Raw genomic sequence first — 49,793 nt, forward strand, 5'->3', positions numbered from 1 at the left:
AAGTAACCATTTAATGATTAATGCATTCACTTAACGAATGCATTAATCATTAAATGTCATTTACCATGAGAATGATTTCCGTCAGTTATATAAATATAGATACTCATTTAAATATAAATACTATCAATCTAATCACAAATAAAAAAAGCCGGAGATATACTCCGGCCTTTCACATCTGACTCGTGAGCGAGCAGAAAGATTAGTCTTCTTTCACCACAATCAGCGGTTCGATATCGCTCTCTTTTTTAATCACCAGCGACTCGTCACCGCGCAGGCAGGTACCGCCGTAGTTACCACCTACGGTAAAGGTACAAACCTGGATATATTTACCGGCAACTTTTGGCAGACACCAAAGCTGCTGATAAATGTTCTTCTGCTCGGCAAACTTACCGCTGGTTTTATCCAGTAGCTCTTCCTGATGACTCACCAGATCGATGTTGCTGCCACAACGTCCTGCAATAGGTTTCACCGCATAACCGGTTTGCGCCAGCTCTTCATTAACAGTGAAATCCGTATCAAGCAGATAACGGTGGTGCGGGAACAGTTGCCAGAGGATCGGCAGAATCGCTTTGTTGCCAGGGATAACCGTCCACAGAGGTTCGAAGACCAGCACTTCCGGGCGCAGCAGCACGTCGATTAAACGCACTTCCTGATTCGTATGCCCGGTACGAATTGGCACCGCGGCGTACTCCGTTTCGCTGACCTCGCGCACCTGCTCAATCGCGGTTTCCCACGCCCAGGTCTTCCAGACGCAGTTCACCAGGCGACCGTCACCGTCAATCAGTTGACCGGCGTCATCCCAGCGTAGCTCATCCAAACCTCGCAGGATTTTGCTGTCAAACCCGGCCTGACGCAGCGCCTGCTGCATAAACTGCGCGTGATAGTTTTCTTCGATATCCTTATCCTGCATGATGTGGACAAACGGACGTGCGCGGCTGTGCTTCCAGGCCCCCGCCAGTTCGTTGATCAACCCTTCAGCCGGGTTGTGTCCCTGCCCAGTGTAGCCACGCTCGGCCCATCTTTCGAGAATCAAACCGGCTTCGGTATGGCACGAGGCTGAATCGGCGTTGTACTCATACACCTTCAGTCCGCGTTCATCCATACAGAAATCCATACGACCCGTAATCATATGATGCCGACGACGCTGCCAGGAAAGGCGCAGGCGCGGCCAGAGGATTTTCGGGATATCAAACAGCGCCAGCAGGTTGTCGTCTTTCAGCACCTTGTCAGTCGCGTGCAGATACATCAGGTGCAGCTCGTTGGTGGCTTTAATCAGCTCCTGCTCGGCACTCTCGGTAATAGTGAAGTACTGATGGGGGTCCTGATTAATCACATGGCCGTTCGCCAGCACGTAGGCTTTTTGCAGCGGATCCTGTTCATCCAGCCATTTACCGTCAAACTGCCCGTTATCTTCCAGTCGTGCGCCGGCAATTTTCAGCGAGTCATTGGCTATCTCCGGCTGCGGCAGGCTGTAACGGGTATCATCGGTCTGAATCATCCAACCAAGGATAGTGGTGTCGTCAAAGGTGTCACGCAGGGTGTAACAACCGTTTTCAACCACCATCTCCAGTTCGCGCGTCCACTGCTGTCCGGGAGGCAGCGGTGTATGGAGCACGTTCTGTTCGGCAATACGGATTTTGTTTTCCAGCAACTGGGTGACGACCGCCACATGCCCGGTATCTTTAAATTCGCCGCCTTTTTGCCAGATAAGCAGAGCGCCTGCTACCGGCGCGCGGGGCGAACCATTCGGAAATGCCTGTAACGGTAGGATATTGTCATTCACGACTTCGCGCAGGAAGCGTAAGGAGAAGATCTCCCAGGCCATGCCAACATCGGTGAAGACCATGCCATAGTTAAGGAAGAGAAAGCGGCGTGCGAACTCTACGCACTGCCATTTGTGGCCCATGTATTCATCGTCGATATAGCTGCGAAATGCCGCATCATCGTCGTAGTCCCGTGGGTCGAGGGAGCTGTAATCTGAAGAGTAGATTGCTACGCCACCTGGGGCGTAGCCCAATAATGTCCCGAATGGGGCATCCTGACTGGTCGTTCCTTTGCTCATGCACCTTACCTCAAAACAATACAGCCTGAGCAGGTTGGCGTGAATTTTTCGCTCTGGTTGCCTGCTCTGCGACACTAACCGGACAGAGGTCGACATCATCATACACCTCAACGCAGCGGCTGGCGCTCAGAGGCGAAAAATTCACAGCAGGAACTACGCTTTGGTCAGAGTGACCGGTACGCTTTTATACGCCGGAGTCAAACTTTGAGTATCTACCGCATCCAGCGAAAGCAGGACATTCGCTTCAGGCAGATAAGCGCCAATTGAGCCAGCCGCCATGTTGTAAATCACCACCGTTAAGCCGTACATGATGCGATCCGCGCAGGGCTGACCGTTGTCGTCCAGCGCCTGAACGTTGACCACATCACCCAGGCTCAGACCGCGGCTCGTCGCTTCTTCGGTGCTTAAAAACACCACATCCCGACGACCGGTAATGCCACGATAGCGATCGTTCATACCATAAATAGTGGTGTTGTATTGATCGTGGCTACGCAACGTCGCCAGCACCAGCGCATCGGCAGGCTGATTTTCTCGCTCTACCGCCCGCTGATGGCTGACGATAAAGTTGGCTTTGCCATTCGCCGTTCGCCATTCACGGCGCGAAGCAGGCGTATCCATACGAAATCCGCCCGGCTCGGCAATACGTGCGTTGTAATCGTGGAACGCCGGGATCACAGCTTCAATGGCATCACGGATCAACGCGTAGTCCCCGGTAAATGCTTCCCAGTTGATCGGTGAAAGCGGTAGCGTGGCACGCGCCATGCCCGCCACAATCGCGGGTTCCGATTTTAGCCAGCGGGAAGCCGGCTTCAGCGCGCCACAGGAAGCGTGAACCATCGACATCGAATCTTCGACGGTGACTGACTGAATCCCCGTCGCCTGCATGTCGCGCTCCGTTCGGCCTAATGCAGGTAGCAGGTAGTTATGCTTTGCCAGCAGCAGATGCGACCTGTTCAGTTTGGTCGCCACATGGACCTGCAGATCCAGATTTTTCATCGCTGCAAAGGTACGCTGCGGCTGGGGCATCGCCACCGCCAGATTGCCGCCCATACAGATGAGCGCTTTTGCATCTCCCCGCTCGATGGCCCGAATGCTCTCCACGCTGGAGCGGCCATGTTTGCGAGGAACTCGGATAGAAAAATGCTTCTCAAGGCGTTGCAGGAAGTCTTCAGACGCCGCTTCGTTGATCCCCACAGAACGATCGCCCTGCACGTTAGAATGACCGCGCAACGGGCAGATCCCCGCCCCCGGCTTACCCATATTGCCTTTCAGCAGCAACAGATTTACCAGTTGCTGGACGTTCTCAGTGCCGTTTTTATGCTGGGTGATGCCCAGACCATAACAAACAATCGTGGCGCTGGATTTACTGTAGCTGTGCGCCAGGTCTTCCATCTGACTACGCGTCAGGCCCGAATCCTGTTCCAGCTCCGCCCAGCTATGCTGACGTAAGTCGTCATACAGAGCTGCATATCCCGCGGTATGTTGGTCGATAAACACATGATCGAGCGTCGGCTGCTGATCCAGTAAGATCCGCGCTTCGTCCATTTCGATCAGCGCCTTCATTATGCCTTTGAGCAACGAGGCGTCACCGCCCATTTTTACCTGGTAGTAGTCGTTGCTCAGCTCCGTCGCCTGACCGGTGAACATCTCTTTCGCGCTTTGCGGGAAGCTAAAGCGCTCAAGCCCCCTTTCGTTCAGCGGGTTAATGGAGATAATTTTGGCTCCGCGTTTGGCAACGTCGCGTAAGGTGGTCAGCATGCGCGGATGGTTAGTGCCAGGGTTATGCCCGATACAAATCACCAGATCGCAGTGGTCAAAATCATCAAGTTCAACGGTCCCTTTCCCCAGGCCAATGGCCGGCGTTAGCCCTGCGCTGGTCGGTCCGTGGCACATGTTTGAGCAATCAGGAAAGTTGCTGCTGCCATATTCGCGGGCAAACAGCTGATACAGGAACGCCGCCTCATTTGACGTTCTGCCGGAGGTGTAAAACTCAACCTGTTGCGCTGAGTCATAGCTGCGCAGACGCTCGCCGATCTCCCGAAAGGCGATATCCCAATCCACCGCCTGCCAGGTGTCTGACACTGCATCGTATTTCATTGGATGCGTCAAACGACCAATGTTTTCCAGTTCATAATCGCTGTAGTGCCAGAGCGTAGAAACCGGATGACGGCTGAAAAATTCCGGTGACGCTTTCTTACTGGTTGTCTCCCAGGAAACCGCCTTAACACCATTTTCGCACAGCTCCATTGGCGCACGATGCCCTGGGTCCGGCCACGCACACCCCGGACAATCGAACCCTTTCACCTGGTTCATTTTGAACATCGCGATAATATCGCGCGCGACAGCCTTTTGCGAAAACACCGAAGCAGTGACGGCTTTTACCGCGCCCCACCCACCCGCAGGGCCCTGATAACCGCTTACTCCTGGAACACCATTTTTCATTATTACTGCTTATTCACCGCCAATTTTTGATGGTGAATACGGTAGCAATTTCCGTCCAACATTGATTTCCTCTTCATGGAGTACGGGCCAGGTACAATGAACGGGTTAGATTTGTCTTCCCCTTTCAGCACAAAGCGACATAAAGTCCCAATCTGTTAAATTGAGTTCTACCTAACTGCTACACTGCATCAACACAACCACTCAGAAGGCAGGTCAATATGTCAGACAATACCTATCAGCCCGCGAAAGTCTGGACGTGGGAAAAATCGAACGGCGGCGCATTCGCCAATATCAACCGCCCTGTTTCCGGTGCCACCCACGAGAAAACGCTGCCGGTTGGCAAGCATCCGCTACAGCTCTATTCGCTGGGTACGCCAAACGGGCAGAAAGTGACGATTATGCTGGAGGAGTTACTGGCTCAGGGCGTGAAGGGCGCGGAATACGATGCCTGGATTATCCGCATCGGCGATGGCGATCAGTTTTCCAGCGGCTTTGTTGAAGTGAATCCGAACTCGAAGATCCCGGCACTGCGTGACCACTCGCAAAACCCACCGGTTCGCGTATTCGAATCTGGCGCAATACTGCTCTATCTGGCGGAAAAATACGGTTATTTCCTGCCGCAGGATTTGGCAAAACGAACTGAAACGCTGAACTGGCTGTTCTGGTTACAGGGTGCGGCGCCGTTCCTCGGCGGTGGTTTTGGTCACTTCTATAACTATGCGCCGGTAAAAATTGAGTACGCTATCAATCGCTTCACTATGGAAGCCAAGCGCTTACTCGACGTGCTGGATAAGCAGTTAGCACAGCATAAGTTTGTGGCCGGAGATGAATACACCATTGCCGATATGGCGGTCTGGCCATGGTTTGGCAATGTAGTGCTGGGCAACGTGTACGACGCGGCAGAGTTCCTCGATGCAGGAAGTTACAAGCACGTGCAGCGCTGGGCAAAAGAGATTGCAGCGCGTCCGGCGGTTAAGCGTGGTCGTATTGTAAACCGCACTAACGGGCCGCTGAACGAGCAGCTTCATGAACGTCATGACGCCAGCGACTTCGACACCAATACCGAAGATAAGCGCCAGGGTTAACGCAAGATGCCGGATGGCGGCATAAATGCCTTATCCGGCCTACATAGAAGGCGTAGGCCTGATAAGCGCAACGCTATCAGGCACTAACCGGTTGTCACGCGCTGGTGACATCGTACTCCATGCGGCGAAGTGCGTCTAACGTGGCTTTAGCTTCATCTTCATCAATGATGCTCATGGCGAACCCTACGTGCACCAGCACCCATTGCCCGACCAGCTCAGCGGTATCACCTTCACAAATCAGGGCAATATTGACATCACGTTTGATGCCGCACACTTCAACCTGCGCAAGCTGGTGAATATCTTCACCAACGGCCAGAACCTGACCAGGGACTCCAATACACATATCTGACTCCGCCCCATAGCAACCTATGGGTTATTCGACTTCAATACTTTTCACTTTCAGTGAATCGCCTGCATCAACCCGCAAACGATCGCCCTGACATAGTGGACACTGCGCATCATGCTGGGTGATTTCCACAACCTGACTGCAATCCCAGCACCACGCCTGGGCTGGTTTGTAATCAATATGCAGCTCACACCCTTGCGCCAGCGTACCCTGACAGACGATGTCGAAACTGAAACGGACGGCGCTCTCTTCAACGCAGGAGAGCGCTCCGATTTCCAGCCAAACGCCGGTTACACGTTTGACACCGTGCTGCTCTGCCTGCTGTTGAACAATCTCAACCGCGCTCTGACAAAGGGACAGCTCATGCATTCTCGCAGTTCCGACGGCCCAGCAGCAGCGCACGGCGATTTAGCTGCGGCGCATTCGGATCGCTCACCGGCAGCGATAACAGCATGCGCGCGCAATCGTCAGTCAGACGCACACCTTCTTGCGCCGACATGCTGTGCGAAAGCGGCGACATCAGTGAGCAAGAAAGGTATTGCGATACGCCATCCAGTTCACCAACGGTAAAGATCATCTCGCCATACGGCAGACGCAGCCCGATTTTTTCGCTGACTTTACGCACCGGCCAGATCTGGTCCGGTCCGGGGAAAATCAGTGCGCTGAGCATCCAGGGTGTGATAACACACCCCGTCCACTGTCCTTCAAACAGCGTAAAATCAGAGACATATACCGGCATGTTCGGATGCAAGAAAGAGAGATCGTGCATCGAACGCCGGGCAACCTCTTCAAACGCTGCCTGAATCTGCGTCTTCGGGGCCGTCTGAAAACCGACAAACTCCTCAGACATGAGCCGCCTCCCGAGGGATCGCTTCAACGCCTGATTCGCGAAGCGCGGCAAGAACCTGCTCAAGCGCAGGTTCAATCATCGCTTCAACCGTTGGCGTTAGCCCGATATGCGGCTCCAGCGATTCCGGAATAACGCCGACTAAGGTCAGCTTTTTCGGAAACTCGCCGGTAAAACGCAGGGCCGACAATACGTCGGCCAGGCCAAGCTGGTGCGGTGAGATTTTGTTGGTAAACAGCGCCGGGATCTCTTCATCCCGCAGGACCATCATCGTTCCTGGCGTGTTTTTCTTCGACACAATGGCGTCAGCAATGATCAGATGATCTCTGTTCGCCATATCGCCGAGAAGCTCCATCCCAGCCGTACCACCGTCCAGAACATCAACAAAGTCTGGCAGGATGTACCGTTGCTCTAATGCCTCAACGATACGTACCCCGATGGCTTCGTCGGTCAGCAAAATATTGCCGACCCCTAAGACTAATATCCGCATTACAGAACCTTAACTGAGACCACTTCGTTCCCGTCAACGTCCACCACATGCACCGCACATGACATACAAGGGTCGAAGGAGTGAATGGTACGAACCACTTCCAGCGGTTTGTTTGGATCGGCAATCGGCGTACCTACCAGCGAGCGCTCATATGGTCCCACTTCATCATTAAAGTTACGTGGGCCAGAGTTCCAGGTTGACGGTACAACCGCCTGGTAGTTGCTGATAATGCCGTCTTTAATCACCATCCAGTGAGACAGCATACCGCGTGGCGCTTCGAGGAAACCAACACCTTTGAATTCGCCCGTTGCCGGAATATCCGGTTTCACGAAGGTGGTGTGGTCGCCCTTACCGATGTTCACAATCAGCGCGTTGTACTGATCCTGCAGAACGTTCTGCAGTTCACAGCAGTGAACGGTACGGCCAATAATACGGCCCAGCGTAGAGTGCAACTGCGACACTTCGATAGTTTTACCGGTCAGCTTGGTGTAAATCGCGATGATTTCATTCAGCTTGGCATGGGTAGACTCGCGTTTGGCCGCCAGTTTACACAGCATGTTGGCCAGCGGACCCACTTCAACCGTTTTACCGTAGAAAGTCGGCGCTTTAACCCAGGAGTATTTACCGTCGTCTGACCAACCGGTGTAATCAGGAACCGTTGTGCCTTCCCACGGAGCCTGCGGCGCTTCGTCTTTGTACCACGCGTGTTTCGCACTCTCCTGAATCCCTTTGATCAGGTACTCATCTGAGTGAGAGGTGATCGGACGGTAGGTCGACAGATCGGCATCGGTGATGTAACCACCCGGGAACAGGAAGCTGCCATTTTTACCATCTGTCGGGAATTCCGGTGCGCTCAGGTAGTTAACCGCACCCTGACCACGTTCCAGCCACTCAGGATAAAACGCAGCAATAACCGCGGTATCAACCTTGTACACCTGCTCAACGAAGTCGCTCAGCTTATCGATGAAGGACTTGATGTACATCAGGCGTTCAAGGTTCAGCACGCCGAGGCCGTCAAGGTTAATTGGGTTAGCAACCCCACCTACCGCCAGGTTCTGGATGTGCGGCGTTTTACCGCCCAACAGCGCCACAACGCGGTTGGCATCACGCTGGCATTCCAACGCCTGCAGGTAGTGTGCGACCGCAATCAGGTTCACTTCCGGCGGCAGTTGCATTGCCGGGTGACCCCAGCAACCGTTGGCAAAAATGCCTAGCTGACCGCTGGCAACAAGGTCTTTGATCTTGTTCTGAACCTTAGTGAACTCTTCTGCGCTATTCAGGTGCCAGGAGGACACGCCGTTCAGCATGGCAGATGCTTTCGCTGGGTCGGCTTTCAGTGCAGAAGTGATATCCACCCAGTCCAGCGCAGACAGCTGATAGAAGTGAACAATGTGGTCATGCGTGGTGTGCGCAGCGAGAATGATGTTACGGATATACTGTGCGTTTACCGGAACATCAATATTCAGCGCGCTTTCTGCTGCACGAACGGAAGAGATAGCGTGAGTGGTCGTACAAACACCACAGATACGCTGCACAATCATCCAGGCATCGCGCGGATCGCGGTTTTTCACGATCTCTTCCATGCCACGCCACATGGTACCGGAAGCCCATGCTTTAGATACCACGCCATTTTCGATTTCGCAGTCGATGCGTAAATGACCCTCAATACGGGTTACCGGATCAATAGTAATTCTCTGGCTCATGCTTTGCTCGCCTCATGACGATTTTGATCGTTTTGTTTTAAAGGAGGAAGTATCGGCAGTAGACGAATGAGTACGATGTATGCACAAATCTCAATAGCCACAAAACCAATAGAAATCAACAGCTCTTCCCAGGTCGGGAAGTAGTGGTAGCCACCACCAGGATTGAACGCCACCAGCGAATAGGACAGACGCCATGTTGCACAACCCAGCAATGCGCTCAGCGCAGACAGATACAGCATGCGCGAGTCATTACGCAGCTTGGTGACGCGCAGCACCACCAGCGGGAAGACCATCAGCACGACTTCAAGCCAGAACATCAGGGAGTAAAGATCGCCTGAGAACGCATAGGACAGCTTGTCGCGATAGATCAGTTCGCCAAAGCGCAGAACGACGAAAATAGCCAGCAGCACGCTGATGGTATTCGTCAGTTTGATGAACAAACTTTTCTCGTCCGGACCGTTACCTTTCAGACCAGCTTGTACCAACGAGCCTTCAAAGATGACGATCGAGAAGCCCATAATAAAGGCGGTTAATACCGAGAAAAGCGGCAGCATTTCATAAGCTTGCCATAGCGGATGCACCTTATAACCCGCAGAAATCATCAATGAACCCATTGAAGACTGGTGCATGGTTGGCAGCAGCGCGCCGAGGGCAATAATAAAGAACATCACTTTATTCAAACGTTTGAGGGAAACTTTCCACCCCAGACGTTCAAACAGAGCCGGAGCAAATTCCAGCGCCATGATGCCGATATAGATGGTCATACAGACCGCCGTTTCGAACAGTACCGAGTTCACGTTGAAGTGGCCCGGAATGTAGAAATACGGCAGGTTCCAGTAACGACCGACGTCAATGGTGATCGACAGACCACCCAAGGAGTAGCCAAACAGGCTCGCCAGCAGCGCCGGACGAACTAACGGATGGTATTGTCCTCTGTTGAAAACGTACACCGCCCACGCCAGCGCCCAACCGCCGCACGCGAAGCCAGTACCAATCAACAGGTCAAACGCGATCCATACACCCCATGGGAAACCGCCGTTCAGATCGGAGACTGAGCCCAGCCCGAAGACCAGACGTTTCACGATCAGGAGCATACACAGGACGATAAGCGGCCCAAAAATAATGACCGGTTTGCTGATTATTTTTCCGCCCAGCGGTTTAGGATCATGACTCATGATCGTCTCCTCCATCGTGATGGTCGTTTTTCGTATTACGACGAACCAGCACGGTTAAGCCCGCCAGCGCAGCCAGGGGTAATATCATGCCCTTGTACAGGGAATGTTGAACATGTTCGGAACGCGCACCAGTTGAAAGATCATCCAGCTTCGGCAGATCCAAATCCTCGTAAGGAACACCCGTCAGTACCATAACCTGTGTACCACCACCTTCTTTCTCACCGTACAGGTGTGGGTAGTACTTCGGTACCGTATGCAGATAGGTATCGCCTGCTTTCACCGTCTGACGCGGATAGTGGTATTCGCTGCCAGGCTTCAGCGCGAGACGTTTTTTCGCCTCAGCCATCAGCTCTTCACGCGTACCAAAAATCACCGCACCGGCAGGGCACACTTCAACACAACCCGGTAAACCGCCTTTGTCCAGACGCTCAACGCCTTTCTGGTTACACAGTTCACATTTGTGAAGCGCACCAAACGGGTTGTTGTAGTCGTACTTAGGCACGTTGTACGGGCAGGCGACCATGCAGTAACGACAGCCCGTGCAGACATCTTTGTCATAATGGACGATGCCGGTTTTCGGATCTTTCTTCAGCGCGGAGACCGGGCAAACGGAAACGCAGTTCGGATCAACACAGTGCATGCACTGTTTCTTGATGTATGCGTAGCCATTTTCTTCCTGGTCTTTGTTAACGCCTGTTCCGCTACGCCACACCTGAATGATGTTATTGGTATACGGCGACAGTTTGTCGTTGTTCGACCAGGTTTGCTCGCCTTCCGGGTTACGCGCCGGGAAGTTGATATCCTGACACTTGGTGACACAGGCCTGGCAGCCTACGCACAGCGTCGAGTCATAGAGCATCCCAAGAGAACCTGGGATCGGCGGACGGTTTTCTGCAGCCGCATGGCTGATGGACGGCGCAGCGCCCAACAGCAATGCCCCGCTGGAGGCTGCTTTAATAAAGTTACGTCTGTTCACGGTTATTCTCCCCGTGAGTCAGCGTTATCTTTCTTCTGCTGACGACCCAGTTCACGAACCGCCATCACGCTGACGCCGGCAACCAGTCCTACTACGCCACCAAGCAGCCCAATCGCTCCGGCAGATACATTGCCGCCTTCTTTCATGTTGACGTCAGGTTTCTCGGAACGTGGTGTTTGGTTTTCCACATGAGCAAGCTGGTGAATACCTTTATGGAAACCGACGCCTTCTTCGTTACAGCCGTAGCAAGGGTGACCGATAGCCACCGGCCACACGCCGCCCACATCGCAGAATTGCAGCGTTGAGCAGTTGCCGTAGGTTTCTGGTCCTTTACAGCCCAGATGGTAGAGGCACCAACCTTCACGGTGGCCTTCATCGCCAAACTCTTTAGCAAAACGACCAGCATCGAAGTGCGGGCGACGTTCGCAGTGTTCGTGAATCAAACGGCCATAGGCGAATGTCGGACGGTTTTTGGTATCCAGCTTCGGCGGCTTACCATAAGTGATGATATGCGCGACCGTTGCGAGGAAGTTATGCGGGTTCGGCGGACAGCCGGGGATGTTGATGATGGTTTTGCCTGGCAGAACTTCTTGCAGGCCGACGGCACCCGTTGGGTTAACGCCAGCGGCAGCAACCCCCCCCCACGCGGCGCAAGAGCCGATGGCAATGATAGCGGCTGCGCCTTCTGCGGCCCGGCGGATATGATCTACGATCGGCTCACCGGCAACCATGCAGTAAATACCATTATCTTTCAGTGGGATAGAGCCATCCACTACCAGAACATATTGCCCTTTGTACTTCTCCAGCGCGTTATGTTTGTTCTCTTCAACCTGATGGCCGAAGGCAGCAGAGAGCACCTCATGGTATTCCAGAGAGATTGTCTCCAGAACAAGGTTTTCCACTGTAGGGTGTGTCGCGCGAAGCAGCGATTCAGTACAACCCGTACACTCCTGAGCACCAATCCAGATAACTGGTGGGCGCTGAGGACGAGAAACTGATTCGGCCATTTCTGCGGCGGCTTTGCTACTGAGCCCCATGGTAGCGGCCAGTGCTGCACAAAGCTTCATGAAATCACGGCGATTAATGCCGCTCGAATTGATGAGAGAGTTATCTCCAGTCATTTTATAGTTATTCCGTTGCGAAGACCTGGCTTTTTATTTTGCACCATTCGCATGTTGCATATTGCGATCGGCGCGCCATTACCACACTTTTTATATGGTTATGTGCATTATAATACTTCGGCGGAGCAACAAAACGAAGGCGTAGGTCAATAGTGTAATTAATTAAAGCAAGATAATACCCCTTTCGGATCAAGCTTCGAGTCGATAGCCAGCCATGAAAAACCGAATTGTTGTACTGGACTGGTTCTCTTTAAAGAAATCCATCACCATCTCTTTATCCAGCCCATAGCGGCGCGTCAGGATCCCCGCTTCCCACGCGCTGAGCTGTCGATCGCCCGTTTTTTCAAACATTCGATGTGAAAATCCCAGCACAAAACCACGCTTATAATCCGCACAAAAATTCGCCACTGAGCGTGCACTGTCCGCACTTGAGGCGTTTAGTCCGGCCATCAGACCTTTACCAAAATGGTTGTCCATGCATAACCTCCAATCGCTATATAATAAATTATATAGCGATTTTTTAAGCAAAGACCAGAGGTATCACGAACTTTTTATGCCAGCTTAAAAGGACACCCATTCATCCGTTTTAGCTGCCGCAGACGTTTTGCTGTCTGCTGAAGGGGAAGCGGTATTGGCCGCGGTGTACTGCACATCATTCGCTGAGAGGCGGAACTGTTGCACCGAGCGTTGCAGTTCCTCTGTTTGTCGTTCCAGCGCCACGGCCGCGGCGGAAACTTGCTCTACCAATGCAGCGTTCTGTTGCGTTACGCTGTCCATCTGCGTGATCGCCACGCTCACCTGCGAGATGCCCTTATTCTGTTCTTCCGAGGCTGAGGCAATTTGCTTCATGATGACAGTCACTTCGGTGGCACCGCGCAGAATCGCCTCCATGGTTAATCCCGTTTCTTTAACCAAACGAGCACCCTGATCGACACGACGCGATGACTCGCCAATCAGCGTCTCAATCTCTTTCGCCGCCCCGGCGCTGCGACTGGCAAGGTTACGTACTTCACCGGCAACGACGGCAAAACCGCGCCCCTGCTCGCCTGCCCTGGCAGCTTCAACCGCCGCGTTCAGCGCCAGAATATTGGTCTGGAAAGCAATACTATTAATAACTGACGTGATTTCAGCGATCTGTTTAGAACTGGCGGCAATACCGTCCATCGTCTCAACCACTTCTGAAACCAGCGTGCTCCCTTTACCTGCCGTTTCTGTCGCCGTATCGGCAAGCTGGCTGGCTTCACGCGCGTTTTCAGCGTTCAGTTTTACCGTTGCGGTCAGTTGCTCCATGCTGGCAGCGGTCTCTTCCAGCGCTGCGGCCTGCTCTTCAGTACGTGAGGAGAGATCGTTATTCCCGGTGGAAATTTCCGTCGCCCCTCGCCAGATGTTGTCACTACCTGAACGGATAGTGCTGACGGCTTCGCGCAGGCTGTCCTGCATCGCGCACAGTAACGGCACCAGTTGACCCACACAGTTACGACCAAAATCTTCAATTGGATGGCTGAGATCGCCCTGCGCAATCTGCTGAAACTGCTGGCGAATACGCCCCAGCGGTTTCACCATCATGGAAACAAGGTAGCGGTCGGTAAAGAAAAGGAGGGCAATCCCAAGGATCACGGCGGTGATAATTAACGTCCGGATGATAGAGGTTTTGCCATCGACCATCACGCGGGTGGTATCAAGCCGCTCACCCGCCGTAGCGTTAAAACGCTCGGCACTGGCGCCAAATTCACGGCTCAACGCTGGCGTAACGGTGCTGGCATGCTCCGCAAAGGCCGTAAGCGTGCCCTGCTGCGCCAGCTGCATTTGCGGGATCACGCCGTTGTCCAGCAACGCCTGCCACTTTGTCAGTACTGCTGTGGCGACTTCAGGGTCCATGGGACCCGGAGACAATGTTTTCATCTCCTGGAGTTTTTTACTCATATTCTCCAGGGACTGCTGCGCCGGCGCAAAATCAGGCGTTCCGCCGCTCATTTTGACATCCATGGCGCGACTTAAGCGCGTTACGAAGCGAAAGTACTGATCGTTACCCTGACTGAGAACCGTCATCTGATGGACAAGATGACGGTCAATATCATTGCCTTCAGATATTTTTGATAACGAATGAAGACTGAATAAACCCACGCCCGACCAGAGCAGGCAAAAAAGTCCCAGTATTGCCAACATGACAATACGAATAGTGAAGTTTTTCAGCAAACGCATAATAATTTCCTTGCCGTTGATGAGGAATTCGCCATCAGGCGATACTTATCCTTGTTATCGGCAGGCAGTAGAGAAGATATAATGCGTTCTTTATTTTTTTACTTTCTTAAGTACATCCACTCCCTCTCTACACTATATCAATATGAATGCTAATGAAATTAGGTAGCATTATTATTCAGGTAATTAGTTTAAAGCATTAAATAATCTATTGTTTTCTATCGTAAATATTTATTAAACCACGCAAGAGTACGCTCCCAGGCTAAATCCGCGGCAGCTTTATCATAACGGGGGGTAGAATCATTGTGAAAGCCATGATTAACGCCGGGGTAGATATATGCTTCATAGACTTTCTTATTAGCCTTAAGCGCCGCTTCATAGGCAGGCCATCCCTCATTAATTCGGGTATCTAATTGCGCATAGTGCAGTAATAAAGGCGCGTTTATTTTAGGGACATCTGATACAGGAACCTGACGCCCATAAAAAGGCACCGCGCAGGCCAGTTCAGGGAAAGCTACAGCAGCGGCATTCGATACACCGCCACCGTAGCAAAATCCGGTGATACCTACTTTTCCCGTTGTCCCTGAATAATGCTGCATAAATTCAATGGCGGCAAAAAAGTCGTTCATTAACTTTACGGGGTCAACCTGTTGCTGCAATTCCCGACCTTTATCATCATTGCCTGGATATCCCCCTACCGAACTTAACCCATCAGGCGCGAGTGCCATAAAGCCCGCCTTCGCCACCCGTCTCGCCACATCTTCAATATACGGATTCAGCCCACGATTCTCATGCACTACCACCACCGCCGGAACTTTCCCTGTCACCTTCGCAGGTTTAACCAAATACCCCCGCACCTCACCATGCCCTTCAGGTGAGGGATAGGTAATATATTCGGCCAGAATATCGGGATCGGTAAATTCTACCTGTGTTGCGAGAGCGTAGTTGGGTTTCAATAAATTGAATAAGGCCAATGCCGTCATGCCACCCACTGCATATTTCGCTGCCAGATTGAGAAACTCGCGTTTCGTTATTTTTCCATGAGCGTAATAGTCATAGTAGTCGAGCAGTTCTTGCGGAAAATCTTTGGCAGTCAAACGCGGCATCGTCGCACTCCTGATTGATGTTTTTTTAAGCAAAGCACAGAGGCCTGTTTTTGCCCAGTTTTTCATCTCAGTGTGACATGGTGAACGGGATATTCACCGTGAACCCGCTAGAATAGAAACGTTGTTTCGAAATTCACCTGCACTAAGGAGATCTCATGGCCTGGTTTGCCAATCCTGAACGTTACGAGCAGATGCTCTATCGCTATTGTGGACGCAGCGGTTTGCGTTTACCCGCGCTATCGCTGGGTTTATGGCACAGTTTTGGGCACGTTCAGGCGCTGGATTCACAGCGCGCCCTGTTGCGTAAAGCATTTGATTTAGGCATCACGCATTTTGATTTAGCCAATAACTATGGGCCGCCACCAGGCAGCGCAGAAGAGAATTTTGGCCGATTACTGCGCGAGGATTTTGCCCACTATCGTGATGAACTGATTATCTCCACCAAGGCAGGCTATGACATGTGGCCAGGGCCATACGGTTCTGGCGGTTCTCGCAAATACCTGCTCGCCAGCCTCGACCAGAGTCTGAAACGCATGGGCCTCGACTATGTCGATATCTTCTACTCGCACCGCGTTGACGAAAATACGCCAATGGAAGAGACCGCCTCGGCGCTGGCCCACGCCGTGCAAAGCGGCAAAGCGCTGTATGTCGGCATCTCATCCTATTCCCCGGAACGTACGCAGAAAATGGCCGAGTTGATGCGGGAATGGAAAATTCCATTGCTGATCCACCAGCCGTCTTACAACCTGCTTAACCGCTGGGTAGACAGCAGCGGCCTGCTGGATACGCTGGAATCCAACGGCATGGGCTGTATCGCATTTACGCCGCTGGCTCAGGGACTGCTGACGGGGAAATACCTCAACGGTATTCCGGAAGGTTCACGCATGCAGCGTGAAGGGAAAAAAGTTCGTGGGTTAACGGAAAACATGCTGACGGAAGAAAACCTTACCAGCCTGCGTTTGCTCAATGAGATGGCGCAACAGCGCGGACAGTCGATGGCACAAATGGCCTTAAGCTGGCTGCTAAAAGACAACCGGGTAACGTCGGTATTGATTGGCGCCAGCCGACCGGAGCAACTGGAAGAGAACGTTCAGGCGCTGGCGAATCTAACGTTCAGCACCGAAGAACTGGCGCAGATCGATAAGCACGTCGCGGACGGTAAGCTGAACCTGTGGCAGGCCTCATCTGACAAATAGCCGTTTGTAACACCGTGCCGGGTGGCAGCGTTAGCCTCCCCGGCACGTAATACGGGCCAGCCACTCCCTCACACCTCTTCCGCTTTAATCTCTGGACGTTGATATTCCGGCCACACCAGCGCGACAAGTGCAGGATAGGCTTCCAGGCTGAACTCCCTGAAGCACTGACGTAAGTTAAGCACGTCCAGATCGGCATGCGGGACCTTCTCACCACTCAGACAGCGTTTTTTAATATTGTCGTAATATTTATACACCGCAGAGTTGAGATCGCTGCAACGCCGCTGTGCATCAAATAGCCCTGGCGTCTCATTCAGCTCCACCATTGTCATCCGTTTGATCGTCGAGTGGATAAAATCGATATATTCGTGATTGACGCGCCAATACCAAACCGGAGTAATCGAATTCATCAGTATCGAGAAATGATCTTCACCCTCTTCTTTACTCAGTATTTCCGGTTGGTTTTCAGCGTATCCATTTTCTGCATTGCGGTCTTTATTTGCACTGCGCATCAACAAAAGTACCCCGCAAGTCAGCAATAGCAGGGTAATAACAGAATAAAATATACTGTTCATATACTGGCTCCATTTTTTTTGATTTTAAAATTACACCATGCTATTGTCAACGCGGCATGGTTTATTTAAAACAACATATCATTGGCATCAAAGGATATTTCAACATGCTTCCCGAGCATCTTGTTCCCTCGCGTTTTCACTTATCCAGCTCATCTACCAATACTAAACCCGCAGATAATAATGAAAATTTGACTCAGGGGAAGATAACATTAAGCGATTACGAATCCGATATTTTGATTAGCTCTACTGCTACCGGTCAGTCACGCAATATGCTATTTGAAGAGTGCGACCGTCATTTAAAAGAGCGTCTGTTTCGTGCAGCAAAAATTGAGTCATTCTCTCGCCTGCTCAATTCACTACAGGCAGAGGGCGACATTAACGCACAAGAATTAAGTAAAATTTTGACTCAAAAAACAGCCATCATAAATGAACAGGGCAACAAAATTTGGCTTAATTTAATTACGCGTGAAACCAGCGACCCTATTTTTTATTCTCTGGAAGAGAAATAAAATGAAAGATGTTGAGGATAATAATGTTTATTTGGCTTTAGATAACCATAAAAGCGATGAGTTTGTCTTAAAGCAAAATTTAGCCGTGTTGATAGCCAATAAAAACGCCACGCTGGAAAGCGTTGCTCAGGAGATAGTCTCTATTCCCGCTGCACTGGTGCGGATGAAATGGCAAAATCGGCGTGAAATTTACTCGCTACAGGCTAAAGAAGAGATCTACGGTGCCGCGATCGAAGCCATTATGGAGCTACAACCAGAACTGCGGGACAAAATCATGGCCCGACTGGAAAGCACCTACCAGCATATACTCGCGCGGGAAACAGCCACCTTACGCCTGACCCGAAAGCTGTCTGAAGGGAACTACGAACCCACCAGGATAACCACGGTCGCGTTAGATGAGAACAGATAAGAACAAGTGTGCAAGGGAGTTGAATCAGGAGAGGCACGCCGGGTAAGGTGGCAACCATTACCCGGCAATGATGAGGATTACTTCGCTTTCACAGTCTCTTCGCCAACCAGACCAATCTTCAGGAAGCCCGCCTGATGCAGCGTATCCATCACCTTCATCATGGTCTCATAATCAACGGTTTTATCTGCCCGGAAGAAAATCGTGGTGTCTTTCTTCCCTTCAGTTAGCGCATTTAACTCGTTAATCATGGTGTCATCCGTCACCTGATTGTTGCCAATAAACATACTTTTATCAGCTTTAACAGACAGATAAACCGGTTTTTCCGGACGCGGCTGCGGCGTACTGGTGGAGGCAGGAAGATTCACTTTCACATCCACCGTTGCCAACGGTGCGGCCACCATAAAAATGATCAATAAAACCAACATAACGTCGATAAACGGCGTCACGTTGATTTCATGCATTTCACCGTTATCGTCCAGGTTTTCATTAAAGCTCATTGCCATGGAACATTATCCTACACGTAATTTCTGCGCTGCACGTACCGGATGCGCGGATGCGCTTGCGTTCAGGTCCAGATCGCGACTTTGCAGCAACAGCACCTGTGCCGCGACGTCACCCAGCATCGCTTTATAGCTGCCAATCTGACGTGCGAAAATGTTGTATATAACAACCGCTGGAATTGCTGCGACCAGACCGATTGCGGTCGCTAACAGCGCTTCTGCGATACCCGGCGCAACAACGGCCAGGTTGGTCGTTTGGGTTTGTGCAATCCCGATGAAGCTATTCATGATGCCCCATACGGTACCGAACAGACCGACGAATGGAGAGATAGCCCCGATGGTAGCCAGGTATCCGTTACCGCGGCCCATATGACGACCTACCGCCGCCACACGACGCTCCAGACGGAAGCCGGTACGCTCTTTAATGCCTTCGTTATCGTCGCTGCCTTCTGACAGTTCCAGCTCGTTCTGCGCTTCGTTAATCAACTGGGCGCCGAGGCTTTTGCCATCGAATCCTGCGGCAATCTCACTTGCCATATCTAAAGAGCGGGCTTCCGCCAGCAGTTGCTGTTCACGCTTAAGGCGGCGTTTCTGAGTAAAGAACTCAAGGCTCTTACTAAAGAAGATAGCCCAGGTGACCACTGACGCCAAAATCAGCCCAATCATCACGCACTTAACCACGATATCGGCGTGCTGATACATACCCCAGACGGAAAGATCCGTCTGCATCAAATTATTACCCACTCTGTATCTCCAGGACGCAAATCACAAAATCTGAGCGTAATGATATCAAAAAGACGTCGAATTGATAGTCGTTCTCATTACTATTTACATATTGCCGCACCTTTGGTTTCTTTTCCTTGCGCTTACGCAGTAAAAAAGTCACCTGAAGCATTTTGAGATTATTTTCTACTGTATGACCGTTCTGCTGGATGCGTCATCTTTGATTCATGGTAGTTTAGACATCCAGACGTATAAAAACAGGTAAGACAACATGGCAGATAAGCAACTTGAAACCAAGCTCGTTCACGCAGGACGCAGTAAAAAGTACACGCTGGGCTCGGTAAATAGCGTGATCCAGCGCGCTTCTTCGCTGGTGTTTGACACCGTAGAGGCCAAAAAACAGGCCACGCACAACCGGGCGAACGGTGCGCTTTTCTATGGGCGTCGCGGAACCCTGACGCATTTCTCTCTTCAGGAAGCGATGTGCGAACTGGAAGGTGGTGCGGGTTGCGCCCTGTTCCCCTGCGGTGCGGCGGCCGTTGCCAACACCATCCTTGCCTTTGTGGAGCAAGGGGATCATGTGCTGATGACCAATACCGCCTATGAACCCAGTCAGGATTTCTGCACCAAAATTCTCGGCAAGCTCGGCGTGTCCACCGGCTGGTTCGATCCGCTGGTTGGCGCCGATATCGTTAAGCACATACAGCCGAACACGAAAGTCGTATTTCTGGAATCTCCCGGCTCTGTCACGATGGAAGTGCATGATGTTCCTGCTATTGTTGCCGCCGTCAGAAGCATCGCGCCAGATGCAATCATCATGATTGATAACACCTGGGCTGCCGGGGTGCTGTTCAAAGCGTTGGATTTTGGCATCGATATCTCTATTCAGGCAGGAACCAAATATCTGATTGGTCATTCTGACGGCATGGTCGGCACGGCGGTATCTAATGCCCGCTGCTGGGATCAGCTGCGCGAAAATGCCTATCTGATGGGGCAAATGCTGGACGCCGATACCGCTTATATGACCAGCCGTGGACTGCGTACGCTGAGCGTTCGCCTGCGTCAGCACCATGAAAGCAGTTTAAAGGTCGCCGAGTGGCTGGCCAACCATCCGCAGGTCGCCCGCGTGAACCACCCGGCGCTGCCCGGCAGTAAAGGGCATGAATTCTGGAAGCGTGATTTCACCGGCAGCAGCGGCCTGTTCTCCTTTGTATTGAATAAGAAACTCAATAATGAAGAGCTGGCCGCGTATCTGGATCACTTCAGCCTGTTCAGCATGGCCTACTCCTGGGGCGGTTTTGAGTCGCTGATTCTCGCCAACCAGCCGGAACACATTGCGGCAATCCGTCCACAAGGCGAGGTGGACTTCAGCGGAACGCTTATCCGTTTACACATCGGTTTAGAGAATGTTGACGATCTGATTGCCGATTTGGCCGCAGGATTTGCCCGAATCGAGTAAAATTACCACAGATGGACATATATGCAGACACTTCTGGTGGAAAAGTCTGCAATTGTTGCGTCCGGGATCAAGGCATCCCGGGCAATTCAGGAGTACAATCCGCACATAAACGCTGTTCCACAGGAAAGTCCATGGTAGTCATTCAAGATATTGTCTCCGCGCTCTGGCAACACGATTTTGCCGCACTGGCGGATCCGCACGTTGTGAGCGTGGTGTACTTCGTCATGTTCGCCACGCTGTTTTTAGAAAATGGCCTGCTGCCCGCCTCCTTTTTACCCGGCGACAGCCTGTTATTACTGGCAGGAGCGCTGATCGCTCAGGACGTGATGAGTTTTTTACCTACCATAGCTATTCTGACGGCGGCAGCCAGTCTGGGCTGCTGGCTGAGCTACATTCAGGGACGCTGGCTAGGCAACACGCGCACGGTGAAAGGTTGGCTGGCGCAATTACCGGAAAAATACCATCAGCGTGCCACCTGCATGTTTGACCAACACGGGTTGATGGCGCTGCTGGCAGGGCGTTTCCTGGCGTTCGTTCGTACCTTGCTGCCAACAATGGCGGGCATTTCAGGGCTTCCTAACCGTCGATTCCAGTTTTTTAACTGGCTGAGTGGCCTGCTGTGGGTCACCGTCGTCACCAGTTTCGGCTATGCGCTGAGCATGATCCCGTTCGTTAAACGCCATGAAGATCAGGTGATGACCTTTCTAATGATCCTGCCGATTGCCCTGTTAACCGCAGGATTGTTGGGAACATTGTTCGTGGTGATTAAAAAAAAATACTGTAGCGCCTGAATATTATCCGTAGGCCGGGGTAATTCCCGGCATTACGCCTGATGGCGCGCAGCTTCAAGGCCTACGGTGTACCTGCAGGCCTACAAGAAATCAACTCCCCTGCATCATACGAATTCTGGCCGCATCTTCCCCCGGCGTTACGCCAAAGAAACGTTTGAACTCCCGACTGAATTGCGATGCGCTCTCATAGCCGACGCGCATGGCAGCCGCACTGGCCTTCATTCCATCGTGAATAATCATCATCCGTGCTTTATGCAGGCGATAGCTCTTAAGATATTGCAGCGGCGACGTGCTGGTCACCGCTTTAAAATTATGATGAAACGCCGACACGCTCATGTTCGCTTCAGCTGCCAGCTGTTCTACATTGAGGTTTTCGGTGTATTTGGTTTCAATCCGCTTTAGCACCCGGCTTATCAAACTGAAATGCGTCTGGCGGCTGACCAGCGCAAGTAACGCGCCGCCGCGCGGCCCGGTCAACACATGGTAGAGGATCTCGCGAATAATCTGTTTCCCCAGAATACGCGCATCCAGCGGTCGCTCCATCACATCCAGCAGGCGCTCAGCAGCGCAGAGAATTTCGTCAGAGAGCGTCGCAGAGTTAATCCCGCTGGCTGCCATGGCGGGCTGGAACAGCTCGTCTTCCCCAATGTCCATCAACAGCTCCTGCAATTGCAGAATATCGACATTCAGGTAAATACCAGCCAGAGGTACCTCCGGCGTCGCATACGTTTCACATTCAAAGGGTAAAGGTACGGTTAGCAGCAGGTATTCGTTGGCGTCATAGCGAAATACGCGCTCATTGATATAACCAATTTTATGTCCCGAAAAGAGAAATATGATGCCTGGCTGATACATGACCGGTGTACGCGCCGCAGGCTCCGTACCGTGTAACAGGCGGACATCTGGCAGCAGTTCGTTAAGTTTATTTTCATTGTTTTTCAGCTGCTTAATTTTATCTGTCAGCAGAAGGCAGATCTCATCACGGTTCATGTAGCACCATTTCATCATCGGTTTTCGACCCTGACATAATGCGCAGATTTATTCGTTTTCTCCAGCAGTCTGTAGAAATGGGCAAGACATCGGCAGAAATGAGCATTGAGAGCAGAGCGGCGGGCGACCACAATGTTCATCATCCGGCAGACACTCACCTGCCCTCTTTTATTACCCACCAAAGGGAACGAGCAATGAACAACTTTAATCTCCATACCCCAACACGTATTTTGTTTGGTAAAGGCGCAATTGCTGAGCTGCGCGATCAAATTCCTCAGGACGCTCGCGTACTGGTTACCTACGGCGGCGGCAGTGTGAAAAAAACCGGCGTCCTGGCACAGGTTCAGGACGCGCTGAAAGGGCTGGACGTGCTGGAGTTTGGCGGTATCGAGCCAAACCCGTCTTATGAAACGCTGATGAACGCAGTAAAAATCGTGCGTGATGAGAAAGTGACGTTTCTGCTGGCGGTAGGTGGCGGTTCAGTGCTGGACGGCACCAAATTCATCGCGGCAGCAGCACAGTACGCAGACGGCATCGATCCATGGCGCATTCTGGAAACCCACGGCAACGACGTAACAAGCGCCATCCCGATGGGCTCCGTGTTAACCCTGCCTGCAACCGGCTCTGAATCTAACTCCGGCGCGGTAATTTCGCGTAAAACCACTGGCGATAAACTGGCCTTTATGACCCCGTTTGTGCAGCCAGTATTTGCCGTACTGGATCCGGTTTACACCTACACCCTGCCGCCGCGTCAGGTCGCAAACGGCGTCGTGGATGCCTTCGTGCATACCGTGGAACAGTATGTGACTTATCCGGTGGACGGGAAAATTCAGGATCGCTTTGCCGAAGGCATTCTGCTTACGCTGGTAGAAGAAGGCCCGAAAGCCTTGCAGGAGCCGGAAAACTACAACGTACGTGCGAACGTCATGTGGGCGGCAACCCAGGCGCTGAACGGCCTGATTGGTGCAGGCGTACCGCAGGACTGGGCAACGCATATGTTGGGCCATGAACTGACCGCAATGCACGGTCTGGATCATGCCCAAACGCTGGCCATCGTTCTGCCAGCGCTGTGGAATGAAAAACGTGATACCAAGCGTGCCAAACTGCTGCAATACGCAGAGCGTATCTGGAATATCACCGAAGGTTCCGACGACCAGCGCATCGACGCCGCCATTGCGGCTACCCGCGCTTTCTTCGAACAAATGGGCGTACCAACTCGCCTGTCTGACTATGGCCTGGACGGTAGCTCCATCCCGGCGTTGCTGGAAAAACTGGAAGCTCACGGTGGTACGCAACTGGGCGAACATCAGGACATTACGCTTGAAGTCAGCCGTCGGATTTACGAAGCTGCCCGCTAAGGTTTTTTAACCTCCGCCTTTCGTTTTTGGGTATTTATACCAGGCTTAAGTCACACCTATGTCACCGGGGGCTGCTCCGGTGACAGTCATTCAGGGGGGAATTATGACCGGTCCAACCATTATCAAACTACAGGATGGTAACGTCATGCCGCAACTGGGCCTGGGGGTCTGGAAGGCAAGCAACGAAGAAGTCATCACCGCCATTCATAAAGCGCTGGAAGTGGGGTATCGCTCAATTGATACCGCTGCGGCGTACAAAAACGAAGAAGGTGTCGGCAAAGCAATACGCGATGCTGGCGTACCACGGGACGAGTTATTCATTACCACCAAGCTGTGGAATGATGACCAAAAACGCCCCCGGGAAGCCTTGCTTGAAAGCATGGAAAAACTCCAGCTTGATTACCTCGATCTGTACCTGATGCACTGGCCGGTTCCGGCGATCGACCACTATGTTGAAGCATGGGAAAACATGATCGACCTGCAAAAAGAAGGTCTGATTAAGAGCATCGGCGTCTGCAACTTTCAGATCAATCATCTCCAGCGGCTGATGGATGAAACCGGCGTACCTCCGGTGATTAACCAGATCGAACTTCATCCGCTTATGCAACAGCGCCAGCTGCACGCCTGGAACGCAACGCATAAAATCCAGACCGAATCCTGGAGTCCGCTGGCGCAAGGCGGCAAAGACGTCTTCGATCAAAAGATCATCCGCGACCTCGCTGAGAAATATGGCAAATCACCGGCGCAGATCGTCATCCGCTGGCATCTGGATAGCGGTCTGGTGGTTATTCCGAAATCAGTCACCCCGGCGCGTATCGCAGAAAACTTTAACGTCTGGGACTTCCGCCTGGATAAAGACGAATTAGGCGAAATCGCGAAGCTTGATCAGGGCAAACGTCTGGGGCCAGACCCGGAGCAGTTCGGCGGTTAACCCCTTCCCTCCAGCCCGACACTCTCGTCGGGCCTTTACTGATTTGAAATATCAGGAAACAATTCACACACATATATTGATGTATTTCTTGCAGTCGCTGGAGCAGCATTACGCAACATAACCTGTTAATTATTAAATAAATATATTCATTTAATGAATGTATTTACCATACCCATAGGTGCGTAAACGTGACTGAGAAAAAAAGTAGCGGAGTCAAATGGCTCCCATTAATTCTTATAATATTCATCTCTGCCGGACTGTGGCAGCTGACCCCTCCCTCCGGGTTAAGTGCGCCAGCCTGGCATTCGGCAATTATCTTCGTCGCGACTATTGCCTCTATCGTGGCAAAAGTTTTACCCATCGGCGCGGTCGGCATTATTGGGATTACGGTTTTTGCACTCGCCTATGCTGCCGGGGATAAAACCGCCAGCGGCGCTATCACCACGGCACTGAGTGAGCTGAACAGTTCACTTATCTGGCTTATCGTCGTGGCTTTTATGATTGCCCGCGGGTTTATCAAAACCGGCCTCGGACGACGCATTGCGCTGCAGATGATCCGCCTGCTCGGCAAGCGCACGCTAGGGCTCGCCTACGGTCTGGCCTTTGCCGATCTGATCCTATCTCCCGCAATGCCGAGTAATACAGCACGCTGCGGCGGCGTCATCTATCCGATTGCCGACTCTCTGGCACGTAGTTTCCATTCGAACCCGGAAGATGAGTCCCGCAGTAAAATCGGTACCTTTCTTATAACCTGTATTGGCAACGTCAACGACGTCACCGCCGCGCTCTTTATGACCGGCTATACCGGCAACCTGTTAGCGGTGAAGCTGGCGGCCAATGCGGGCGTCACGCTGACCTGGGGCAGCTGGTTTATGGCGGCGCTGCTGCCATGCCTGGTGTCCTTACTGCTGGTTCCACTGCTGGTCTACTGGATCGTGCGCCCGGAAATTAAACACACGCCGGATGCCCCGAATCTGGCGCGCAAAGAGCTGGCGGAAATGGGCAGTATGTCTCGCGGCGAATGGCTGATGCTGGCTACCGTCGGCGTGCTGCTGGTGCTGTGGATTTTTGGCGATACGTTAGGCGTCGACGCCACCACTGCCTCGTTCGTGGGGCTGTCCATTTTATTGCTAAGCGGCGTTCTGAGCTGGGAAGATGTGAAGAGCGAGAAAGGCGCATGGGACACGCTGATTTGGTTTGCCGCGCTGTTGATGATGGCGAACCAGCTGAAAAAACTGGGCTTCACCACCTGGTTTGGCAATCTGATCGGCGATAGCCTGAGCAGTACCATGCACGGTACAAGTTGGGTGATCGTCCTGCTGCTGCTGAACGCCGCCTACTTCTATACCCACTACTTTTTTGCCAGCGGTAATGCACAGATTGCCGCGCTGTACGCCGTTTTCCTCGGCGTCGGTCTGCATCTGAATATTCCCGCAGCCCCCACGGCATTAATGCTGGCCTTCACCAGCAGTTTGTACTGCTCGCTCACCCAGTACACCCACGCTCGCGGTCCAATCCTGTTTGGTGCCGGGTACGTTCCAACGGGCGTCTGGTGGCGCACAGGATTTATCATCAGCTTGTTTAACCAGGCGGTGTTTATCACCGTGGGTCTGATGTGGTGGAAGGTGTTAGGTCTGTACTAAACTGACTGCGTCCTGACGAATCACCTTACCTGCGGAGAAAAGGAATGACCTGTATTTTCTGTCAAATTGTTGAAGGTAAAGCACCCTGCCATAAGGTCTGGGAAGACGAGCACCATCTGGCTTTTCTGTCGATTTTCCCGAACACCGACGGTTTTACCGTGGTGATCCCGAAAAAGCATTACCCCAGCTATGCCTTCGATATGCCGCCGCAGGCGCTGGCTGACCTGATGCTGGCAACCCAAAAAGTGGCTAAGAAACTGGATAAGGCTTTCCCGGATGTCAGTCGTACCGGGATGTTCTTCGAAGGTTTCGGCGTAGACCATGTGCACAGCAAATTAAGCCCCATGCATGGCACTGGCGATCTAACCCACTGGAAACCGATTGAAGCGCGGCAGAACAAATTTTTCGAGCAGTATGAAGGATATTTGTCATCACACGATCATGAACGAGCGGATGATGCAAAACTGGCCGCATTAGCGGCCAGAATTCGTGAAGCATAGCTAGATTAGCGTCCCGCTACTTTCCCGCGTTTTTTGTTTGCGGCAGGTGTCTGACGCTGGTGCGCCACCGGTGTGTGCTTGGTCAACGCCGGACGGGTATGACGGTTCTGGCGACGCGCTTCGCGCATCTCTTCCAGCGTAGGTGCCGGAACCAGACATTCGCGACGACCGCCGATCAGATGCTTTTTACCCATATCTTCCAGCGCCTGGCGGATTAACGGCCAGTTGGCTGGATCGTGGTAACGCAGCAGGGCTTTATGCAAACGACGCTGCTTATCACCTTTCGGCACCACCACGTCTTCACTCTTATAACCAATTTTACCCAGCGGGTTTTTCCCGGTGTAATACATGGTTGTGGAGTTCGCCAACGGCGATGGATAGAAGTTCTGCACCTGATCCAGACGGAAACGACGTTGCTTCAACCACAACGCCAGATTCACCATATCTTCGTCACGCGTACCTGGGTGCGCGGAAATAAAGTACGGGATCAGATACTGCTCTTTACCCGCCTGTTTCGAGTAGGTATCGAACAATTCCTTAAAGCGATCGTAGCTGCCCATCCCCGGCTTCATCATCTTCGACAGCGGGCCTTCTTCGGTATGCTCTGGCGCAATCTTCAGATAGCCGCCAACGTGGTGGGTCGCCAGCTCTTTGATATAGCGTGGGTCTTCAACCGCGATGTCATAACGCACGCCCGAAGCGATAAGGATCTTTTTAATGCCTTTCAAATCACGTGCACGGCGATAGAGGTTAATCGTCGGTTCATGGTTGGTGTCCATGTGCGGACAGATATCCGGGTAGACGCATGACAAACGGCGGCAGGTCTGCTCCGCGCGCGGTGACTTACAGCGCAGCATATACATGTTTGCCGTTGGGCCGCCGAGGTCAGAAATCACGCCGGTAAAGCCTGGAACGGTATCGCGAATAGCTTCTATTTCATTGATGATCGAGTCTTCAGAGCGGCTCTGGATGATGCGACCTTCGTGCTCGGTGATCGAGCAGAACGAGCAACCGCCAAAGCAGCCACGCATAATGTTGATCGAGAAACGGATCATCTCATAGGCAGGAATGCGGCTGTCGCCATACGCCGGATGCGGCACGCGCTTGTACGGCAGAGCAAAGACGCTATCCATCTCTTCGGTAGAGAGCGGAATGGCTGGCGGGTTGATCCAGATGTAGCGATCGCCGTGCTTTTGCATCAGCGCACGCGCGCAGCCTGGATTGGTTTCGTGGTGCAGGATACGCGACGCATGCGCATACAGCACTTTATCGCCCTTCACTTTTTCGAAGGACGGCAGCAGCACGTAGGTTTTTTCCCACGGTTTCGGGCGCGGCGGCTGTACGGTTACCGCTTTCGCTTCCTGCTTTTTCGGTGCCACAGGTTTGTTGTCAGCACACGGCAGATCTTCACCATACGGATGCGGGATCGGGTCAATCTTGCCCGGCGTGTCGAGACGCGTGGAATCCACCCCACTCCAACCCGGCAGCGCTTCTTTAACCATAATCGCAGTGTTACGCACGTCGCGGATCTGATCGATGGTTTCACCCATCGCCAGACGATGCGCCACTTCCACCAGTGGACGTTCGCCGTTGCCGAACATCAGCATGTCGGCTTTGGAATCCACCAGAACAGAGCGACGAACGGTATCAGACCAGTAGTCATAGTGCGCGGTACGGCGCAGGCTGGCCTCAATACCGCCGAGAATAACCGGCACGTCTTTCCATGCTTCTTTACAGCGCTGGGTATAGACCAGCGTGGCACGGTCCGGGCGTTTACCTGCTACGTTGTCAGGCGTGTAGGCATCGTCATGGCGCAGTCGGCGATCGGCGGTGTAGCGGTTGATCATCGAGTCCATGTTGCCTGCGGTCACACCAAAGAACAGGTTCGGTTTACCCAAACGCATAAAATCGTCTTTGTTGTTCCACTCCGGCTGGGCGATAATCCCTACACGAAAGCCCTGCGCTTCCAGCATACGGCCGCAAATTGCCATGCCAAAGCTGGGATGATCGACGTATGCATCGCCGGTAACCAGAATGATGTCGCAGCTATCCCAGCCAAGTTGGTCCATTTCGTCGCGTGACATCGGCAAAAACGGTGCCGGGCCAAAACAGGCAGCCCAGTACTGCGGCCAGGAGAAAAGGTCTCTGTCCGGCTGGATCAGGGATATTGCGCTCATAATGCTTCCAAAAATGGTAAAAAAATAATCAAAGGCCGGGGATTATACGCTGTATGCCGGCAAGAAATGAAGTGGAGTCTGAACCAGAGCAGTAGAAAGTTATATAAATTGTTAAATTTTACGACACTCATTTTTATCAATCATAATTAACACCATGCCGGCCAGCTGAGATAACTCTTTTTCGGCGGGGGATTTTTCATTGCGACTCAACGATTCACTGCATATTTCCCAGTTACGGGTTGTTGTTCACCTGTGTGGGTTTCTGGTTCTTCTCTACAGCTTTTCTATGCTGCCACCGATGACCATCGCGTTGTTAAATAAAGAGCGGAGCTTGTTCGCTTTTTTCAGCACGTTTATGACTTTCTTCACCCTCGGCGGCGGGGCGTGGCTGGCAACCAAACATGCGGGTATTCAACTGCGAACACGGGATGGTTTCGTCATTATCGTCCTGTTCTGGCTGTTGTTTTCGTTTATCAGCGCGATGCCGATGTGGATGGACGATGGCTTAAACCTCTCTTTTGCGGATGCCCTGTTTGAAGGGGTTTCCGGGATTACCACCACGGGCGCAACGGTAATTGGCGACGTCAGCGCCATGCCAAAATCGTATCTGTACTACCGGGCTCAGCTTAATTTTATTGGTGGCCTGGGGGTTATTGTCCTCGCCGTGGCGGTGTTACCACTGCTGGGTATTGGCGGCATGAAGCTGTATCAGTCTGAAATGCCGGGCCCCTTTAAAGAAGAACGCCTCACGCCAAGACTTGCTGATACTGCACGTACGCTGTGGATGACCTATGTCATTCTGGGGCTTATTTGTACTCTGGCCTACTGGGCTGCCGGGATGTCGTTCTTCGATGCCTTATGCCACGGGCTATCTACAGTCTCTCTCGGCGGATTTTCCACTCGCAGCGAGAGCATCGGCTTTTATAACAGCCACGCTATTGAGCTAGTTGCCGGACTGTTTTCACTGCTGTCTGCGTTTAACTTCACCCTCTGGTACGTTGCTATCGTGAAACGTACCTTCAAGCCCTTTCGTCGCAATGCCGAACTGCGTTTCTTTTTGTTGATTGCGCTGGTCGTCACTCTGATCGCCACCTGGCAAGTTTGGCGGGCAGGCATGTACGGATTAACGGACAGCCTGGTGCATGCTTTTTTTCTGGCCAGTTCGATGCTGACAGATAATGGCCTGTCGACGGCGGATTACGCGCAGTGGCCTTCGCACACGATCTTTATGTTGCTCAGCGCCAGTTTCTTCGGCGGTTGTGTGGGCTCGACCTGCGGCGGGATTAAGGTGCTACGCTTTTTGATTATGTTCAAGCAGTGCCGTCAGGAGTTACACCAGCTCGCGCATCCCCGCGCCCTGCTGAATATCAAAGTGGGCAATAGCGTGGTAAGCGACCGGGTGGTGCGTTCGGTATGGAGCTTTTTCTTTCTCTACGTTTTGTTCACCAGCTTTTTTATCTGGGCGCTCAATCTGATGGGCTACGATCTCTTCTCCTCTTTTGCCACCGTCGCCGCCTGCATCAACAATATGGGGCTGGGATTTGGCGTCACCGCCACGACATTTGGCACCTTAAATGAGGAAGCAAAGCTACTGATGTGCGCGGCCATGATCATGGGGCGTCTGGAGATTTACCCCATTCTGATCCTGTTCTCGCGCATGTTCTGGCGGGCGTAACGGGAACCCCGGCGCATTACGGCGCCGGGTTCACCAACATCTGTCCGATTGAGCCACGATCCGCCATTTCCAGCGTCTGGCTATTAAAGTAGAACGGGAAATGGGCCCAGGAAGGCTGTCCGTAATAAACCAGTAATTCAACCTGGCCGTCGACCCAGACGGTATCTTTCCAGCCTCTGTCTTCCGGGAACGGCATCGCGCCATTCACATTACGGATCAGGAACGAGACGCCTTCAATATGGAAAGACTGAGGCATATCCGCCCGCACAGTCCAGCGCTCCCAGGAGCCCTGCTGGGCAGTAATATCCATACGGTTGACGTCCCACAACTGACCGTTGATGCCAGGGTCGTCATCCAGGCTGATATCACGGCTGCGAATCGGCGAACCGCTAAGGATTTCCGTTGGCAGCAGGCGCATTGGCAGGCTGTCGGTCACCAGCGGCAGAAGACCTGTCGGGCGCAACGTCAATACCAGCGTGGAGATGAGAATACTGGAAGGCTCAAAGAACCCGCGGATCCTGTCGACAATACTGGCTGCCTCACCACAGGTGATAGAGACCTCATTTCCGTTAGTCATATCCACCAGGATCTCTCGACGCTCGCCCGGTGCCAGCGAGAGCTGTTTCACCGAAACAGGCGCAGGTAAAAAACCCTGATCGCTGGAAATCACATGCAGCGCACGGCCATCGCTCATTTGCAGCTGGTAACGACGCGAGTTTGAAGCGTTCAGCAAACGCAAACGCACCCAGCCGCGGGAGACTTCGACATACGGACTTTGCGCCCCATTGACCAGCAGCGTATCACCGACAAAGCCACCGCTGCCGGGCTCGCTGTATTCCGGCGTGCCAAAGTTGTCCAGCCGCTTGTCCTGGATAATGACCGGAAAATCATCCACGCCATAGTGGTTGGGAATAGACAGTGATTTACTCACTTCATCTTCAACCAGCCACATCCCGGCAAGGCCGTTATAGACCTGCTGAGCAGTACGATTTGGCGTATTGGCGTGATACCACAGCGTGGCGGCATTCTGGCGAATCGGCAGCACTGGCGCCCAGTCAGCATTCGGGGACATCATGCGCGCCGGGCCGCCCATCAGCGGACCTGGTACCTGTAACCCGGCGACGGTCATCGAGACATTTTCAGTCAGACGGTTGCTGTAGATAAGCTTGACGTCATCCCCTTTCCAGACGCGAATTGTCGGTCCCAGGTAGCGGCCGTTAATTCCCCAGACAGGTGCGCGCGTGCCTTGTGTAAAGGACCAGTGCGCACGTTGCAGCGTCATAAATAGCGGCTGCCCCCGGCGGGATTCCAGCAGCGGAGGCACGGGTAACGGTTGTTGCTGACCGGCAGCATTAGCCTTCAGCGGAACAGCACCTGCACACAGTGCGATCCCCGATGCCTGAATGAACTGACGCCGACTGAATGACATATAAACTCCATAAAAAACTGGCTATTAACACGCAGGAAGTCATTTCCTGTAAAAAACCCGAATTGCGCGGATTAAACCTTACCGGCGGCTTCCCGCTCAGCAACTTCTTTATCGAGTTCTGCGATTTTTTGTTCCATCAGCGTGCGGCAATGCGCTGCCAGTTCACGAACCTGATCTTTCCCAAAGTGGCTAATGTCCACCGGCGGCAACATCTCGACAATCGCCAGACCATTATTGAGTCGGTTTAATTTTATCTTGTTCGAGGTTGTGGAAACGCACACCGGAATGACCGGGACACCAGCAGCAATCGCCGCATGGAACGCACCGGTTTTAAACGGCAGCAGACCGCGACCACGGCTACGCGTTCCTTCTGGGAACATCCAGATAGAAATGCGGCGTTTTTTGAAATGATTTACCACGGCAGCAATGGTGCTGTGTGCTTTTGCGCGGTTGTTTCTGTCAATCAACAGGTTACCGGTTAACCAGTACAGCTGCCCGAAGAAAGGGATCCACAGCAGGCTTTTTTTACCTACCGTCACCGTCGGCGGCTGAACGATATTCGCAGCGGTAACCATGTCATAGTTGTTCTGATGGTTACAAATATAGATAGCATTACCATAGTTCTGCGCGTCTGCCGGCATGCGGCACTCGACCTTCAGGCCATAAAGGGGAGCCAGGCGGCCAAACATATGACCGAACGTTGCAACGTGTTTTGGATTTCGTGGACTGAACAGACAGTATATGCAACCGAAAATACAGACCAGAACGCAGTAAATAACAGTAATAATTAAACGAAAAATATATAGCATAACAACCTCTAAGGCCTAAGAGCCTGGCATTTTACGTCACCTGATTCATCATGCGGTATCAGGTTAGGGCTTTGTTAAGGGCGGCTCTCTGGAAAAGCGTATTGTTAATCGCAACGCACGAATAAACAACGGTTTCACGGGAATTTTTAACGTTGGCTCTCCCTGGGTTTTAACAGGGAGAGCCGGACGGTAGCGTTATTCTTCGCTGTCGCCGTGACTGGCGCGTCGAGGCGAGTCAATCTCAATGCTGTCGATACGCTGCAGACCACGCATTAGCGTGCCGCGACGACCGCGCTCACCGGTCACTTTCTGCAACTCTTCAGGACGCAGTTTGATTTTGCGCTTACCGACGTGGATAGTCAGCGTGCTCTGTGGCGGCAGCACGTAAAGTTGCGCCAGACCATCTTCGCCTTTCGCCGCTTCCGCTGAAGGGATATTGATGATCTTGTTCCCTTTGCCTTTCGACAATTGCGGTAAATCGCTTACCGGGAACATCAACATGCGACCGGCCTGGGTAATCGCCAGCAGCATATCGGTTTCATTTTCAATCACTACTGGCTTCATGACTCGTGCATTTTCTGGCAGCGTAATCAATGCCTTGCCTGCGCGGTTACGTGCGACCAGGTCATTGAAGGTGCAGACAAAACCGTAGCCTGCATCAGAAGCCATCAGCAGTTTCTGATCGTCGCCTTCCATCAGCATGTGCTCAACCGTCGCACCCGGCGGCAGCGTGAGCTTCCCGGTCAGCGGTTCACCCTGACCGCGCGCCGACGGCAGAGTAATCGGGTCGATGGCATAGCTGCGTCCGGTGGAGTCCACGAACACCACCGGCTGATTGCTTTTACCTTTCACTGCCGACTTAAAGCTGTCGCCCGCTTTATAGCTTAATCCCGGCGCATCAATGTCGTGGCCTTTCGCGCTACGCACCCAACCACTCTGGGACAGCACGATGGTCACCGGCTCAGATGGCAGCATGTCGTGCTCGCTCATCGCCTTCGCTTCTTCGCGTTCCTGCAACGGAGAGCGACGATCGTCGCCATAGGCGTCTGCATCGGCCTGCAGCTCTTTCTTCAGCAGGTTACTCATTTTACGTTCGGAAGCCAGAATGGCCTGCAACTGATCGCGCTCTTTCGCCAGCTCATCCTGCTCACCGCGGATTTTCATCTCTTCGAGTTTGGCAAGGTGGCGCAATTTCAGCTCAAGGATGGCTTCAGCCTGAGTTTCAGAAATACCAAACCGCGACATCAGCTCTGGCTTAGGTTCATCTTCATGACGAATAATTTCGATGACTTCGTCAATGTTGAGGAACGCCACCAGCAAACCTTCAAGGATGTGCAGGCGCTTGAGCACTTTTTCCAGACGATAATTCAGGCGGCGACGCACAGTATCACGGCGGAACGCCAGCCATTCGGTGAGGATCTCCAGCAGGTTTTTCACCGCCGGACGACCATCAAGACCGATCATGTTCAGATTGATACGGTAGCTTTTTTCGAGATCGGTGGTAGCAAACAGGTGGTTCATCACCTGCTCCATATCCACACGATTCGAGCGCGGAACAATCACCAGACGGGTCGGGTTTTCGTGATCCGACTCGTCGCGCAGGTCGTCTACCATCGGCAGCTTTTTATTGCGCATTTGAGCAGCGATCTGCTCCAGCACTTTAGCCCCGGAAACCTGATGCGGCAGCGCGGAAATCACCACCGCGCCGTCTTCTTTCGTCCAGACCGCACGCATACGTACGGAGCCGCGTCCGTTTTCGTAAATCTTACGAATTTCCGCGCGCGAGGTAATGATTTCAGCTTCGGTTGGGTAATCCGGCCCTTGCACGATATCCAGCAACTGATCCAGCGTCGTTTTCGGCTGCTCAATCAGAGTAATCGCTGCTTTTGCCACTTCACGCAGGTTATGTGGCGGAATGTCCGTTGCCATACCAACGGCAATACCGGTCGTGCCGTTCAGCAGAATATTTGGCAGACGCGCAGGCAGCATCTTCGGCTCCTGCATGGTGCCGTCGAAGTTAGGCACCCAGTCCGACGTTCCCTGACCGAGTTCACCCAGCAGGACTTCCGCATACTTAGACAGACGTGATTCGGTATAACGCATCGCCGCGAAGGATTTCGGATCGTCCGGTGCCCCCCAGTTCCCCTGCCCGTCAACCAGTGGGTAACGGTAAGAGAACGGCTGCGCCATCAGCACCATCGCTTCATAGCAGGCGCTGTCGCCGTGTGGATGGTATTTACCCAGCACGTCACCGACTGTACGGGCGGATTTTTTAAATTTGGCGCTGGCATTCAGCCCCAGTTCGGACATCGCGTACACGATGCGACGCTGAACGGGTTTCAAACCATCGCCAATAAACGGCAACGCCCTGTCCATGATGACGTACATGGAGTAGTTCAGATAGGCGTTTTCCGTGAATTCATGCAGCGCCAGGCGCTCTGCCATATCGCTCATTAATCGTGGTTCCTCAACTTTGTACCCCTCTATTGAAGGGCAATATTGCCGCAGATACTACCCTATCTGGCGTGTTGAGTCACAAAGAAAAGGGCCGCGAATGCGGCCCTGATGGGGATTACTTAGTAACTTTGGTAATCTGTTTCACGTCGATTTCAACGGAGTTCCAGTCTTTATCCACTTCACCCTGGATTTCAACCACATCCTGCGGTGTAACGGTTACGCCGTTCCAGCGCTTGTGGTCGATATCCACATTCACCGTGCCGGTCGCATCTTTAAACACATACAGGTCGTCGGAAATACGCTCAACGATGTTCCCGCGCAGGGTAACCCAGGTGTCATCACGCAGTGATTTGGCGCTTTCTACCGTCGTGCTGCTACCGTTCGGGCCGACAAATCCGCCGTTTTGGCTCTGCGTGGTGGTTGTCGTTGGCCCAGAGAAGCCGCCCTGCTGAGCTGCCAGAACAGGTGCGGAACACAGTGCCATTACGGCAACCATTGCAGCTAATTTTTTCATCGTCATGTCTCCCTTTCATGTTGGTTTACGACTATTAAATAAGTTAATCCTTAACAAGTTCTTAAGGCAAAAAAAGATACTTTTTTTGCTGTACAGAGACTGTAGCCACAGGTTTACTGACTGCAAATGAGTTATCGCAGGGATGAACATATGCGTATTTTACTGATCGAAGATGACACGTTGATTGGCGATGGCCTGAAAACAGGTCTGAGTAAAATGGGTTTCAGTATCGACTGGTTTACCGAAGGTCGCCAAGGGAAAGAAGCGCTCTACAGCGCACCTTATGATGCGGTAATCCTCGACCTGACGCTGCCAGGCATAGATGGGCGCGATATTTTGCGCGAATGGCGTGCAAAAGGAAAACAGGAGCCGGTGCTAATTCTGACCGCTCGCGACGCGCTGGCGGAACGCGTAGAAGGCCTGCGCCTGGGGGCGGATGACTATCTGTGCAAACCCTTTGCGCTGATCGAGGTTGCCGCCAGACTGGAGGCGCTGGTGCGTCGTGCCAGCGGCCAGGCCAGCAACACATTACGCCATGGTCAGGTAACGCTCGATCCCGGCGCGCTGGTCGCCACGACGGCGGGTGAACCCTTGTCACTCAAACCTAAAGAGTTCGCGCTGCTGGAACTGCTGATGCGCAACAAAGGTCGCGTCCTGCCCCGCAAACTGATCGAAGAAAAACTGTATACCTGGGACGAAAATGTCTCCAGCAATGCGGTTGAGGTCCACGTCCATCACTTACGCCGTAAGCTCGGCAGCGACTTTATCCGTACCGTGCATGGCATTGGCTATACCCTGGGTGACGCATGAAACTCACACAACGCCTCAGCCTGCGCGTCAGGCTAACGCTTATTTTTCTGATTCTGGCATCAGCTACCTGGGCCGTATCCAGTTTTGTAGCCTGGAGGCAGACTACCAATAATGTCGACGAGCTGTTTGATACCCAGCTTATGCTGTTCGCCAAGCGACTCAGCACGCTGGATATCAGCGATGTCACCACCTCAAGCAATATGGCCCGCACGCCAAAGAAACTGAAGCATGGCCATATTGATGACGACGCACTGGCGTTTGCCATCTACTCCACCGACGGCAAAATGGTGCTACACGATGGCGACAATGGCCAGGATATTCCCTACAGCTACAGCCGGGAAGGGTTTAGCGACGGCCAACTCAGGGGCGACAACGATTCCTGGCGCTTCCTGTGGCTAAATTCCGCTGATGGAAAATATCGCATTGTGGTGGGCCAGGAGTGGGAATATCGGGAGGATATGGCGCTGTCGATCCTTACCGCACAGTTAACCCCGTGGCTGGTTGCGCTGCCGCTGATGTTGCTGATCCTGGTGGTCATGCTGAGTCGTGAACTCAGGCCGCTAAAAAAACTGGCGCAGGCCCTGCGCTGGCGCGCCCCGGAATCAGAAGAGCCGCTCGACCCGAAAGGTGTGCCAAGCGAAGTGCGCCCGCTGGTTGAATCGCTTAATCAGTTGTTTACACGTATCCACTCTATGATGGTCCGCGAACGGCGCTTTACCTCTGACGCCGCTCACGAGCTGCGCAGTCCGTTGACCGCGCTGAAGGTGCAAACCGAAGTGGTGCAATTGTCAGACGACGACCCGCAAACGCGGGAAAAAGCGCTGGCGCAGCTGCATGCGGGAATTGAACGCGCCACCCGACTGGTCGATCAGCTCCTGACGCTTTCTCGACTCGACTCCCTCGATAATCTTCAGGATGTGGCGGAAATCTCACTGGAGGAGCTACTGCAGTCCGCGGTGATGGATATCTACCACCCGGCCCAGCAGGCACATATTGACGTACGTTTGCAGATTAACGCTCACAATATCACGCGCACAGGACAGCCGCTGTTGCTGAGCCTGATGGTACGAAATCTGCTGGATAATGCCATTCGCTACAGTCCGCAGGGGAGCATTGTGGAAGTGACGCTCAACGCCCGTAACTTCAGCGTCAAAGATAATGGTCCGGGCGTTGCGCCGGAGGTACTTACACACATCGGTGAACGCTTTTATCGTCCGCCGGGACAAAGCGTGACTGGCAGCGGTCTCGGTCTGTCGATTGTCCGTCGTATCGCGATGTTGCATGGGATGTCAGCCTCGTTTGGCAACGCTCCGGAAGGTGGCTTTGAAGCAAAAGTCAGTTGGTAATTGCGTTATTGTTGCTCATATAGCAAAAGACTTTGCACATTTTGCTAATTTCACCGCACCGCTGGTGGGAGTAAAATCGTCCTCAAACGTATTTCCTTGAGGACACAAAATGAGCAACATTCTGATTATCAATGGGGCGAAAAAATTCGGCCATTCTAATGGTCAACTGAATGACACCCTGACCGAGGTCGCGGACGGTATCCTGCGCGACCTCGGGCATGATGTTAAAGTCGTACGCGCAGACAGCGATTATGACGTAAAAACAGAAGTGCAGAATTTCGTCTGGGCCGATGCGGTTATCTGGCAGATGCCTGGCTGGTGGATGGGCGCACCGTGGACCGTGAAAAAATACATCGATGACGTGTTTACCGAAGGTCACGGCACACTGTATGCCAGCGACGGTCGCACACGTTCAGATGCCTCTAAAAAATACGGCTCCGGCGGGCTGATTCAGGGCAAAAAATACATGCTGTCCCTGACCTGGAACGCACCGATGGAAGCCTTCACTGAAAAAGACCAGTTCTTCCATGGCGTTGGCGTTGATGGCGTTTATCTCCCGTTCCATAAAGCAAATCAGTTCCTGGGAATGGAAGCGCTGCCGACCTTTATCACCAATGACGTGATTAAAATGCCGGACGTCCCGCGTTATATCGCAGAATATCGCAAGCATCTGACCGAAATTTTTGGTTAACTGGTAACCTGGAATTAGAAGGAGTTAACCATGCTTACCGTTATTGCAGAAATCCGTACACGTCCAGGTCAACATCACCGCCAGGCGGTACTGGATCAGTTTGCTAAAATCGTTCCGACCGTACTGAAAGAAGAAGGCTGCCACGGCTATGCGCCGATGGTGGATCATGCCGCAGGTGTGAGTTTTCAGACCACAGCGCCAGATTCAATCGTGATGGTTGAGCAGTGGGAAAGCATCGCGCATCTTGAAGCGCATTTGCAGACCCCGCATATGAAAGCCTACAGCGAAGCCGTGAAGGGTGACGTGCTGGACATGAATATTCGTATTCTGGAGTCGGGTATTTAAGGTTGTCGATTTGCCGGATGACGCTTTGCTATCCGGCATATAATCGCTTCGTCAGATGAGAGCCGGAGAAGGCATTTTACGCCCCTTTCCGGCTTTTCTACATGCAATTACCCTTCGAGATCCGCCAGGTCGCCTTTCTCCTGCAACCAGTTACGACGATCTTCAGAACGCTTCTTGGCCAGCAGCATATCCATCATTGCGTTGGTACGCTGATCGTCCTCATCATCAATGATGAGCTGCACCAGGCGACGGGTGTTCGGATCCAGCGTAGTTTCACGAAGCTGCATCGGGTTCATTTCACCCAGACCTTTAAAGCGCTGCACGTTCGGCTTGCCTTTCTTGCGCTTTAACTGCTCCAGTACGCCCGCTTTCTCTTCTTCCGTCAGCGCGTAATACACCTCTTTACCGAGGTCGATACGGTATAACGGCGGCAGCGCCACGTAGACGTGACCGTGTTTCACCAGCGTGCGGAAGTGCTTTACAAACAGCGCACACAGCAGTGTGGCAATGTGCAGACCATCGGAGTCCGCATCCGCCAGGATACAGATCTTACCGTAGCGCAGCTGGCTCAGATCGTCGCTATCCGGATCGATGCCGATCGCCACGGAAATATCGTGAACTTCCTGCGAAGCCAGTACTTCATCGGAAGAGACTTCCCAGGTATTGAGGATCTTACCTTTCAGCGGCATGATCGCCTGATATTCACGATCGCGCGCCTGTTTGGCCGATCCGCCAGCCGAGTCACCTTCGACAAGGAACAGTTCGGTACGATTAAGATCCTGTGCGGTACAGTCAGCCAGTTTACCCGGCAGCGCCGGACCGCTGGTCAGCTTTTTACGCACTACTTTTTTCGCCGCACGCAGACGACGCTGCGCGCTGGAAATCGCCATCTCAGCCAGCAATTCGGCTGACTGCACGTTCTGGTTCAGCCACAAACTGAAAGCATCTTTCACCACGCCAGAGACGAATGCCGCACACTGACGCGAAGAGAGGCGCTCTTTGGTTTGTCCGGCGAATTGCGGATCCTGCATTTTTACCGACAACACATAAGCACAGCGATCCCAGATATCTTCTGCAGACAACTTCACGCCACGCGGCAGGATATTACGGTATTCGCAGAACTCACGCATCGCATCCAGCAGTCCCTGGCGCAGACCGTTAACGTGCGTACCGCCCTGCATGGTTGGGATCAGGTTCACATAGCTTTCGGTAAGCAGCTCGCCGCCTTCCGGCAGCCAGAGCAGCGCCCAGTCCACCGTCTCCGTCTCACCGCTGAAATTACCGATGAACGGTTTTTCCGGCAGCGTCGGCAGGCCATTCACCGCTTCGCTCAGATAGTCATTCAGACCATCCTGGTAGCACCAGCGCTGTTCGCTGTTGTTGACCTCATCTTTAAAAGTGATCTCAACACCCGGGCACAGTACCGCTTTTGCTTTTAGTACATGTGTTAAGCGCGAAACGGAAAAACGCGGGCTGTCAAAGAAGCTTTCATCCGGCCAGAAGTGCACGCTGGTCCCGGTATTGCGTTTGCCGCAGGTCCCGACAACCTGTAAATCCTGCACTTTATCGCCATTCTCAAACGCGATGTTGTATACCTGCCCGTCACGGCGCACGTTCACTTCCACACGTTTGGACAGGGCGTTAACAACGGAGATACCCACGCCGTGCAGACCACCGGAGAACTGGTAGTTCTTGTTGGAGAACTTGCCGCCCGCGTGCAGACGACAGAGGATCAGCTCAACCGCCGGAACGCCCTCTTCAGGGTGAATGTCTACCGGCATTCCGCGTCCGTCATCAATGACTTCCAGAGACTGGTCGGCATGTAAGATCACGTCCACGCGTTTCGCGTGGCCCGCCAGTGCTTCATCCACACTGTTATCAATCACTTCCTGCCCAAGATGGTTCGGACGGGTCGTATCGGTGTACATCCCTGGGCGACGGCGTACCGGCTCAAGCCCAGTGAGTACCTCAATGGCATCAGCGTTATAAGTTTGCGTCATGGTTTAAATAAGCAATTCGAATTGATCGTCAGAAACTGTGCAGTCCAAGGAAATCGACAATCGGGTTGAAATAATCTTCGAAGCCCGTGAATGCGTGGTTTCCGCCCTCAATAACTGTCTGACGGCAGGAGGCGTAATACGCCACCGCCTGGCGGTAGTCCAACACTTCATCGCCCGTTTGTTGGAGCAGCCAGATCAAATCCGGCGCTTCCAGCGGGTCAATCTGCATGACTTTAAGATCGTAAATATGGCGTGACTCTAGCACATATTGCTGCCCCGTGTAGGGGTTCTCGTTTTGACCGAGATAGTCGACCAGCAGTTCATAAGGCCGTACAGCAGGGTTCACCACCACTGCCGGCAGCATAAAACATTGCGACAGCCAGGTAGCGTAATAACCGCCTAATGAGGAGCCGACAATCCCCAGCGATTCTCCGCCATGTTCAAGAATGATCGATTCCAGCATCTCTGCGGCCTGGGCCGGATACGGCGGCAACTGCGGTACAATCATCTCAACGTGCGGATGGTGCTCCGCCAGCCAGTTTTTCAGTAAACACGCCTTCGCCGAACGAGGAGAGCTATTAAATCCGTGAAGATAGAGAAGCGTAGACATCAGTAGCCTTCTGAAGCGGTATCAGGGTGGAACCGATTACCCTGCAGACGACGTACCTGAGTCTGCAACGTCCCGTCGGCAAAAAGCTCCAGCGTCCGCCAGCCGGGGCTGATGGTATCCAATGTGAAGTTGGAGCAGTGCGGTTTAAACTGCACGCAGGTCGACGGTGTCGCCAGCAGACGGCGACCGTTCCAGTCCAGATCAAGTTCCTGATGAATATGCCCGCACAATAGATACCTGGCGCGAGGATAATTCACCAGCACGTTATCCAGCTCAGCGGCATTACGCAGACTGTGCTGATCGAGCCAGCTGCAGCCCGCAGGCAGAGGATGATGATGCAGTAGCAGCAAGGTATTACGCTCTGGCGCATCAGCAAGTTTACGCTCCAGCCATTCGAGCTGAAATTCACTTAACTCACCGTGGGGAACGCCGAACACCTGGCTGTCGAGCAGCAAGATCTGCCACTGTTCGCCAATGAAAACGCGTTTGGCCGGGGAAATGCCCGCATCCTGCAACGCGCTGTACATTGCCGGCTGAAAATCGTGATTGCCGGGTAGCCAAACGCAGGGCGCACGAAAACTTGCGATGCCCTCAGCAAAATGCTGATAAGCCGCAGCGGATTGATCCTGCGCCAAATCACCCGTCGCGACGATCAGATCGTACTCAGGCGACTCTGCATGTATTGCATCCAGTACGGATTGATAGCTGTCCCAGGTGTTCACACCCAGCAGCGTTTCATGCTTTTCGGCAAACAGGTGAGTATCTGTAATTTGTAAGATCCTGACTCTGGCCTCACCAGCCAAAGGAAGGGTTAACAGGCTTTCCAAATGGTGTCCTTAGGTTTCACGACGCTAATAAACCGGAATCGCCATCGCTCCATGTGCTAAACAGTACCGTAACCAGTCGGCCAGAAACTGATTAATTTGATGCTTTTCGTCGCGTTGATGCAACTTTTTATTTGGATAATCATACCGCGCTTTGAAGCGAAAGATCTGCTGACTTGAACACACTTCAGCCACCCTTGCGTCATGATACAGGCGCACAGTCAATGACGGCAGGCTCCAGTAAGTGACGGCCGGTGCCGTTTGTTCGATCGCGACAAGCGTAGTGTATCGGGTCGATTCAACGATCGTTAACCGATATTGTGCGTTTGCTACCTGATAGCTCACTGTTTCACCGGCTGCATCATTACGTGGCAGCAGGCGGCGCAATTGCGAATAGTTGGTTTCGCACAGACGCATCATTTCAGGGAAGTCAGGTGTGTAACGCTTCATTTTTTCCACTCAGTTTTTAACTCTTGATAGTGCAGCTGTAACCATTGCAAGGCGATGACAGACGCTGCGTTGTCGATTTTCCCCTCTTCTACCCATTGGTAAGCCTGTTCCCGGCTTACCACATGAACACGAATATCTTCGTTTTCATCAGCCAGACCGTGTATTCCGCTCGCGGTCGTGGCGTCCACTTCGCCGACTAAAATAGACAGACGCTCACTGGTGCCACCCGGGCTTGCCAGATAGCTCAGAACGGGTTTCGTCCTTTTAACTTCCAGCCCGGCCTCTTCCATTGCTTCACGACGGGCTACATCTTCAACGGTTTCGCCCTCTTCGATCATTCCGGCTACCATTTCCAGTAGCCACGGGCTTTCGCTGGTATCAAATGCCGCAATACGAATCTGCTCGACCAGCACAACTTCATCCCGCTCAGGGTCAAAGGGTAGCAAGACTGCCGCGTGTCCGCGCTCAAAAATTTCGCGCGTTACCTCACCGCTCATCCCCCCGTTAAACAGGCGGTGGCGAAACCGATAAAGATCCAGTGAAAAAAAACCGCGGTATAGCGTTTCTCGTGCAATAATTTCTACATCATTTTTAGTGAAAGTCATTGGCAAGTTGTCTGGTTTACGCATTGTGCTGTCCTGAAACCAATAGTGATTAAAATGTGAATTTCAAGGTCGTTTGACTGATGTTTGAACGCCCTTGTGTTAAATTGATGCAAATTAACGCCGTATGGCACGTAACGCCAACTTTTTGAAGTGGCGGATTCTGCTAGAATCAGCAAATATTTTTACAATTTGATCAGCGCTAAATACTGCTTCACAACAAGGAATGCAAATGAAGAAATTGCTCCCCATCCTTATCGGCCTGAGCCTGTCGGGGTTCAGTACTTTGAGCCAGGCAGAAAACCTGATGCAGGTTTATCAGCAAGCACGCCTGAGCAACCCGGAATTGCGTAAATCCGCCGCCGATCGCGATGCTGCATTCGAAAAAATTAACGAAGCGCGTAGTCCATTACTGCCGCAACTGGGTTTAGGTGCCGATTACACCTACAGCAATGGCTACCGTGATGCAAATGGCGTCAACTCCAACGCTACCAGCGCATCTTTGCAGTTAACTCAGTCTATTTTTGACATGTCTAAATGGCGTGCCCTGACGCTGCAAGAAAAATCAGCGGGCATCCAGGACGTGACCTATCAGACCGATCAGCAAACGCTGATCCTGAATACCGCTACGGCCTATTTTAACGTACTGAACGCAATTGACGTGCTTTCTTACACTCAGGCACAGAAAGATGCGGTCTATCGTCAGTTAGATCAGACCACTCAGCGTTTTAACGTTGGCCTGGTTGCCATCACTGACGTGCAAAACGCCCGCTCACAATACGACACCGTACTGGCGAACGAAGTCACTGCGCGTAACAATCTGGACAACGCGGTAGAACAGCTGCGCCAGGTAACCGGTAACTACTACCCGGAACTGGCTTCGCTGAACGTTGATGGTTTTAAAACCAACAAACCGCAGGCCGTGAACGCGCTGCTGAAAGAAGCTGAAAACCGCAACCTGTCATTATTGCAGGCCCGTTTGAGCCAGGATCTGGCGCGTGAGCAGATTCGTCTGGCGCAAGATGGTCATTTACCGACTCTGAATTTGACTGCCTCTACCGGCGTATCTGACACCTCTTACAGCGGCTCTAAAACCAACACCTCCCAGTACGACGACAGCAACATGGGCCAGAACAAAATTGGTCTGAGCTTCTCGCTGCCGCTGTACCAGGGCGGAATGGTTAACTCGCAGGTGAAACAAGCGCAGTACAACTTTGTTGGCGCGAGTGAACAACTGGAAAGCGCACACCGCAGCGTGGTGCAGACCGTTCGTTCTTCGTTCAACAACATTAATGCGTCTATCAGTAGCATTAATGCGTACAAACAAGCGGTTGTCTCTGCCCAAAGCTCTTTAGATGCGATGGAAGCCGGCTATTCCGTAGGTACACGTACCATTGTGGATGTGTTGGATGCCACCACTACGCTGTACAACGCCAAGCAGCAACTGGCGAATGCGCGTTATACCTATCTTATCAACCAGCTTAACGTTAAATTTGCGCTCGGTACGCTGAACGAGCAGGATCTGGTGGCACTGAACAATACGCTGGGTAAACCGATATCCACAACGCCGGATACCGTGGCACCGCAAAATCCGCAACAAGATGCCGCCGTGAATGACTTCAACGGTACCGGCAATCTGCCTGCAGCTCAGCCAACTGCAGCACGTTCAACCAGCAGCAACGGCAACAACCCGTTCCGTAACTGATGCTGATGACGGGGCTTCGGCCCCGTCTGAACGTAAGACAACGTAAAGATCTCCTCCTTCTTCCGCATTCTCGCCTCTTAACGCTTCAATTTCGACCAGTCATCCACTATTCTGAGCAAAGTTACCACTGGGTCCTGGAAGACATAAATGAAACGGACAAAATCTATACATCACGCCTCGTTCCGCAAAAGCTGGAGCGCGCGCCACCTGACTCCTGTCGCCCTGGCAGTTACCGCTGTGTTTATGCTCGCGGGCTGTGAAAAGAGCGACGAAACGGTTTCGCTTTATCAGAACGCTGACGACTGCTCTGCGGCAAATCCGGGTAAAAGTGCCGAATGTACTACCGCGTTTAACAATGCGCTGAAAGAAGCTGAACGTACCGCGCCAAAATACGCCACTCGCGAAGACTGTATTGCTGAATTCGGCGAAGGCCAGTGCCAGCAGGCTCCTGCGCAAGCAGGTATGGCGCCAACTGGTGAAGGCCAGGCTCAGGCGCAGAATCAAAGCAGCGGCAGCTTCTGGATGCCACTGATGGCGGGCTACATGATGGGCCGACTGATGGGTGGCGGAATGGGCGCTCAGCAACCGCTGTTCAGCTCGAAAAATCCGGCCAGCCCGGCTTACGGCAAATATACGGATGCAGGCGGTAAAAACTACGGCGCAGCAACGCCGGGTCGCACCATGACCGTACCGAAAACCGCTATGGCACCGAAACCTGCCACCACCTCTACCGTAACCCGCGGCGGATTTGGTGAGTCTGTGGCTAAACAGAGCACCATGCAGCGTAGCGCAAGCGGCACCACCACTCGTTCAATGGGTGGCTGATCGTCATGGAAAGAGTCAGTATTGTTGAGCGCCCGGACTGGCGCGACAAAGCCACCGAATACGGTTTCAATTTTCACACTATGTATGGCGAGCCGTACTGGTGTGAAGACGCGTACTACAAACTCCCCCTTGCTCAGGTTGAAAAGCTGGAAGAGGTCACCGCAGAGCTGCATCAAATGTGCCTCAAGGTGGTGGAAAAGGTCATCGCCAGCGATGAGCTGATGACCAAGTTTCGCATTCCGAAGCATACCTGGGGCTTTGTCCGCCAGTCCTGGCAGACTCAGCAACCGTCGCTCTATTCACGTCTCGATCTGGCGTGGGATGGCACAGGTGAACCCAAGCTTTTAGAAAACAACGCCGATACGCCAACCTCACTGTACGAAGCCGCGTTTTTCCAGTGGATCTGGCTGGAAGATCAGCTCAATGCGGGCAACCTGCCGGAAGGCAGCGATCAGTTCAACAGTCTGCAGGAAAAGCTGATCGAGCGTTTCACTGAGCTGCGTGAGCAGTATGGCTTTCAACTGCTTCATCTGACCTGCTGTCGTGATACGGTGGAAGATCGCGGTACGATCCAGTATTTACAGGATTGCGCGGCCGAAGCTGAAATCGCCACTGAATTCCTCTATGTAGAAGATATTGGTCTTGGTGAAAAAGGTCAGTTCACCGATATGCAGGATCAGGTAATCGCTAACCTGTTCAAGCTTTATCCGTGGGAATTCATGCTGCGTGAAATGTTCTCCACCAAGCTGGAAGACGCTGGCGTTCGCTGGCTGGAACCGGCCTGGAAGAGCATTATTTCCAACAAAGCACTGTTACCGCTGTTATGGGAAATGTACCCTAATCATCCGAACCTGCTGCCAGCGTACTTCGCCGAAGACGACTACCCGCAGATGGATAAATTCGTCGTCAAACCGATCTTCTCGCGCGAGGGAGCTAACGTCTCCATCATTGAGAACGGTAAAACCATCGAATCCGTGGAAGGTCCGTACGGTGAAGAGGGTATGATCGTGCAGCAGTTCCATCAGCTACCGAAGTTTGGCGACAGCTATATGCTGATTGGCAGCTGGCTGATCAACGATCAACCAGCCGGGATTGGCATTCGTGAAGACCGCGCGTTGATCACGCAGGATCTGTCACGTTTCTATCCGCATATTTTTGTCGAATGATTGAGAGTGCCGGGTGGTGGCTTCGCCTTACCCGGCCTACGGCACGAACTTAATGCCCGATAAGCTTAGCGCCATCGGGCATTCATCATCCAACCTGCACCGACAACATACTTAAACTTCCCATCTCAATACCATCTACCGGGATCGTGACAGACTCTTTACCGTCCCAAGCCCCGAGTACATACAGCAGCGGCAGGTAGTGATCCGGCGTCGGATTCGACAACGATCCACCTTCATGATCGAGATAGTTCACCAGTGGGTGCTGCTCAACCGGTCCCTGCCATGTCAGGTTTGCCTTAACATAATCATTGAATGAGGTCGCCCACGGATAAGGCGTGTTCTCACCGTGCCAGCGCGCAGTGCGCAGGTTATGCACCACGTTACCACTGGCCACCAGCATAATGCCCTCATCACGCAGCGTCGCCAGCTTACGGCCCATCTCAAAATGCCAGGCCGCGGGTTTGGTGCTATCAATGCTCAGTTGCACCATCGGAATATCCGCATTCGGGTACATCTTGATCAGCACGCCCCAGGAACCGTGGTCAAAACCCCACGCTTCTTTGTCCAGGGTAACAGGCACTGGAGCAAGCAAGTTAACCAGATGCTGCGCCAGTTCAGGCGAGCCAGGAGCCGGGTAATGGGTGTCATATAATGCTTGCGGAAAACCGCCAAAATCGTGGATCGTTTTGGGGGCTTCCATCGCAGTCACACCCGTTTCACGGGTGAACCAGTGCGCCGAGACCACCACAATGGCTTTCGGACGCGGCAACGTTTCCCCCAATTGCTGCCAGGCACGGGTATAAACGTTATCTTCCAGAACATTCATCGGGCTACCGTGACCCAAAAACAATGCTGGCATACGAGTTGAAGACATGATGATATCCTTACTGAGGGAGTCATTTTGATACCACCACAATACGCTTATTCGGTTGATGAAGAACTCAGATAACCATGATGAAGATCATCAGTTATTTTGACGATCCAACCCGGAAAGCAGATTGATAAGGAGTTTTATTTGTCGATGTCAGTACCTTTACTTCTGACTTTACTGGCAGGTGCCGCCACGTTTATCGGCGCATTTCTCGGCGTGTTAGGGCAAAAACCGTCTAACCGTGTTCTCGCCTTTTCTTTAGGCTTCGCCGCCGGGATTATGCTACTGATCTCTCTGATGGAGATGCTACCTGCTGCGCTGGCCGCAGAAGGCATGTCGCCGGTATTAGGCTACGGAATGTTCATCGTTGGCTTACTGGGTTACTTTGGCCTGGACCGTCTATTGCCGCACGCGCATCCTCAGGATCTGGTACAGAAAACAACGCAACCTCTACCCGGATCGATTAAACGCACCGCGATTTTATTAACGCTCGGCATCAGCCTACACAACTTTCCGGAAGGGATTGCGACGTTTGTTACCGCCAGTAGCAATCTTGAACTGGGCTTTGGTATTGCCCTCGCCGTTGCATTGCACAATATTCCTGAAGGACTAGCCGTGGCGGGTCCCGTCTATGCCGCCACAGGCTCCAAACGTACGGCAATATTCTGGGCTGGGATCTCGGGCATGGCAGAAATATTGGGCGGCGTACTGGCGTGGTTAATTCTCGGTAGTCTGATATCACCGGTGGTGATGGCGGCAATAATGGCGGCAGTCTCAGGTATTATGGTGGCGCTGTCCGTCGATGAATTGATGCCGTTGGCAAAAGAGATCGACCCAAATAATAATCCCAGCTATGGGGTACTTTGTGGAATGTCGGTGATGGGGTTAAGTCTCGTCATCCTCCAGTCCATGGGTATAGGATAATCCTGAGGGCGGATGCCACCCTACGAATTTACAGCATCCGCTCATCCATAGCAGAACCTGACAGGCTATTCCTGTTCCTTGATCGCGCTGTTATCTTCACCGGAGCGACGAAAGAGTTTGTTTCGCGCTTCGAGTAAGGCATCTCTATCCTGGCGGAACGCCCGACAATAACGTTTCATATGACAATAATAACCCACCGCAACGAGTGCAATTAATACAATCCAATACCAGGCAATAAACATTATTCTACCCTTAAAATTTAACATCATTAAACATTTAACGTTAAAATTTTACACAACCTTATTCTGACATACTCATATAGTGGCATATTCCAGAAACAAATATATGATTTCGATCATATAAATCAGCGGATAATCTATTAGCCAAACTCGTTATAAACAATTAAAACAATGTCGATAAGATCACACTA

The 49,793-nt window shown here is 52.5% G+C and carries 48 protein-coding genes; 19 read left to right on the forward strand and 29 right to left on the reverse strand.

Annotated features, from left to right (window positions below):
* Positions 1-199: 199 nt before the first annotated feature.
* The gene (gss, locus tag BZK41_RS25175; RefSeq protein WP_079939981.1) at positions 200-2,062 is read right to left on the reverse strand and encodes a bifunctional glutathionylspermidine amidase/synthase; all 1,863 of its coding nucleotides are present in this window, start codon (positions 2,060-2,062) and stop codon (positions 200-202) included.
* 153 nt (positions 2,063-2,215) lie between these two features.
* Positions 2,216-4,504, reverse strand: coding sequence for an FdhF/YdeP family oxidoreductase (locus tag BZK41_RS25180; RefSeq protein WP_079939982.1), 2,289 nt, complete (start codon positions 4,502-4,504; stop codon positions 2,216-2,218).
* Between the two features lie 218 nt (positions 4,505-4,722).
* Between BZK41_RS25180 and yghU the strand changes: the two genes are divergently transcribed.
* Positions 4,723-5,589, forward strand: coding sequence for a glutathione-dependent disulfide-bond oxidoreductase (gene yghU / locus BZK41_RS25185; protein ID WP_079939983.1), 867 nt, complete (start codon positions 4,723-4,725; stop codon positions 5,587-5,589).
* Positions 5,590-5,683: 94 nt separating this feature from the next.
* On the opposite strand, the gene hybG is transcribed toward yghU, so the two are convergent.
* The 11 genes from hybG to yghX all read right to left on the reverse strand — a co-directional run bounded on the left by hybG (position 5,684) and on the right by yghX (position 15,552).
* Positions 5,684-5,932, reverse strand: a complete 249-nt coding sequence (hybG, locus tag BZK41_RS25190; RefSeq protein WP_003024459.1) for a hydrogenase maturation factor HybG — start codon at positions 5,930-5,932, stop codon at positions 5,684-5,686.
* 30 nt (positions 5,933-5,962) lie between these two features.
* Entirely contained in the window at positions 5,963-6,304 is a 342-nt protein-coding gene (gene hypA / locus BZK41_RS25195; RefSeq protein WP_003828349.1) for a hydrogenase maturation nickel metallochaperone HypA, read from the reverse strand.
* Positions 6,297-6,785: a hydrogenase-2 assembly chaperone gene (hybE, locus tag BZK41_RS25200; RefSeq protein WP_079939984.1), complete on the reverse strand. Its 489-nt coding sequence runs from the start codon at positions 6,783-6,785 to the stop codon at positions 6,297-6,299. The genes hypA and hybE overlap by 8 nt, the downstream gene beginning before the upstream one ends.
* Positions 6,778-7,272 carry a HyaD/HybD family hydrogenase maturation endopeptidase gene (locus tag BZK41_RS25205; protein WP_032944999.1) on the reverse strand — a complete coding sequence of 165 codons (495 nt, stop codon included), beginning with the start codon at positions 7,270-7,272 and terminating at the stop codon, positions 6,778-6,780. The genes hybE and BZK41_RS25205 overlap by 8 nt, the downstream gene beginning before the upstream one ends.
* The gene (gene hybC, locus BZK41_RS25210; RefSeq protein ID WP_003828353.1) at positions 7,272-8,975 is read right to left on the reverse strand and encodes a hydrogenase 2 large subunit; all 1,704 of its coding nucleotides are present in this window, start codon (positions 8,973-8,975) and stop codon (positions 7,272-7,274) included. Before hybC ends, BZK41_RS25205 begins: the two co-directional genes overlap by 1 nt.
* Positions 8,972-10,150: a Ni/Fe-hydrogenase cytochrome b subunit gene (gene hybB / locus BZK41_RS25215; protein ID WP_003828354.1), complete on the reverse strand. Its 1,179-nt coding sequence runs from the start codon at positions 10,148-10,150 to the stop codon at positions 8,972-8,974. Before hybB ends, hybC begins: the two co-directional genes overlap by 4 nt.
* A complete protein-coding gene (hybA, locus tag BZK41_RS25220) occupies positions 10,140-11,126 on the reverse strand; it encodes a hydrogenase 2 operon protein HybA (protein ID WP_003828357.1) in 987 nt (328 codons plus the stop codon). Before hybA ends, hybB begins: the two co-directional genes overlap by 11 nt.
* Positions 11,127-11,128: 2 nt before the next feature.
* Positions 11,129-12,247 carry a hydrogenase 2 small subunit gene (gene hybO, locus BZK41_RS25225; RefSeq protein WP_003024486.1) on the reverse strand — a complete coding sequence of 373 codons (1,119 nt, stop codon included), beginning with the start codon at positions 12,245-12,247 and terminating at the stop codon, positions 11,129-11,131.
* 189 nt (positions 12,248-12,436) lie between these two features.
* Entirely contained in the window at positions 12,437-12,724 is a 288-nt protein-coding gene (locus tag BZK41_RS25235) for a DUF2623 family protein (RefSeq protein ID WP_003024490.1), read from the reverse strand.
* 84 nt (positions 12,725-12,808) lie between these two features.
* Entirely contained in the window at positions 12,809-14,449 is a 1,641-nt protein-coding gene (locus tag BZK41_RS25240) for a methyl-accepting chemotaxis protein (protein WP_079939985.1), read from the reverse strand.
* A 215-nt stretch (positions 14,450-14,664) separates the two neighbouring features.
* A complete protein-coding gene (gene yghX, locus BZK41_RS25245; RefSeq protein ID WP_079939986.1) occupies positions 14,665-15,552 on the reverse strand; it encodes a YghX family hydrolase in 888 nt (295 codons plus the stop codon).
* A 155-nt stretch (positions 15,553-15,707) separates the two neighbouring features.
* Between yghX and BZK41_RS25250 the strand changes: the two genes are divergently transcribed.
* Positions 15,708-16,748 (forward strand): aldo/keto reductase, encoded by a 1,041-nt coding sequence (locus BZK41_RS25250; protein ID WP_079939987.1) that lies wholly within the window; start codon positions 15,708-15,710, stop codon positions 16,746-16,748.
* Between the two features lie 68 nt (positions 16,749-16,816).
* On the opposite strand, the gene BZK41_RS25255 is transcribed toward BZK41_RS25250, so the two are convergent.
* A complete protein-coding gene (locus BZK41_RS25255; protein ID WP_079939988.1) occupies positions 16,817-17,320 on the reverse strand; it encodes an ESA_00282 family adhesion-associated protein in 504 nt (167 codons plus the stop codon).
* Between the two features lie 104 nt (positions 17,321-17,424).
* Here BZK41_RS25255 and BZK41_RS25260 point away from each other — a divergent pair, with 104 nt between their 5' ends.
* Entirely contained in the window at positions 17,425-17,829 is a 405-nt protein-coding gene (locus tag BZK41_RS25260; protein WP_079939989.1) for a hypothetical protein, read from the forward strand.
* 1 nt (position 17,830) lies between these two features.
* Entirely contained in the window at positions 17,831-18,238 is a 408-nt protein-coding gene (locus BZK41_RS25265) for a cytoplasmic protein (RefSeq protein ID WP_079939990.1), read from the forward strand.
* A 77-nt stretch (positions 18,239-18,315) separates the two neighbouring features.
* Here the strand turns inward: BZK41_RS25265 and exbD are convergent, their stop codons facing one another.
* Both exbD and exbB read right to left on the reverse strand, forming a co-directional pair.
* The gene (exbD, locus tag BZK41_RS25270; protein ID WP_079939991.1) at positions 18,316-18,741 is read right to left on the reverse strand and encodes a TonB system transport protein ExbD; all 426 of its coding nucleotides are present in this window, start codon (positions 18,739-18,741) and stop codon (positions 18,316-18,318) included.
* 6 nt (positions 18,742-18,747) lie between these two features.
* A complete protein-coding gene (gene exbB / locus BZK41_RS25275; protein ID WP_079939993.1) occupies positions 18,748-19,482 on the reverse strand; it encodes a tol-pal system-associated acyl-CoA thioesterase in 735 nt (244 codons plus the stop codon).
* A gap of 250 nt (positions 19,483-19,732) precedes the next feature.
* Here exbB and metC point away from each other — a divergent pair, with 250 nt between their 5' ends.
* Complete coding sequence (gene metC, locus BZK41_RS25280) at positions 19,733-20,920, forward strand: cystathionine beta-lyase (protein ID WP_079939995.1); 1,188 nt, start codon at positions 19,733-19,735, stop codon at positions 20,918-20,920.
* A 131-nt stretch (positions 20,921-21,051) separates the two neighbouring features.
* The gene (gene yghB / locus BZK41_RS25285) at positions 21,052-21,711 is read left to right on the forward strand and encodes a DedA family general envelope maintenance protein YghB (protein ID WP_003024510.1); all 660 of its coding nucleotides are present in this window, start codon (positions 21,052-21,054) and stop codon (positions 21,709-21,711) included.
* A gap of 90 nt (positions 21,712-21,801) precedes the next feature.
* On the opposite strand, the gene BZK41_RS25290 is transcribed toward yghB, so the two are convergent.
* On the reverse strand, positions 21,802-22,701 hold the full coding sequence (locus tag BZK41_RS25290; RefSeq protein ID WP_139762670.1) for an AraC family transcriptional regulator: 900 nt from the start codon (positions 22,699-22,701) through the stop codon (positions 21,802-21,804).
* 194 nt (positions 22,702-22,895) lie between these two features.
* Here BZK41_RS25290 and yqhD point away from each other — a divergent pair, with 194 nt between their 5' ends.
* From yqhD to BZK41_RS25310, 4 genes are all read left to right on the forward strand, one after another.
* Positions 22,896-24,059, forward strand: a complete 1,164-nt coding sequence (yqhD, locus tag BZK41_RS25295) for an alcohol dehydrogenase (RefSeq protein WP_048215537.1) — start codon at positions 22,896-22,898, stop codon at positions 24,057-24,059.
* Positions 24,060-24,162: 103 nt separating this feature from the next.
* Positions 24,163-24,990 (forward strand): 2,5-didehydrogluconate reductase DkgA, encoded by an 828-nt coding sequence (dkgA, locus tag BZK41_RS25300; RefSeq protein ID WP_079939997.1) that lies wholly within the window; start codon positions 24,163-24,165, stop codon positions 24,988-24,990.
* A 188-nt stretch (positions 24,991-25,178) separates the two neighbouring features.
* Entirely contained in the window at positions 25,179-26,633 is a 1,455-nt protein-coding gene (locus BZK41_RS25305; RefSeq protein ID WP_079939999.1) for a DASS family sodium-coupled anion symporter, read from the forward strand.
* A gap of 44 nt (positions 26,634-26,677) precedes the next feature.
* Entirely contained in the window at positions 26,678-27,133 is a 456-nt protein-coding gene (locus tag BZK41_RS25310) for an HIT family protein (RefSeq protein ID WP_008785817.1), read from the forward strand.
* 5 nt (positions 27,134-27,138) lie between these two features.
* Here BZK41_RS25310 and BZK41_RS25315 read toward each other — a convergent pair whose 3' ends face one another.
* On the reverse strand, positions 27,139-29,310 hold the full coding sequence (locus BZK41_RS25315; protein WP_003024532.1) for a YgiQ family radical SAM protein: 2,172 nt from the start codon (positions 29,308-29,310) through the stop codon (positions 27,139-27,141).
* Positions 29,311-29,509: 199 nt separating this feature from the next.
* Between BZK41_RS25315 and BZK41_RS25320 the strand changes: the two genes are divergently transcribed.
* Positions 29,510-30,985 carry a TrkH family potassium uptake protein gene (locus tag BZK41_RS25320; protein ID WP_079940000.1) on the forward strand — a complete coding sequence of 492 codons (1,476 nt, stop codon included), beginning with the start codon at positions 29,510-29,512 and terminating at the stop codon, positions 30,983-30,985.
* A gap of 16 nt (positions 30,986-31,001) precedes the next feature.
* Here the strand turns inward: BZK41_RS25320 and ftsP are convergent, their stop codons facing one another.
* The 4 genes from ftsP to BZK41_RS25340 form a co-directional block, all read right to left on the reverse strand.
* On the reverse strand, positions 31,002-32,414 hold the full coding sequence (gene ftsP / locus BZK41_RS25325) for a cell division protein FtsP (protein ID WP_003024538.1): 1,413 nt from the start codon (positions 32,412-32,414) through the stop codon (positions 31,002-31,004).
* Positions 32,415-32,485: 71 nt separating this feature from the next.
* Positions 32,486-33,223 carry a 1-acylglycerol-3-phosphate O-acyltransferase gene (plsC, locus tag BZK41_RS25330; protein WP_003024540.1) on the reverse strand — a complete coding sequence of 246 codons (738 nt, stop codon included), beginning with the start codon at positions 33,221-33,223 and terminating at the stop codon, positions 32,486-32,488.
* A gap of 195 nt (positions 33,224-33,418) precedes the next feature.
* A complete protein-coding gene (parC, locus tag BZK41_RS25335; RefSeq protein WP_079940001.1) occupies positions 33,419-35,677 on the reverse strand; it encodes a DNA topoisomerase IV subunit A in 2,259 nt (752 codons plus the stop codon).
* A 118-nt stretch (positions 35,678-35,795) separates the two neighbouring features.
* On the reverse strand, positions 35,796-36,194 hold the full coding sequence (locus tag BZK41_RS25340) for a YgiW/YdeI family stress tolerance OB fold protein (protein WP_079940003.1): 399 nt from the start codon (positions 36,192-36,194) through the stop codon (positions 35,796-35,798).
* 150 nt (positions 36,195-36,344) lie between these two features.
* Here BZK41_RS25340 and qseB point away from each other — a divergent pair, with 150 nt between their 5' ends.
* The 4 genes from qseB (at position 36,345) to BZK41_RS25360 (ending at position 39,386) form a co-directional block, all read left to right on the forward strand.
* On the forward strand, positions 36,345-37,004 hold the full coding sequence (qseB, locus tag BZK41_RS25345) for a quorum sensing response regulator transcription factor QseB (RefSeq protein ID WP_079940004.1): 660 nt from the start codon (positions 36,345-36,347) through the stop codon (positions 37,002-37,004).
* Positions 37,001-38,350 carry a quorum sensing histidine kinase QseC gene (qseC, locus tag BZK41_RS25350; RefSeq protein ID WP_079940005.1) on the forward strand — a complete coding sequence of 450 codons (1,350 nt, stop codon included), beginning with the start codon at positions 37,001-37,003 and terminating at the stop codon, positions 38,348-38,350. The genes qseB and qseC overlap by 4 nt, the downstream gene beginning before the upstream one ends.
* A gap of 109 nt (positions 38,351-38,459) precedes the next feature.
* The gene (locus tag BZK41_RS25355; RefSeq protein WP_003838153.1) at positions 38,460-39,041 is read left to right on the forward strand and encodes an NAD(P)H-dependent oxidoreductase; all 582 of its coding nucleotides are present in this window, start codon (positions 38,460-38,462) and stop codon (positions 39,039-39,041) included.
* 30 nt (positions 39,042-39,071) lie between these two features.
* The gene (locus tag BZK41_RS25360) at positions 39,072-39,386 is read left to right on the forward strand and encodes a putative quinol monooxygenase (protein WP_003024557.1); all 315 of its coding nucleotides are present in this window, start codon (positions 39,072-39,074) and stop codon (positions 39,384-39,386) included.
* Positions 39,387-39,493: 107 nt separating this feature from the next.
* Here BZK41_RS25360 and parE read toward each other — a convergent pair whose 3' ends face one another.
* Genes parE through nudF form a run of 5 tightly spaced genes read right to left on the reverse strand, consistent with a single transcriptional unit; the run spans position 39,494 to position 43,899 of the window.
* Positions 39,494-41,386 carry a DNA topoisomerase IV subunit B gene (parE, locus tag BZK41_RS25365; RefSeq protein WP_003024571.1) on the reverse strand — a complete coding sequence of 631 codons (1,893 nt, stop codon included), beginning with the start codon at positions 41,384-41,386 and terminating at the stop codon, positions 39,494-39,496.
* 28 nt (positions 41,387-41,414) lie between these two features.
* Positions 41,415-41,996 carry an esterase YqiA gene (gene yqiA, locus BZK41_RS25370; protein WP_003024575.1) on the reverse strand — a complete coding sequence of 194 codons (582 nt, stop codon included), beginning with the start codon at positions 41,994-41,996 and terminating at the stop codon, positions 41,415-41,417.
* Positions 41,996-42,823, reverse strand: coding sequence for a 3',5'-cyclic-AMP phosphodiesterase (gene cpdA, locus BZK41_RS25375; RefSeq protein WP_008785825.1), 828 nt, complete (start codon positions 42,821-42,823; stop codon positions 41,996-41,998). Before cpdA ends, yqiA begins: the two co-directional genes overlap by 1 nt.
* 24 nt (positions 42,824-42,847) lie before the next feature.
* On the reverse strand, positions 42,848-43,270 hold the full coding sequence (locus BZK41_RS25380; protein WP_003024582.1) for a DUF1249 family protein: 423 nt from the start codon (positions 43,268-43,270) through the stop codon (positions 42,848-42,850).
* On the reverse strand, positions 43,267-43,899 hold the full coding sequence (gene nudF / locus BZK41_RS25385; protein WP_048225550.1) for an ADP-ribose diphosphatase: 633 nt from the start codon (positions 43,897-43,899) through the stop codon (positions 43,267-43,269). Before nudF ends, BZK41_RS25380 begins: the two co-directional genes overlap by 4 nt.
* 199 nt (positions 43,900-44,098) lie before the next feature.
* Here nudF and tolC point away from each other — a divergent pair, with 199 nt between their 5' ends.
* The 3 genes from tolC to BZK41_RS25405 all read left to right on the forward strand — a co-directional run bounded on the left by tolC (position 44,099) and on the right by BZK41_RS25405 (position 47,568).
* Positions 44,099-45,577 (forward strand): outer membrane channel protein TolC, encoded by a 1,479-nt coding sequence (gene tolC / locus BZK41_RS25390; protein WP_139762669.1) that lies wholly within the window; start codon positions 44,099-44,101, stop codon positions 45,575-45,577.
* A gap of 147 nt (positions 45,578-45,724) precedes the next feature.
* Positions 45,725-46,402 carry a DUF1190 family protein gene (locus BZK41_RS25400; protein ID WP_079940011.1) on the forward strand — a complete coding sequence of 226 codons (678 nt, stop codon included), beginning with the start codon at positions 45,725-45,727 and terminating at the stop codon, positions 46,400-46,402.
* 5 nt (positions 46,403-46,407) lie between these two features.
* Positions 46,408-47,568 carry a glutathionylspermidine synthase family protein gene (locus BZK41_RS25405; protein WP_079940012.1) on the forward strand — a complete coding sequence of 387 codons (1,161 nt, stop codon included), beginning with the start codon at positions 46,408-46,410 and terminating at the stop codon, positions 47,566-47,568.
* A gap of 85 nt (positions 47,569-47,653) precedes the next feature.
* Here BZK41_RS25405 and ygiD read toward each other — a convergent pair whose 3' ends face one another.
* Positions 47,654-48,442 carry a 4,5-DOPA dioxygenase extradiol gene (gene ygiD, locus BZK41_RS25410; RefSeq protein WP_079940014.1) on the reverse strand — a complete coding sequence of 263 codons (789 nt, stop codon included), beginning with the start codon at positions 48,440-48,442 and terminating at the stop codon, positions 47,654-47,656.
* 147 nt (positions 48,443-48,589) lie between these two features.
* On the opposite strand from ygiD, the gene zupT reads away from it, so the two are divergent.
* Positions 48,590-49,363, forward strand: coding sequence for a zinc transporter ZupT (gene zupT, locus BZK41_RS25415; RefSeq protein ID WP_079940015.1), 774 nt, complete (start codon positions 48,590-48,592; stop codon positions 49,361-49,363).
* 65 nt (positions 49,364-49,428) lie between these two features.
* Here the strand turns inward: zupT and BZK41_RS27340 are convergent, their stop codons facing one another.
* Positions 49,429-49,605 (reverse strand): hypothetical protein, encoded by a 177-nt coding sequence (locus tag BZK41_RS27340; protein WP_079940016.1) that lies wholly within the window; start codon positions 49,603-49,605, stop codon positions 49,429-49,431.
* Between the last annotated feature and the right edge of the window lie 188 nt (positions 49,606-49,793).

Source organism: Citrobacter sp. A316, assembly GCF_002042945.1.
Taxonomy (GTDB): domain Bacteria; phylum Pseudomonadota; class Gammaproteobacteria; order Enterobacterales; family Enterobacteriaceae; genus Citrobacter; species Citrobacter portucalensis.

Coding starts and splice junctions, on each gene's coding strand:
- gss (WP_079939981.1), bottom strand. CDS start 2,062: ATGAGCAAAGGAACGACCAGTCAGGATGCCCCATTCGGGACATTATTG.
- BZK41_RS25180 (WP_079939982.1), bottom strand. CDS start 4,504: ATGAAAAATGGTGTTCCAGGAGTAAGCGGTTATCAGGGCCCTGCGGGT.
- yghU (WP_079939983.1), top strand. CDS start 4,723: ATGTCAGACAATACCTATCAGCCCGCGAAAGTCTGGACGTGGGAAAAA.
- hybG (WP_003024459.1), bottom strand. CDS start 5,932: ATGTGTATTGGAGTCCCTGGTCAGGTTCTGGCCGTTGGTGAAGATATT.
- hypA (WP_003828349.1), bottom strand. CDS start 6,304: ATGCATGAGCTGTCCCTTTGTCAGAGCGCGGTTGAGATTGTTCAACAG.
- hybE (WP_079939984.1), bottom strand. CDS start 6,785: ATGTCTGAGGAGTTTGTCGGTTTTCAGACGGCCCCGAAGACGCAGATT.
- BZK41_RS25205 (WP_032944999.1), bottom strand. CDS start 7,272: ATGCGGATATTAGTCTTAGGGGTCGGCAATATTTTGCTGACCGACGAA.
- hybC (WP_003828353.1), bottom strand. CDS start 8,975: ATGAGCCAGAGAATTACTATTGATCCGGTAACCCGTATTGAGGGTCAT.
- hybB (WP_003828354.1), bottom strand. CDS start 10,150: ATGAGTCATGATCCTAAACCGCTGGGCGGAAAAATAATCAGCAAACCG.
- hybO (WP_003024486.1), bottom strand. CDS start 12,247: ATGACTGGAGATAACTCTCTCATCAATTCGAGCGGCATTAATCGCCGT.
- BZK41_RS25235 (WP_003024490.1), bottom strand. CDS start 12,724: ATGGACAACCATTTTGGTAAAGGTCTGATGGCCGGACTAAACGCCTCA.
- BZK41_RS25240 (WP_079939985.1), bottom strand. CDS start 14,449: ATGCGTTTGCTGAAAAACTTCACTATTCGTATTGTCATGTTGGCAATA.
- yghX (WP_079939986.1), bottom strand. CDS start 15,552: ATGCCGCGTTTGACTGCCAAAGATTTTCCGCAAGAACTGCTCGACTAC.
- BZK41_RS25250 (WP_079939987.1), top strand. CDS start 15,708: ATGGCCTGGTTTGCCAATCCTGAACGTTACGAGCAGATGCTCTATCGC.
- BZK41_RS25255 (WP_079939988.1), bottom strand. CDS start 17,320: ATGAACAGTATATTTTATTCTGTTATTACCCTGCTATTGCTGACTTGC.
- BZK41_RS25260 (WP_079939989.1), top strand. CDS start 17,425: ATGCTTCCCGAGCATCTTGTTCCCTCGCGTTTTCACTTATCCAGCTCA.
- BZK41_RS25265 (WP_079939990.1), top strand. CDS start 17,831: ATGAAAGATGTTGAGGATAATAATGTTTATTTGGCTTTAGATAACCAT.
- exbD (WP_079939991.1), bottom strand. CDS start 18,741: ATGGCAATGAGCTTTAATGAAAACCTGGACGATAACGGTGAAATGCAT.
- metC (WP_079939995.1), top strand. CDS start 19,733: ATGGCAGATAAGCAACTTGAAACCAAGCTCGTTCACGCAGGACGCAGT.
- yghB (WP_003024510.1), top strand. CDS start 21,052: ATGGTAGTCATTCAAGATATTGTCTCCGCGCTCTGGCAACACGATTTT.
- BZK41_RS25290 (WP_139762670.1), bottom strand. CDS start 22,701: ATGAACCGTGATGAGATCTGCCTTCTGCTGACAGATAAAATTAAGCAG.
- yqhD (WP_048215537.1), top strand. CDS start 22,896: ATGAACAACTTTAATCTCCATACCCCAACACGTATTTTGTTTGGTAAA.
- dkgA (WP_079939997.1), top strand. CDS start 24,163: ATGACCGGTCCAACCATTATCAAACTACAGGATGGTAACGTCATGCCG.
- BZK41_RS25310 (WP_008785817.1), top strand. CDS start 26,678: ATGACCTGTATTTTCTGTCAAATTGTTGAAGGTAAAGCACCCTGCCAT.
- BZK41_RS25315 (WP_003024532.1), bottom strand. CDS start 29,310: ATGAGCGCAATATCCCTGATCCAGCCGGACAGAGACCTTTTCTCCTGG.
- ftsP (WP_003024538.1), bottom strand. CDS start 32,414: ATGTCATTCAGTCGGCGTCAGTTCATTCAGGCATCGGGGATCGCACTG.
- plsC (WP_003024540.1), bottom strand. CDS start 33,223: ATGCTATATATTTTTCGTTTAATTATTACTGTTATTTACTGCGTTCTG.
- parC (WP_079940001.1), bottom strand. CDS start 35,677: ATGAGCGATATGGCAGAGCGCCTGGCGCTGCATGAATTCACGGAAAAC.
- BZK41_RS25340 (WP_079940003.1), bottom strand. CDS start 36,194: ATGAAAAAATTAGCTGCAATGGTTGCCGTAATGGCACTGTGTTCCGCA.
- qseB (WP_079940004.1), top strand. CDS start 36,345: ATGCGTATTTTACTGATCGAAGATGACACGTTGATTGGCGATGGCCTG.
- qseC (WP_079940005.1), top strand. CDS start 37,001: ATGAAACTCACACAACGCCTCAGCCTGCGCGTCAGGCTAACGCTTATT.
- BZK41_RS25355 (WP_003838153.1), top strand. CDS start 38,460: ATGAGCAACATTCTGATTATCAATGGGGCGAAAAAATTCGGCCATTCT.
- BZK41_RS25360 (WP_003024557.1), top strand. CDS start 39,072: ATGCTTACCGTTATTGCAGAAATCCGTACACGTCCAGGTCAACATCAC.
- parE (WP_003024571.1), bottom strand. CDS start 41,386: ATGACGCAAACTTATAACGCTGATGCCATTGAGGTACTCACTGGGCTT.
- yqiA (WP_003024575.1), bottom strand. CDS start 41,996: ATGTCTACGCTTCTCTATCTTCACGGATTTAATAGCTCTCCTCGTTCG.
- BZK41_RS25380 (WP_003024582.1), bottom strand. CDS start 43,270: ATGAAGCGTTACACACCTGACTTCCCTGAAATGATGCGTCTGTGCGAA.
- nudF (WP_048225550.1), bottom strand. CDS start 43,899: ATGCGTAAACCAGACAACTTGCCAATGACTTTCACTAAAAATGATGTA.
- tolC (WP_139762669.1), top strand. CDS start 44,099: ATGCAAATGAAGAAATTGCTCCCCATCCTTATCGGCCTGAGCCTGTCG.
- BZK41_RS25400 (WP_079940011.1), top strand. CDS start 45,725: ATGAAACGGACAAAATCTATACATCACGCCTCGTTCCGCAAAAGCTGG.
- BZK41_RS25405 (WP_079940012.1), top strand. CDS start 46,408: ATGGAAAGAGTCAGTATTGTTGAGCGCCCGGACTGGCGCGACAAAGCC.
- ygiD (WP_079940014.1), bottom strand. CDS start 48,442: ATGTCTTCAACTCGTATGCCAGCATTGTTTTTGGGTCACGGTAGCCCG.
- zupT (WP_079940015.1), top strand. CDS start 48,590: ATGTCAGTACCTTTACTTCTGACTTTACTGGCAGGTGCCGCCACGTTT.
- BZK41_RS27340 (WP_079940016.1), bottom strand. CDS start 49,605: ATGTTTATTGCCTGGTATTGGATTGTATTAATTGCACTCGTTGCGGTG.